The organism is Paracoccus laeviglucosivorans (assembly GCF_900182695.1).
Lineage (GTDB): Bacteria > Pseudomonadota > Alphaproteobacteria > Rhodobacterales > Rhodobacteraceae > Paracoccus > Paracoccus laeviglucosivorans.
Genome location: NZ_FXTK01000010.1, coordinates 1 through 54715, shown reverse-complemented (window position 1 = coordinate 54715; position 54715 = coordinate 1). Strand labels below are relative to the sequence as shown.

The window sequence follows — 54715 nt, the reverse complement described above, 5'->3', positions numbered from 1 at the left end:
CAGGCGCTGTTGGCCGCGAAAGCGGGCGCGACCTTCATCAGCCCCTTCATCGGGCGTCTGGACGACATCAACCTGGACGGGATGCAACTGATCGAAGACATCCGCACCATCTATGACAATTACAGCTTCGAGACGGAAATCCTCGCCGCCTCGATCCGTTCGGTGAACCACATCACCGACGCGGCCCGCGTTGGTGCCGATGTCATCACCGCCCCCCCCGCCGTTATCAAGGGCATGGTCAACCACGTCCTGACCGACAAAGGTCTGGCGCAGTTCGACGCCGACTGGGCCAAGACCGGCCAGAAGATCGGCTGATGAGCGGCGACACGGCCCCCGAACAGCCCCAGGATCTGACCGAGGAAATGCGCGCGCGCCTGCTCGCGCGGCCCGAACTGATCCTGGGCGACCGGGACCTGATGCGCGCGCTGATCGGCGCGCGCGACGCCGATCTGGGCGCGAACGTCATCGATATTCGCGGCCGGGCCATGCAGGCTTTGGAAACGCGGCTGGACCGTCTGGAATCGGCGCATGAATCGGTAATCTCGGCGGCCTATGACAACCAGTCGGGGATGCACACCATCCACCGTGCGGTGCTGTCCCTGCTGGAGCCGATGGATTTCGAGGGATTTCTTGAAAACCTCGAAATCAACGTGGCCCCGATCCTCAAGGTCGAAACGCTGCGGCTGATCATGGAATCCGGCGCCGAACAAAAGGCCGAGATGTCCGGCTCGCTCAGCATCGTGGGCACCGGAACCGTGGCCGAACTGATCCTTGGCGGACGGCGCACGCCCCGCGGCGATGACATCATTCTGCGCCCCGCTGCCCGCGAAACCCTGCCCCTGCACGGCGATGCCCGCGCGCCCATCAAGTCCGAGGCGCTTTTGCCCATCGACCTTGGCCCCGGTCGGTTCCCGGCGCTGCTGCTGATGGGGTCGGGCGATACCGGGCGCTTTTCGCCCGCGCATGGCACCGATCTGCTGCGTTTCTTTGGTCAGGCGTTTCGGCTTGCGCTGATCTCGTGGCTCAGGGAATGACGCAAAGGCCGGCTCCGCTTGCCCTTGCCCCGGCCATGGCCGACCAGCTTGCACGCTTTCTGGACAGCGAACGCGCAACACGCGACCGCTCGGACAACACGATCCGGGCCTATCAGGCGGATCTGCTGTCCTTTCTGGCCTTTCTCGGCGGCTACCACGGCACGCCCGCCCTGCCCGGCACGCTGGGCACGCTCACGCAATCGGACATGCGCGCCTTTGCGGCGGCCGAACGAGGGCGCGGCTTTTCGGCCCGCTCGTTGGCGCGGCGCATGTCGGCGGTGCGCAGCTTCATCCGCTGGATGTCGGACCATCACGGCTTCGACGCCTCCAAGGCGCTGGCCGCGCGCAGCCCCCGCTTCACCCGCTCGCTGCCCCGCCCGCTGGCCGTGGATCAGGCACAGAACCTGCTGGACCTTGCCGCCGAATCGCATCCCGAGGCATGGATCGCCGCCCGCGACACCGCCGTGCTGACCCTGCTTTACGGCTGCGGCCTGCGCATATCCGAGGCGCTGCAGCTGAACGGCACCGACTGGCCGTTCCGCGACGCACTGATTATCCGCGGCAAGGGGGCCAAGGAACGACAGGTTCCGGTGCTGCCCGTCGCCCGCGATGCCATCGCCGAATATCTGCGCCTCTCACCCTATCCGCTGGAAAAGGACGCGCCGCTGTTTCGCGGCGCGCGCGGCCAACGGCTGAACGCCTCGGTCCTTGCCGGTGCAATGCGCCGAATCCGCCAGTCGCTGGGGCTTCCGCCCACGGCCACCCCACATGCGTTGCGCCACTCCTTCGCGACCCACCTGCTGGCGGCGGGCGGCGATCTGCGCACCATTCAGGAATTGCTGGGCCATTCCAGCCTTTCGACCACCCAGGTCTATACCGGCGTCGATGATGCGCACCTGCTGGCCGTCTATCGCGCCGCCCACCCACGCGGCTGATCTCCTCCCGCCCAAGGCCCGCCGACCGCGCGCCTCGCCTGTGACTTCTTAGTTCCACAAATACCCATGCGGCAGACGCAACCCGGCGCTGCCTTTACAATCCGGCCCAGCGGGACCAATAGGCCGCCCATGCTGGACCTATCGCTTGACATCATCCTGATGCTGATTGCCGCTGCCTTTGCGGCGGGCTTTGTCGACGCCATCGCGGGCGGAGGCGGGCTGATCACAGTCCCCGCCCTGATGCTGGCGGGTCTGCCCCCGGCGCAGGCTCTGGCCACCAACAAGGTGCAGGGCGTCTTCGGCGCAGGCACCGCCGCGATTTCCTATGCGCGCAGCGGGCTGGTCGATCTGCGCCAGCAAAAGGGTGCGGCGGCAGTCGCATTCGCGGGCGGACTGCTGGGCGCGATGTGCGTCGCGGCCTTGCCGACGGACCTGCTGCGCTATGTCCTGCCGGTCGTCCTGATCGGGATAGCAGTATTCTTCGCGCTGAAACCGGGGCTGAACGACATGGACCGGACGCGGCGCATCTCTCCGGTCGTGTTCACCGCGACATTCGTGCCCGCCATCGCCTTCTATGACGGGCTGCTTGGGCCGGGCACGGGGGCGTTCCTGATGCTGGGCTGGGTCATGCTGGCGGGCTATGGCATCCTGAAAGCCACCGCGCATACCAAGCTGTTGAACTTCGCGTCCAATCTGGGCGGGCTGGTCGCATTCGCCTTTGTGGGCAAGCCGCTTTGGCTGCTGGGCCTTGCCATGGCCGCGGCGCAGATCGCGGGGGCCACATTGGGCGCGCGCCTTGCCATGCGGATCGGCGCGCGGGTCATCAAGCCGCTTCTGGTCATCACCTCGACGGCGCTGGCGTTGCGGCTGATCTGGCAGATGCTGTGACCAGCCGCGCAAGCGTCAGAAGAATTCGAACATCGAACTGCCAAGCTGCGACATCTGCACATCTTCCAGCAGGATCGAGTTGCCGCCGCCAAAGCTGATCCGCGTGTCGTCACCGACCTGACGGGCGTGGGACATCACGTCCTCGAAGCTGTCGATGCCGTCGATGGCGATGCGGATCACCTCGGCCGCGAAGCCCGAGGGGCGGCCGTTCGCGCCGATCCCCGTCTCGAAATCATCGATCACATCCGCGCCGCCGTTGAAGATGAAGGTGTCTTTGCCCCAGCCGCCGGACATACTGTCATTGCCCAGGCCACCATCCAGCAGATCGTCGCCGAAACTGCCCTGCAGGGTATCGCGCCCGTCGCTGCCGCGCAGGATGTCGTTGCCATAGCCGCCATACAGAAAATCCTGCCCGCCTTCGCCGACAAGGCTGTCATTGCCACCGAACCCGTAAAGGCTGTCATCGCCCAACCCGCCAAAGGCCGTGTCATTGCCAAAGCCGCCATCGATGAAGTCATGGCCGGCCTGACCCCAAAGCTTGTCGTCGTCGAAATCGCCTGCCAGATAATCGGCACCGCCGCCACCCCACAGGCTGTCATTGCCCGACCCGCCGACCAGCAGGTCCAGCGCCGATCCGCCGCGCAACTGGTCATCGCCGCCAAGCCCGAAGATGCCATCGGGACGGCCCTTGGCGGTCAGCACATCGTTGTCCATCGTGCCGTAAAGGCGGTTCAGGCTGGACACACGATCAATTTGTGCAGCCAGCACGTCAGCCGCTTCGCGCAATGTCGCGGCTTCAAGGTCAAGATATTCCTGAAAAGGTAGCGTCGGCATGAAAGCTCTCCTGAAAATGGATAAACGCATTTAGTGCGTTTCAACTATGCCAGATTCGCAACTACAGGACGACGAAACCTCGTTTAGCGGCAATCTTTGGTTGCCGGAATTCACGCGGTGGCGGAAATCCGCCCAGTAATGCACGCAATGCGTGCATCAGGTCGGAAAGCCCGGTGCGCGGCGCAATTCGCCCGTGACCCGTCCCCGCCAGTTGGTCTGTTGGCCGGTCAGCAGACGACGCACGATCGGCGCATCGGGCGACAGCAGCCCCAGATGCAGCAACAAAGCCGTGACCGCCGCTTCCGAGCCTCGCGTGCCGCCATCTACGATCTTCAGTGCAAAACCAAGGCCCTGCTCGGGCGCGATGCCCACGAACACCGCTTCGGCCCCGGTCTTGACCGCGACCTTGCCACCCATGGCGCGCATCAGTCCAGTGCAGGCACGCCCCTCGCCTGCGACCAGTTCGGGATGCGCGGTCATCGCGCCGACCAGACGGCGCTGCGCATCGCCACGCGCGCCTGCGCCGGGATTGGCGAAACCGGCCATGGCGCGTGCCAGCCCTGCAACGGAACAGGCGAAATTCGGGGCAGAACAGCCATCGACGCCCCAGCCCGCCGATACTTCGTCCGTCACCTCCTCGAACGCATCGCGGACGGCACGCTGCACGGGGTGGTCGATCTCGACATATTCGGGACCGCCGCGCAGGTGACGGTTCAGGGTCAGAAAGCCCGCATGTTTTCCCGAGCAGTTGTTGTGAATCTGACACGGTGCGGTATCGGAGCAGCACAGGTGTTTCTTGGCATCGTGATCCCTTGGCATATGGCTGCCGCAGCGCAGATCGCTTTCCGACATGCCCATATCCGACAGCCAGGCCCCAACGCGAGACGTGTGGATCTGCGCCCCACTATGGCTTGCGCAGGCCAGTGCCAATTGCTCGGTTCCCAGCCCTGCGGCATCTGCCGCGCCGCTTTCGACCAGCGGCAGCGCCTGAACCATCTTGCAGGACGAACGCGGAAAGATCACCACGCCGGGATTGCCCCAAGCCTCGACGATACCGTTCGCATCGGCAACGACCGCATGCCCCAGATGTTCGCTTTCCAGCAGGTCGCCGCGCCACAATTCGATCAGTCTAGCCGCTGTCATGGGTGATTTTCCTCTGACAATCGCGCGATTTTCCAACAACGGGGGTTTTTCACGCCTTGGTTTTCGAATTATCCTGATGACAGATGGTTGAAAATACCACCGTCATCGGCAACAAGCCCGGATAAACCGGACCATGGCAGGAGGCCAGAGCATGTTGAAATCCACGCCGCGCGTGGCGGCGGCAGCCACCGCAATCGCAGTTGCTTTTTCTGCGCCCGCCTTTGCGCAGGATTCGACCAACGTCATCGGATCCGAGGGCGACTGGACCGCGTTCTCGGCGACAAGCCCGAAAGAATGCTGGGCCGTTTCCGCGCCGAAATCCACCCAGAACACCGACAGCAGCGGAAACCCGCGCGAGGTGGCGCGTGGCGACATCCGCCTTTACGTCGCCTATCGCTCGGGCGGCTCGGGCGAAGTGTCGTTCTCGGGCGGCTATCCGTTTGCACCCGACTCGGCGGTTGACGTCAATGTCGGCGGCCAGATGTTCAAGCTGTTCACCGACGGCGAAAGCGCATGGACCGGATCGCCTTCGGAAGATGGCAAACTGGTCTCGGCGCTGCGCGCGGGTTCTTCGGTCGTGATCACCGGGCGTTCGGCCCGTGGCACCGTGACCAAGGACACGTTCAGCCTGTCGGGCATCACCGCCATGACCAATCAGGCGCAGGCCGCCTGCAAATAAGACCCAAAAAGGGTCACATTCGCGGAAAACACAGGGACAGGGGCTTGCGCCCCTGTTTTCTTTTTCGCCCGTTTGCCCTATATAGTCGGCTTCCCCCTCCGCCCGGACCCCGCCCAGCCATGAACGCCCCGATCACGCAAGACGTATTGACCATTCCGCGCAAGCTGCCCGATGGGGCGCTGAAAAACATCGTGGGCCTGACCCGCGATCAGCTTCGCGATGCCCTGATCACGGCGGGAACGCCCGAAAAGCAGGCCAAGATGCGCGTGGGCCAGATCTGGCAATGGGTCTATCACTGGGGCGTGCGCGACTTTGCGCAGATGACCAATCTGGCCAAGGATTACCGCGCCTTTCTGGCCCAGCATTTCGAAATCTCGCTGCCCGAGATCGTGACCCGTCAGGTCAGCGAGGACGGCACCCGCAAATATCTGCTGCGCATCGCGGGCGGGCATGAGGTCGAAACCGTCTACATCCCCGAGGAAAATCGCGGCACGCTGTGCATTTCCAGCCAGGTGGGCTGCACGCTGACCTGTTCGTTCTGCCACACTGGCACGCAGAAGCTGGTCCGCAACCTGACCCCCGGCGAGATCGTCGGTCAGGTCATGGTGGCCCGCGACGATCTGGGCGAATGGCCCGTCCAGGGCGCGCCCAAGGATGAAACCCGGCTGGTCAGCAATATCGTGCTGATGGGCATGGGCGAGCCGCTGTATAATTTCGAAAACGTGCGCGACGCCATGAAGGTCGTCATGGACAACGAAGGCCTTAGCCTGTCGCGTCGCCGCATCACGCTGTCCACCAGCGGCGTCGTGCCCGAAATCGCCCGCACCGCGCAGGAAATCGGCTGCCTGCTGGCCGTCAGCTTCCACGCGACCACCGACGAGGTGCGCAACCAGTTGGTGCCGATCAACAAGCGCTGGAACATCGAAACGCTGCTGGCCGCGCTGCGCGACTATCCCCGCCTGACCAACAGCGAACGCATCACCTTCGAATATGTCATGCTGGCAGGCGTCAATGACAGCGACGAAGACGCGCATCGCCTGGTCGAGCTGATCCGCGGCATCCCCGCCAAGATCAACCTGATTCCCTTCAACGAATGGCCGGGCGTTGCCTATAAACGCTCCAGCAACAACCGCATCCACGCCTTCGCCGACATCGTTCACAAGGCAGGCTACGCCTCGCCCATCCGCACCCCGCGCGGCGAAGACATCATGGCCGCCTGTGGCCAGCTGAAATCCGCGACCGAGCGTGGCCGCAAATCCCGCGCGGAAATCGCGGCAGAGGCCGGGGCTTAAGCCCGCGCCAATGCGGCCTGGCGCATGTCCTGCGCCAATGCCGCATCTGCGGGTTCGGTGAACGTGATCCCGTCCAGCACGACAAGCAGCATGTCCAAGGCCGCCCTGCGCTGATCCTCGGGGCAGGTCTGAAACCGGCGCGCGACATTCGACAGGACCACGTTATTCGTCGGATGCGCCGCGACGAACAGCCCAAAGAAAGCCATCCGCACCAAGGGCACGTCCGGCGCGGCTTCGGCCACACGCAGATAGACGTCGATGAAACTGTCGGGCAGCGCCTCATTCGCGCGGGGCAGGTCCTGCGTCTCGGCCTCGGGGGGCAGGCGCAGCACGGCGCGGAAATCGTCAAGCATCGTGGGCAACCGGGAAAATACCGTGCGCCCCGCCCCGGTTTCCTGCTGCATCACCGTTGCCAGACGCGGCAGGTCCAGCATCGCCTGCACCCCCGCCAGACGCGCAAAAGCCTGCGGCGTCATGACCTTCAACCGCTCACCCGGACGGATCGGGTTGATGATGCGCTGTTTCCACAACGAGGCCAGCCAGCTTTCGGGGTCGCGACCGACCATGAACAGCGTGCTGTCGATGCCTTCCATGATCTGGCGAAACGCCTGCCAATGCGCGGCGGGCACGGTCGCGCGGTGCACCATGACGCCTTCGCAAGACAGTATCAGCGTATGGGCCGGGCTATCGTGAAAGGCCGCGATCTCGGCCTGAAGGCGCGCAAAATCGCCCTGACGCAGCGCGCGCATCACCCATTGGTGCTTGGGATCATGCGGAGTGTCCACCGTGCCGTAATGCAGGCCGTGACGCGCCAGCACGCAGCGATTGACATGACACCACGCCTGCAGCGCCGAGGTCGCCGTCTTGGGCGGGCCGAAATGCAGGACGGCGCGCGGCTTTGGCGTCTGGGTGGTCATCATGCAGCCCCCGGTTGCAGTGCAAAAAGGCATAGGGCCGCCACAAGCCCCGGTCAACGCGAAAGCCCGCTTCACAAGCCCGGCACCGCTTCGGCCGAACTTGCCCCTTGCGCCTTGGGGTCGTAGAAGCATCCCGACCCGGCAATGAGGCGCAAATGACCCATCCGAAACCCGTCGTCCTGTGCATCCTTGATGGCTGGGGCATTTCGACCCGTCCTGAACAAAGCGCACCGGATCAGGCGCAGACCCCGAATTTCGACCGCCTGATGTCAACCTGCCCGCATGGCACGCTGATCACCTTCGGTCCCGATGTGGGCCTGCCCAAGGGCCAGATGGGCAATTCCGAGGTGGGCCATACCAATATCGGCGCAGGCCGCGTGGTCGCGATGGATCTGGGCCAGATCGATCTGGCGATCGAGGATGGCAGTTTCTACGAAAATACCGGGCTTGGCGAATTCGTCCGCAAGCTGCAGGCCAGCAAGGGCACGGCGCATCTGATGGGCGTGGTGTCGGATGGCGGGGTGCACGGCCATATCCAGCACGTCATCGCAGCCGCCCGCGCAGTGGCCGACAAAGGCGTGCCGGTGGTGATCCACGCGATCACCGATGGCCGCGACGTGCCGCCGAAATCGGCGCAGGGCTTCATGACCGAACTGCAAGGCAATCTGCCCGCAGGCGCGACCATCGGCACGGTGATCGGGCGTTATTACGCGATGGACCGCGACAACCGCTGGGAACGTGTCAGCCGCGCCTTTGCCGCGATGACCCGTGCCGAGGGGCTGACCTGCCCCGCCGCCGATCAGGCCGTGGTCGATGCCTATGCGCGCGAGGAAACCGACGAATTCATCCAGCCCACGGTGATCGGCGACTATGCGGGGGCGCGTAATGGCGACGGCTTTTTCTGCCTGAACTTCCGCGCCGACCGCGCGCGCGAGATTCTGGCGGCACTGGGGCAGCCGGGCTTTGACGCCTTTGACGCGGGCAAGCGGCCCGAATGGGCGGCGCTGCTGGGCATGGTCGATTACTCGGCCAGCCACGACGAATACATGACCGCCGCCTACCCCAAGCGTCAGGTGGAAAACACGCTGGGCGCATGGGTCGCCGCCAAGGGCCTGCGCCAGTTCCGTCTGGCCGAGACCGAGAAATATCCCCATGTCACCTTCTTCCTGAACGGCGGCAAGGAAACGCCCGAACCGGGCGAAGACCGCTTCATGCCGCAAAGCCCCAAGGTCGCGACCTATGACCTTGCGCCCGAAATGGCCGCCGCCGAAGTCAGCGCCAAGCTGGTCGAGGCGATTGGCGCAGGCTACGACCTGATCGTCGTGAACTATGCCAATCCCGACATGGTGGGCCATACCGGCAGCCTGTCTGCGGCGGCGCGCGCCTGCGAGGCGGTGGATCGGGGGCTGGGCCTGATGCTGGATGCGCTGGACGCGGCAGGCGGCGCGGCGGTCATCATCGCCGATCACGGCAATTGCGAAACCATGATCGACCCCGAAAGCGGCGGTCCGCACACCGCCCATACGGTGAACCCGGTTCCGGTCATCATCTATGGCGGGCCTGCGGGCGGGCGCGTCGAAAGCGGGCGTCTGGCCGATGTCGCGCCGACCGTTCTGGACCTGATGGGGCTGGAACTGCCGCCCGAAATGACCGGCCATTCCCTGATCGCCCGCGCATGAAATCCCGCCTGCTCCTGCCAGCCCTGTTGGCCAGCCTTGCGTTGGCCGCGCCCGCCACCTCGGCGCAGCAAGCCGACACGCCCGAACCGCTGAGCCAGGCCGCGCAAGAGGCCGCCGAGGCTGCCGAACAATTGCGCATGGCGACCGGCCAGCTTGACGACGCGCTGACCAAGGACGATCAGGTCCGCTCGCTGACCGAAATGATCCGCGCCTATGAACAGGGTCTGTCGGCCCTGCGCGACGGTCTGCGCCGCGCGGGCATCCGCGAACAAGAGATCCGAGCCGATTTCGACGCCCGCCGCGACAAGCTGGGCCGGGTGCTGGGCGTGATGACCTCGATGCAGCGTTCGCCGGAAACGATGCTGCTGCTGCATCCCTCGGGGCCGGAAGCCTCGGCGCGTGCGGGCATGGTCCTTTCTTCGGTCGCGCCGGGCCTGCAGGCCGAAGCGGTCGAGATGCAGAAAAGCCTTGAGGAGATCCGCACGGTCCGCACCATCCAGCTGAATGCCGCGAACACGCTGGCGCAGGGTCTGGGACAGGTGCAAGAGGCGCGGCGGCTGCTGGCATCGGCGGTCACCGACCGGTCGAACCTGCCCACCCGCTTTGGCGAAGACCCCGAGGAATTGCGCCAATTGGTCCAATCCGCCGATACGCTGGACAGCTTTGCATCGGGTATTTCCAGCATGGAAACCGATGTCGGCGCGCCGATGGCCGATTTCGAAGGCGCGCAGGGATCACTGCCGCTGCCCGCACTTGGCACGGTGCTGCGCCGCTATGGCGAACCCGATGCGGCGGGCGTGTCGCGTCCGGGCTGGGTCATCGCGACCGGCCCCGCCGCGCTGGTCACGACGCCCTGGCCCGCCACGATCCGCTATCGCGGCCCGCTGCTGGATTACGGCAATGTGATGATCATCGAACCGGCCCGCGGCTATCTGATGATCTTTGCCGGTCTTTCGCAGGTCTTCGGAGAGACGGGCGACGTGCTGGCCGCAGGCGAACCCCTTGGCCTCATGGGCGGAACCGAAGCGCCTGCACAGGAATTCGGTGCAGAATTCGTGGCGGACGCCGCTGCGGGTGTCAGTGCTGGACAGACGGAAACACTGTATGTTGAACTCCGAAAAGGCAAGGAAACACTGGACCCGGCCGAGTGGTTCGTGATGAATCCCATCATGGGCGATGACAGCCAAGGCCAAAACGCAACCGGGCAGGACGGAACCGAATGAAACATTACCTTCTGGCCGGCGCGATCGGCACTCTGGCGGGCGCCGTCGTCGCCACGCAATTCGCAGGTCCGCTGGTCGCACAGGAAACCGGCAAGAACGCTTCGGTCTATGAACAGCTGGATTTGTTCGGCAACGTGTTCGAACGTGTTCGTTCGGATTATGTCGAACAAGTCGATGACAAGAAGCTGATCGAGGCCGCGATCAACGGGATGCTGACCTCGCTTGATCCGCACAGCTCGTTCCTGTCGGCGCGCGATTACGAAGACATGCAGACCCAGACCCGCGGCAGCTTTGGCGGCCTGGGGATCGAGGTCGGGCAGGAAGACGGGCTGGTCAAGGTCATCTCGCCCATCGACGACACGCCTGCCGCCGAAGCGGGCGTCAAGCCGGGTGACTTCATCACGCATGTGAACGGCGAATCGTTGATGGGGCTGAACCTTGACGAAGCCGTCGAAAAGATGCGCGGGCCGGTCGGTTCGGAAATCAAGATCACCATCCTGCGCGAAGGCGAACAGGAACCGTTCGATCTGACGATCACCCGCGACACGATCAAGCTGACCGTCGTCAAGACCCGGATCGAAGGCCATGCCGTCGTGCTGCGCGTTTCGACGTTTAACGACGAAACCATGTCCACGCTGCAATCCGAGCTGGAAAAGGGCGTCAAGGATGCGGGCGGCATCGACAAGGTGAACGGCTTTGTGCTGGACCTGCGCAACAACCCCGGCGGCCTGCTGAACCAGGCCATCGAGGTGTCGGACGCCTTCCTTGAGAAAGGCGAGATCGTTTCGACACGTGGCCGCAAGCCCGAGGAATCCGAGCGTTGGAACGCCAAGCTGGGCGATCTGGCACAAGGCAAGCCCATGGTCGTGCTGATCAACGGCGGTTCGGCCAGCGCGTCCGAGATCGTGACCGGCGCGCTGCAGGATCATCGCCGCGCCATCGTCGTGGGCACCAAGTCGTTCGGCAAAGGCTCGGTCCAGACGGTCATGCCCGTCACCTCGGACAGCGCCATCCGTCTGACGACGGCGCGTTACTACACGCCCTCGGGGCGCTCGATCCAGTCGCTGGGCATCCAGCCCGACATCATCGTGGAACAGCCCGCCGCCAAGCCGACCGACGAGGACGCCGACAAACCGCGCACGGATTCCAAGTTCCTGAACTCGGAAGCCGATCTGCGGGGCGCCTTGAACAACGATTCGATCAGCGATGATGAACGCAAGCAGATCGAGGACGAGGCCAAGCAGGTCGAAGCCACCGCCAAGCTGCGCGACGAAGATTATCAGCTGGCCTATGCGGTCGATATTCTGAAAGGTCTGTCGGCGGTGAACTTCCAGGCCGATGCCGTTCCCGACAGCGCCAAGCCCGCCGTCACCGGCGAGGATGCGGCAACGCAGGGTCAGGGCGCCGAACAGCAATGACCGAGCAGTTGCTTGGCCCCTCGGGGCTGCCCTATCGCCCCTGCGCGGGTGTGGTGCTGATCAATGGCGACGGGCTGGTCTTTGCGGGCCAGCGCATCGACAATCCCGGCCACGCCTGGCAAATGCCCCAAGGCGGCATCGATTCGGGTGAGACGCCCCGTGAAGCCGCCCTGCGCGAGCTGGTCGAGGAAACCGGCGTCACGCCCGATCTGGTCGAAATCATCGGCGAATCGCCTGATTGGGTGACCTATGACCTGCCGCCCGAACTTTTGGGCAAGGTCTGGAAGGGGCGCTTTGGCGGGCAGCAGCAGAAATGGCTGGCCCTGCGCTTTCTTGGCGCGGATGGCGATGTGAAGATCGAAACCGAGCACCCGGAATTCGACCGCTGGCAATGGATGCGTGCAAGCGATCTGGTCGCGGGCATCGTGCCCTTCAAGCGTGCGGTCTATGAACAGGTGTTCCGCGATTTCGGGGATCTGGTGGCCTAAGGCCACCGCTCCCGTCCCTGCAAGCCCCGGCCAATCGGTCCGGGGCTTTTTCATGCGGCCCCGATGGTTGCCCCAGCGCAACCATTCACGACGCATCCGTGCCCCGTGCCCTTGCCACCACCCCGCGCCCGGCCCATATCAGCACCCGAGGACGACCTCACCATCATGGTAATCACGCGGGACGGCCCGATCTTTTCTTGAAAGGTCAGGCTATGGCTTGGGTCTATCTTCTTATCGCCGGATTGCTGGAAATCGTCTGGGCGTTCTTCATGAAGAAATCGGCGGGCTTCACACTGCTTGCCCCCTCGGTCATCACCATCGTCGCGATGATCGCCAGTTTTGCGCTGCTTTCCGTCGCCATGAAGACGCTGCCGCTGGGCACCGCCTATACCATCTGGACCGGCATCGGCGCGGTCGGCGCCTTTGTCATCGGCATCGCATTTCTGGGCGAGGCGGTGACGCCCATGCGTATCATCGCGGCGTTGCTGATCGTGTCGGGGATCATCACGATGAAACTGTCGGGCGGGCACTGAACGCCCGTCGGCTGATGGTCGTGGCCCCCCTTTGGCGTTACCGCGCAGAACCATCCGAAACGCTTGACCATGCGCATCCAGCGCCAAGCTGTAAGGCCGGTCGGATTGCGTTGATCGCAAGCTGATCAGCTATGGCGAACAGGCCGGAAACGTCAGGATCGGCTGCCGTTCATGTCCCGCGCGGTTCCGGCGCGGGACATTTCCGTTTGGCGGTCACAAGGTCTTTGCCAGCGCCTCAAGCTGGTCCGCCGCAGCACCCCAGCCCTGGTGGAAGCCCATCGCCTCATGCTCGGCCTTGGTTTCGGCGTTCCAGTGCATCGCCCGCGCCACATAGTCGGTGCGCCCGTCATCCGTATCCGACAGGATCACGCTGGCCGCCATGAAGGGCTTGCCGTTGGGCCGCCAACCCGGCACGAACGCATCGGTGAAGACCAGCTTTTCACCCGGCACGATGTCCAGAAATACGCCGATATTCTCGAACCGCTCACCGCCGGGGCCGTTCATCACGGTGAAGAATTCGCCACCCGGTCGCAGGTCGATCCGCGCATCCGACACGGACCAGGGCTTGGGGCAGAACCACTGTTCCAGCAGCGCGGGTTCGGTCCAGCAGCGCCAGATGGCGGCGCGCGGCGCATTCAGCACCCGTTCCAGAACCAGATCATTGGGCGTTTCGTCGGTCATGTCGAATCCTCCGCTAGGAGGCCCAAGGATAGCATCTCAGGCCGCTGCGCCCAGCCCCGCCAGCCGCGACTTGAGCATCTCGCGCGGAACCTCGCTGCGGGTGCCCTGCACCACCGCCCGCCCGCGTTCCAGCATCAGGAAGCGGTCGCCCAGATCATAGGCGAAGTCGAAGAATTGTTCGACCAGCACGATGGCCATGTCGCCCCGTTCGCGCAGGCCCCGGATGACGCGCCCGATCTGCTGGATGATGTTGGGCTGGATGCCCTCGGTCGGTTCGTCCAGCAGCAGCACCTTGGGACGCATGATCAGCGCCCGCGCAATCGCCAATTGCTGCTGCTGACCGCCCGACAGATCGCCGCCGCGCCGATGCCCCATTTCGCCCAGCACGGGGAAATGGTCATAGATTTCCTCGGGGACGCGGCGTTCTCGGGGCGGCAGGACCGACAGCCCGGTTTCCAGATTTTCGCGCACGGTCAGCAGCGGAAAGATCATCCGCCCCTGCGGCACATAGCCCACGCCCCGCGCGGCCAGCATCTGCGGCGTGACACGGCCCAGATCCTCGCCATTCAGGCGCAATGTCCCGCCCGAGCGGGGATGACTGCCCGACAGCACCTTGAGCAAGCTCGTCTTGCCGACGCCGTTATTGCCCATGACGCAGGTGACCTGCCCCGGCTTGGCGATCAGGTCGATACCGTGCAGGATCTGGCTTTGGCCGTAATGCAGCGTGATTCCGGTGGCTTCCAGCATCAGCCCCTCCCCAGATAGACTTCGATCACTTGCGGATTGGCGGTGACGTGATCCAAGCTGCCCTCGGCCAGCACCGATCCTTCGTGCAGCACCGTCACCTTGCAATCCAGCCGACGCACGAAATCCATGTCGTGTTCCACCACAACGACCGCGTGCTTTTCGGCAAGCCTGCGCAGCAGGGTCGTGGTCTGTTCGCGTTCGGCCAGCGTCATGCCCGCCGCCGGTTCATCGACCAGCAAAAGCCGCGGATCCTGCGCCAGCAGCATCCCGATTTCCAGCCATTGCTTCTGGCCGTGGCTCAGTTCGCCCGCCTTGCGCGGCAGTTGATCGCCCAAGCCCACCTCGGCCGCCAGTTCCGCGACCCGCGCGTCGCTGTCAGCCGAAGGACGCCAGCGCAGCACAGCGAACGGCCCCCGCGCGGCGGACAGCGCCATGGTCAGGTTCTCGGCCACGGACTGATCCTCGAACACGGTGGGGCGCTGGAATTTGCGGCCCACGCCGGCGCGGGCAATCTGCGCCTCGGACATCTTCAGCAGGCTGCGTGAGTTTTCGCCCCATAGCACCTGCCCGTCATTCGGGCGCGTCTTGCCGGTCACGATGTCCATGAACGTCGTCTTGCCCGCGCCATTGGGGCCGATGATCGCGCGCAATTCGCGTTCCGCGATGGCGAATGACAGGTTGTTGATCGCCCGAAACCCGTCGAAGCTGACCGAGATGCCGATGACTTCCAGAAGCGCGCTCATTTACGGATCAATCCTGCAATGCCCTTGGGGGCGAACAGCGTGACAAGCACGAAGGACAGGCCCAACAGCACCTGCCACCAATCGACCCAGTTGATGGTATAGATCCCAAGGTCGATGGCGGGGGCGCGGCCCCCGGTGAACCAGCTGGACAGCAGCGACACGAAGACCGCCCCAATCGCCGCGCCATAAAGCCGCCCACGCCCGCCGATCGCCACCCACACCGCCAGATAGATCGAGGCGATGGGCGCCAGTTCCGCCGGGTTGATGATGCCCGCCTGAGGGTAATACAGCGCCCCGGCGACGGCGGTGATGATGGCGGCAAGGGTAAAGACCACCAGCTTGTAGCCTTCGACCGAATAGCCAAGAAAGCGCACCCGCGCCTCATCATCGCGGATCGCGCGGGTGACGCTGCCGAATTTGCCGGATGCGACCCATGCGATCAGCAGATAGCCCAGACCAAGCGCGATGGCGGATGCCCACAGGAACCAGACCGAGAGCTTTTCCTGACCCACGCCGTCAAGGCCGGGGATGTTTTGCAAGCCCGACAGCCCGTTATTGCCGCGCAGGCCGCTGTCGTTCTGGAACAGATACAGCGCCAAGGCCAAGGTCATCGCCTGCGTCAGGATCGACAGATAGACGCCGTTCACCCGCGACCGGAACGCCAGCCAGCCAAACACCAGCGCCAGCAGTCCCGGCACCAGCACGACCAGCGCCAGTTGCGCGGGCAGCGATCCGGCAAAGCTCCAGATCGCGGGGAAGCTGTCCGCGCCGACGACGCCAAAGATCTGGGTGGCTGTGGCTTGGGTGATCTCGGCCTGCGTGGGCGGGATGGGCATATTGGCCAGCGAGGCGGCGACGATGCCTTCGGTCCGGGCGACCATCAGCCACATGCCGATCATGTAACCGCCAAGCGCAAAGAACGCCATTTGCCCAAGGCTCAGGATGCCCGCATAGCCCCAGACCAGATCCATCGCGACAGCGGCCAGCGCAAGGCACAGCGTCTTGCCCAGCGTCTTGACCATGCTGGTCGAGATGACGCCGGTGCCATAGCCCGCCGACAGGATGGTGACGGCCACGGTGAACACCGCCAGCACTGCCAGAAAGATCAGGATCGAAGGGTGGCGCAGCACCAAGGGTTTACGCATGTCTTAGGCCCCCACGGCGGCGCGGCCCTTGGCGGCGATGATACCGCGTGGCCGGAACTGGATGAAGATGATGATGAACAGGATCATATAGGTCTGCGCCGCCAGCGTGTTCGCGGGGTTCAGCCACTCGATCCCCTTCTGGAAGAAGCCGATCAGCGCCGCGCCCGCCAGCGTGCCCCAGATATTGCCGACGCCGCCGACAACCACCGTCATGAAGCTTTGCACGATATATTGCTGGCCGATCTCCGAGGTGACCTGCGCGAAAAGCCCGATCGCCACGCCCGCAATGCCCGCGATGCCGGACCCAAGACCGAAGGTCAGCATGTTCATGCGGTCCGGGCTGATGCCCATGCTGGCCGCCATGCCGGGGTTCTGGGTCACCGCCCGCACCTCAAGCCCCAGCCGGGTGCGGTTCATAATGACCAGATACAGCGCCAGAAACACCAGCGCGAGGACGAAGATCGCGATGCGGATATAGCTTATCGACACCACGTCGTTAAAGGTCAGCGCCCCATCCAGCCAGCCCGGCGCGGTCAACGGGCGGGCCTGCGTGCCGAAGATGTTCTTGGCCAATTGCTGCAGCGCGATGCTGACGCCGAAAGTGGCCAGCAGCGTCTCAAGCGGGCGCTTATACAGATGGCGGATCACCAGCCGTTCCAGCGCCACGCCGGCGGCAAAGGTTACGATGAACGCAAGGGGCAGCGCGACGATCAGTGACAGCGTGCGGTTCGCGATGAACTGCTGCACCACGTAGCCGGTATAGGCGCCCATCATGATGAATTCGCCATGCGCCATGTTGATGACGCGCATCACGCCAAAGGTGATGGCAAGGCCGATGGCCGCAAGGAAATAGATCGAGGCCAGCGACAGCGCATCCAGCGACAGATCGGCGGCTTGCATGAAACCGATCCGCGTCTGCGTGCCGCGCAGGGCGGCGCGGGCGGCATCGGTCACATCGGCATTGGGTTCGACGTAAAGGTCCAGAAACCGGAAACGCGCCAATGCGGCATCGACCTCGGCCTCACTCGCGGCGGGCTGGACAAGTCCCTGCTGCTCCAGCGCAGTCCATGCGCGGTCGCGGGCATCCTCATGGCCCAGCTGCGCCAACGGCACACCGCCGACCATGCCCTGATTGATGTGCTGCGCCAGCACGGCGCGTTCGGCCTGTGGCGTCATCTGCGCCGGGGCCAGATCCGCCGCGACCAGCATGGCATAGGCATCCGCGCGCGACATCGCGCCGCCCGGTGTCAGCTCAGCCGCGATATTGGCGTCAGCCGGCACGGTTTCCAGCGCCACGCGGCGCGTCGCAAGGATGGGGTTCAGACTGGCGCGGAAATCAAGGCCGGTATCGCCGCCGAAACTTTCGATGGCCGCGATACGTGCGGCAGGATCGGGGTCGTGCTGGATGGTCAGCAACCGCTCTAGCCGCGCCTTGCGGGCGGCAAGGCCGGGGTCGGGATCGTCCAGCGCATCGCGCAGCAGAGCAAGCTGGCTGGCATCCCCGCGCCGCGCCAGCGCATCCAGCGCCTGCGCCCGGCGCGCCCGGTCGGGATCGGACAGCGCGTTTCCGGCCAAAGCCGCCGCGATCAGCCCGCGCACGCCGGAATTGGGCCGCAGCATGGTCACGTCTTCGGTCGGCAGTTCCGCCCCGGTCACGGCATCGGTCTGGCTGTCGCTTTCGCCGACAATAACCATGAGCCCGTCGCTTTTGCGCAGCCCCAGCGCACGGTCGCCCCATGCCTGCAACAGCGCCGCACCCTGCGGGCCGGTGGCCGCGATCTGTTCGATCACCGGGCCAATGGACTGGCGCGAGGGCTTCTCGATCTCGGCGCGATACTGGGTCACCACTTCGCGCAGGTCTTGCGCATGGGACTGGACCGCCAGCGTCAAAAAGGCCGCAAGCGCGACGAAGAACAGGAAAAGGCGCATGAAAATCCCCGAGCGGCAATCAAGGGGCGGCGCGCTGCCGCCCCTTATTTCGTGGCATCAGTAGTTCGACTGAACCTGCACGCAGGCATTGGTTTCGGTGTTCCACATGCCGCATTTCTTGCCCGGCCAGTCGGCGTCCAGCTTTGCGCTTTCCGGCAGGAAGTCGGTCCAGGCATCGCCCGCGACTTCCTCGGTCTGGCTGACGATGTCGAACTGACCGTCTTCGCGGATCTCACCGATCAGGACGGGCTTGGTCAGGTGGTGGTTGGGCAGAACCTTGGCCGTGCCGCCGGTCAGGTTCGGCACCTCGACGCCCACGATCGCGTCCAGAACGGCGTCCGTTTCGGTCGAGCCCGCCTTTTCAACCGCCGCGACCCAAGCGTTGAAGCCGATCATCGTGGCTTCCATCGGGTCGTTGGTCACGCGCTTGTCGTCCTTGGTGAACTTCTTCCATTCCTCGATGAAGGCCTTGTTTTCAGGCGTATCTGCGGTCTCGAAATAGTTCCAGGCAGCAAGGTGGCCGACAAGGTTGGCGGTATCCAGACCCGCCAGTTCCTCCTCGCCCACGGAAAACGCCATGACGGGAATGTCGTCGGCAGACACACCCGCCGCGGCCAGTTCCTTGTAGAAGCCGATATTGGCGTCGCCGTTGATGGTCGAAACGACACCGACCTTTTTGCCGTCCGCACCCAGCGCCACGACATCGGCTACGATCTTGGACCAGTCGGAATGACCGAACGGCGTGTAGTTCACAAAGATGTCGCCTTCGGCCACGCCCTTGCCCTTCAGATAGGCGTCAAGGATATTGTTGGTGGTCCGGGGATAGACGTAATCGGTGCCCAGCAGCGCCCATTTTTCGACGCCCAGTTCCTCGGCCATGTAGTCCACGGCGGGGATTGCCTGCTGGTTCGGGGCCGCGCCGGTATAGATGACGTTCTTCGAGGACTCTTCACCCTCATACTGCACGGGATAGAACATCAGCCCGTTCAGTTCCTCGATCACCGGCAGGACGGATTTGCGGCTGACGCTGGTCCAGCAGCCGAAGATCGCGTCGACCCCGTTGACCGAGATCAGCTCGCGCGCCTTTTCGGCAAACAGCGGCCAGTCGGATGCGGGGTCTACGACCACCGCCTCAATCTTTTTGCCAAGGATGCCGCCCTTGGCATTCTGCTGTTCGACCATCATCAGGACCGTGTCCTTCAGCGTGGTTTCCGAAATGGCCATGGTGCCCGACAGCGAATGCAGCACGCCGATCTTGATCGTGTCGTCCTGCGCGACAGCGGCGCCGGTCAAGCCTGCCAAAACGGCGGCGACGGCACAGGCGCTGGTGAAAATCTTCATCCCCGTTTCCCCTTTTTATCGTGCCGCATATGCGGCTTGGGAAATCAGGGCAGTTGGCGGGCAGTATGCCAATATGCAGGGCAAATTCAGGCTGCGGGATTCTGATCTGCCCCAATTTATGCGCGAATTTCAGGCAGTTCGCCCTGCGGCGGGGCAGGACGAAAAAGGGCGGCCCCTTGGCCGCCCCTTTGTGCTTAGCTGCGCAGCATCGACAAAAGCGTGGCATCGGCATAGCCGTCCGGTACCATGCCCCGCGCGCGCTGGAACCCCTTGATCGCCTCGACCGATTTGGAACCCAGTTTGCCGTCCACGCCGCCGGTGTCGAACCCGCGCGCCATCAGCAGTCGCTGGATTTCGGATTTCTCGGTATTCGACAGCGTGCGGTCGCCACGCGGCCAGCCGCCTTGGATTCCGGGACGTCCGGCGATGGATTCGCCCAGATACGCCACCGCCAGCGCATAGCTGTCCGAGGCGTTGTATTTCAGGATCGCGCGAAAGTTCTGCGTGATCAGGAAGGCCGGGCCGCGCGCACCCGCAGGCGCGATGATCGACCCCGAAGGCACGGCAGTGCCATTCGCGGTCCGCACCCCCATTGCCGCCCATTGGCCACCCGACATGGTCACCGATTTGCTGACGCGGTTGTAATCGAAACCTTGGGGCAGAATCACCTCGGCCACCGCGGGCTGGCCGGGCTGCCAGCCGTTCTGGCGCAGGTAATGCGCGGTTGAGGCCAGCGCATCGGTCGGATCGTTCGACCAGATGTCGCGCCGCCCGTCGCCGTTGAAATCCACCGCATGGGCCAGAAAGGACGACGGCATGAACTGGGTGTGCCCCATGGCCCCGGCCCAGCTGCCGACCATATGGGCATTGTCCACGTCGCCCGACTGGATGATGCGCAGCGCGGCGACCAGCTCACCTGCGAAGAATTCGCCCCGCCTTCCGTCATAGGCCAGCGTGGCCAAGGCGGGAACGATGCGGGTGCTGCCGCGGTTCGCGCCGAAATTCGATTCCATCCCCCAGACGGCCACGACGACTTCGCGCGGGACGCCATAGCGTGCCTCGATCGCGGCAAGCGCGCTGGCGTTTTCCGCCGCGCGCGCCCGGCCCGTCGCGCCGCGCGTGCCAATGGCGCCATCCAGATATTCCCAGACAGGCTTGGAAAATTCGCTTTGCTGCCGATCCAGCTGGATCAGGCTGGGCATGAAATGCGCCTGCGCCATGGCGCTGTCAAAGACGGCAGGCGAAATCCCGGCCGAAATCGCGCGGGGGCGGAAGCTGGCCACCCAGTTGCGGAAACCCGCTTCGGACCCCTGCCCGCCTGCCGTGGGCAGACCCGCGAAATTGCCGCCCGGTGCCGCGCCCGGCGCGCGGTTCATCGAGACGCCGCAGCCAGCAAGCGCCAGCGTCAACAGCGCCGTCATCGTGATCCGCGTAATCCGTCTGCTCATCTGTCCCGCCTCTTGTTATGGTTGTGGGCAGTCTAGCGGACGGGCGCGCCCCTGTCAGTCCTCGTCGTCGAAATCTTCGTCGTAAAGCGGTTCCATCTGGGCCACGATCACGGCGTTCTCGGCCAATGCGCGTTCCATCAGCTCGCGTTCCTCATCGGGGATGTCGTGGCCTTCGGCAATGCGTTCGTCCAGCGTGCCGTGGCCGGTGACTTCGACGGGCTGAAGACCGGCCTGTTTCAGGATGGCCACGGTTTCGCGCACGGCCTCGGCCTCATCGACGCCGGATGCGTAGCAGACCAGCGCTGCGCCGTCCGCATCGTCGGGCAAGCCGTCATCCGCCGCGCGCCCCACCTGAACCAGAAGCGTGTAAACCTGCTGCGCCATGATCGTTCCCCTTAGCTTTCGGACCTTTTACGGCATGAAAAAGGGGCGGGAAAGCCCGCCCCTGCACACCAGAAGGTCTATACGAGGATCAGGAGATCGCCCGTTTCAGCCAGATCAGGATGACCGCACCGATCAGACCGGCCAGCCCCTGTGCAAGCCAGCTTCCTGCGGTGAAGTTCACGCCGAACAGCCCCAGCAGCGCATTGGCGACGACCGCGCCCACGATGCCAAGGATGATATTGAGGAAAATCCCCGTATCGGCCTTCATGATATTGCTCGCGATCCAGCCTGCCAGACCGCCGACGATGATGGCTGCGAGCCAACCCAAGCCTTGCATGTATTCTCTCCGGTGAAAAAAGCTTCCGGCGCCACAACGCAGCCGGAAGCCTTTGAGTTCACGGGAATCTGACAGAACCGTGAAACAGATGCACGGTTGCCACAGGTCAGTCGCGCAAAAGCTCGTTGATCGAGGTTTTGGAACGGGTCTGCGCATCGACGCGCTTGACGATGACGGCGCAATACAGGTTCACGCCATTCTTGGACGGCAGCGAGCCCGACACGACCACCGAACCGGCAGGCACTTCGCCATACATCACGTCGCCCGTCTCGCGGTCCACGATCTTGGTGGATTTGCCGATATAGACGCCCATGCCCAGGACCGAGCCTTCGCGGACGATGCAGCCTTCGACGACCTCGGAACGCGCGCCGATGAAGCAGTTATCCTCGATGATGGTCGGGCCTGCCTGCATGGGTTCAAGCACGCCGCCGATGCCGACGCCGCCCGACAGGTGGACGTTCTTGCCGATCTGCGCGCAGGAACCCACCGTGGCCCAGGTATCGACCATCGTGCCTTCATCGACATAAGCTCCAAGGTTCACAAAGGACGGCATCAGCACCACGCCCTTGGCGATATAGGCAGAGCGGCGCACGATGCAGTTCGGAACGGCGCGGAACCCCGCTTCGCGCCAGCGCGCATCGTCCCAGCCCACGAATTTGCTGTCCACCTTATCCCACCAGCCGCCGCCCTGCGGGCCGCCCGACTGCATTTCCATGTCCTTCAGACGGAAACCCAGCAGCACGGCCTTTTTGGCCCATTGGTTCACATGCCAGTCAGCGCCGTTCTTTTCGGCGACGCGCAGCGTGCCACGGTCCAGCGCCTCAAGCGTCGCCTCGACCGCATCACGCGCCTCGCCCTTGGTCGCGGGGGTGATCTGGTCGCGGGTTTCCCACGCGGCTTCGATGGCGGTCTCAAGTGCGGCGTTGGACATGATGGCCTCTCTCGGGTGGAAACTGTCACTCAAGGGCTATAGAGCGGGGGGTGCGGTCGTGCAATCCGCGCCCGCCCCCTGTCAGAGGTTTCGATGATCGACGAAGACGAGCGCAGCCACCCCATCCGTGACAGCCAGCAGGACGCGCTGGCGTCGCGCAAGGTTCCCGACACGCCGCAGACCCGTGCCCCGGCCTATAAGCTGGCCTTTACCGACACGGAATTCATGCTGCGCGACGAATTGCGCCCCGTCCGGCTGCAGCTTGAATTGCTGAAGCCCCAGATGATCATGGACGCGCGTGGCATCAAATCGACCATCGTGCTGTTCGGCGGCGCGCGCATCCCCGCGCCCGAAGCCCGCGACACCGCCAAGACCCCGGCCTTGGGCGAGCTGTCGAAATACTATACCGAGGCGCGGCGGTTCGCCCGGCTGATGACCGAGCGCAGCCTTGAAAGCTATGGCGCGGAAAACGTCATCTGCACCGGCGGCGGTCCAGGCGTGATGGAGGCGGGCAATATGGGCGCGGCCGATGCGGGCGGCGTCTCGATCGGGCTGTCCATCGTCTTGCCGCATGAACAGGCGCCGAACGTCTATGTGACGCCGGACCTGTGCTTCAACTTTCACTATTTCGCGATCCGCAAGATGCATTTCCTGATGCGCGCCAAGGCCGTGACCATCTTCCCCGGCGGTTTCGGCACCATGGATGAGATGTTCGAGGCGCTGACCCTGATCCAGACCGGCCGGATGAAACGCGTGCCGTTCATCCTGTTCGGGACGGAATTCTGGCAGACGGTGGTGAACTGGCAGGCGCTGGCGGATGCAGGCACCATCAGCCCCGAGGATCTGGACCTGATCAGCTTTGTCGAAACCGCCGAGGAAGCGGTCACGATCATCGACGGCTGGGAACAACCCTGCCCTTGACGGACGGGATGGGCGCGTGATCCGCGCCCGCCCCTTACCAGCGGCTTACCAGCGGCGACGGATCGGCGCGGGCGCGGGCGGCACCGGCTGCGTCACCAGATGGCTTTTGCGCTTTTCGTAGAAAGCGTTCCCGCCCGCGACCAGCGTGTAATGCATGTTGTCATACGGGAAGCGGTGGCCATGCGTGTGGAAGAACATCGCATTGCCGATCCGTGGATGACGTTCGCCGCGCAGGACGGCGATGGCGGCCTCGCGCACCTGCGGCAGGTCGCGCGGGTTCATCTTGCGGGTCATGACCCCCGGTGCGAACTGGTTCTTTTGCGACACCACACCGCAGACCGAATTCGGGAACTGGTCCGAACGCACGCGGTTCATCACCACATTGCCCACGGCGATCATGCCTTCGCGGCTGGAACGGTTCGCCTCGAAATAGATGGCGCGTTCCATGCAGTTCAGCTCGCCGCGTGAACCGCGCCCGCCGCCTCCGCCACCACATGCCGTCAGAACCAATGTCGCGATGGTTGCGACTGCGATCAGCCGCGCCTTGTTTTGGTAAGCCATGTTCTGGTCTTGCTTGTTGCTGCCCCTGAAACGGTTGTGTGGCGCTTGCGGCGTCATTTCAACAGCAAATTGCATCCGGCCCTAGACCCGATGATAGGGACTGCCCGACAGAATGGTGGTCGCGCGATAGATCTGTTCGGCCAGCATCACCCGCACCAGCATATGCGGCCAGACCATCCGGCCAAAGCTGATCGCCAGATCAGCCCGGTCTCGCAGGGACGGGTCGATGCCGTCCGCGCCCCCGATGACAAAGGCGATGTCGCGGGCCTGATCGCGGAATGCGGCAATCTTCTGGGCGAATTCGGGCGAGCTTAGCATCTGCCCGCGTTCGTCCAGAACGATCAGCGCCGCCCCATCGGGGACGGCACGTTCCAGCAGCGGCGCTTCGGCTGCCATGCCGCCGCCGCGCTTGTCCTCGACTTCGGTTAGGGTGACCGGGGGCAGGCCCAAGGCACGGCCTGCCTTGGCATGACGGTCAAGGTAATCGGCGATAAGCTTCGCCTCGGGGCCCTGCCGCAGCCGCCCGACAGCGGCAATGACCATCCGCATCGTTCAGTTCTGGCGGCGCGCTTCTTCGGCGGCGTGGTCGGCACGCATCCGGTCAAGCGTGGCCGAACGCAGGGCGTCCGCAGGCATCCACATCTTTTCCAGCTGGTAGAATTCGCGAACCTCGGGGCGGAAGACATGGACGATCACGTCGTCGGTGTCGATCAGCACCCAATCGCCGGTTTCCTTGCCTTCGATCCGCGCGGTGCGGCCGGTCTGTTCCTTCAGGCGCTGGACCAGCTTTTCTGCAATGGCGGCCACCTGACGCGACGACCGGCCCGAAGCGATCACCATGTGATCGGCCATGGCCGAGCGACCGCGAAGGTCGATCGTCACGACCTCTTCGGCCTTGTCATCATCAAGAGAGGCAAGAATACGCTCCAGAAGCTGATCGCTGGTCAGCCCGGTTGCGGCGGCGGTCGCTGCCGGCGGAATTGCCGGCGAGACGGTATTGGACAGGGGTTCATCCTCCGGTCATCGCGCCGATCACCCCCGGCGCCGGGGTGCCTATAATGTAACATGGAATCGGCGGCGCTCAATCCGGGGGCAGTGCATTTCTGGGCGATTGTCCCGATAGACAGGCCGAAACTGGCATATTCCCCCAGGTTTCGGGGCATTGGACCAGCCCGGCAGTCCATGCGAAACGCTGCGTCTCGGCCCGCGCCAATTCGCGCGCGCGTTCCAGCGGCGTGTCCATGACAAAGACGAACAGCGTGAAAATTGCCACGCAAATCAGCGGCATCATCCGCAACAGCACCCGAATCGTCATTGCCCCAACCCCATATCCTGCCTTGCCAAAGCAGGATAGCGATCCGCCGTTGACATGGAATTAACAGCCTCGTGCGCCAAGAGTTGCCTGAGCGAAAAAACGGGCGTAATACTGCCGACATGCAAGGATTCGTCTATTTCGATATCCATGACCGTGCCCGCCTGCCGGGTCGGTTCTACGGCGAAAGCCTTTCCGTCACCGCCCGACTTTGACGGATGCGGGCGCATGCGCGCCCTTTGTCGCGTGATGCGGCAGCCTTTCAATTCCCCCAGCTACTCTTTCGGAAAGAGAAAGCCATGACCGGCAATACCAACGCGGGCGCGCCCCGGACGCTTTACGACAAAATCTTTGACGCGCATGTCGTCGATCGTCAGGAAGACGGGACCTGCATCCTTTATATCGACCGCCATCTGGTCCACGAAGTGACCAGCCCCCAGGCCTTCGAAGGGCTGCGCATGGCTGGCCGCAAGGTGCGTCGCCCCGACCAGACCATCGCCGTGCCGGACCATAACGTGCCGACCACCGCCGACCGCGTGAACGGGATCGAAAACCCCGAAGGCCGCATTCAGGTCGCCGAGCTGGACAAGAACGCCCGCGAATTCGGCCTGAACTATTACCCGATGAGCGATGTACGCCAGGGCATCGTCCACATCGTCGGCCCGGAACAGGGCTGGACCCTGCCCGGCATGACCGTAGTTTGCGGCGACAGCCACACCGCGACGCACGGCGCATTCGGCGCGCTTGCCCACGGCATCGGCACCTCGGAAGTGGAGCATGTTCTGGCCACCCAGACCCTGATCCAGAAGAAATCCAAGAACATGAAGGTGGAAATCACCGGGCGTCTGCTGCCCGGCGTCACCGCCAAGGACATCACGCTGGCCGTCATCGGCAAGACCGGGACCGCTGGCGGCACCGGCTATGTCATCGAATATTGCGGCTCGGCGATCCGCGATCTGTCGATGGAAGGCCGCATGACCGTCTGCAACATGGCGATCGAGGGCGGTGCCCGCGCCGGCCTGATCGCGCCGGACGAAAAGACCTTTGCGTATTGCATGGGCCGCCCCCACGCGCCCAAAGGCGCCGCATGGGAAGCCGCCGTGAACTGGTGGAAAACCCTGTTCACCGACGAAGGCGCGCATTGGGACAAGGTCATCACCATCCGCGGCGAAGACATCGCCCCGGTCGTGACCTGGGGCACCAGCCCCGAAGACGTGCTGCCGATCACCGCGAAAGTGCCCGCCGCCAGCGATTTCGAAGGCGGCAAGGTCGATGCAGCGCAGCGCAGCCTTGATTATATGGGCCTGCAGCCCGGCACGCCGCTGGATCAGATCAAGATCGACGCGGTGTTCATCGGTTCGTGCACCAATGGCCGGATCGAGGATCTGCGCGCCGCTGCCAGCATCCTCAAGGGCCAGAAACTGGCTCCGGGCGTGCGCGGCATGATCGTGCCGGGTTCGGGCCTTGTCCGCGCGCAGGCCGAGGAAGAGGGTCTGGACAAGATCTTTACCGATGCCGGTTTCGAATGGCGTCTGGCCGGCTGCTCGATGTGCCTGGGGATGAACCCCGACCAGCTTGCGCCCGGTGAACGCTGCGCCGCGACCTCGAACCGCAACTTCGAGGGGCGGATGGGCCGCGGTGGCCGCACCCACCTGATGTCGCCGGTCATGGCCGCGGCAGCCGGGATCAAGGGCCACCTGACCGACGTGCGCGAATTCATGGCCGAGATGGCGTGATCTGCGGCGGGCGGCGGGGCGGAATGCCTCGCCGCAGCAGCAGTCCGGCATTCAGGGCGATCAGCGCAAGACCCGCGTTCTCGAACAGAAAGTTGAACTTGATGTTCGCGAAATCCATGCTGATGAGACGATCGACGTGATGAAACCCAACCGCGCGCACCAGCACAAAGCCGCACAGCACGGTCACGCCCAACAGGGCGATGCCGTTCCAGCGCAGCTGGCCGCGCAAGGACCGCAGGGCCGCCATCAGTCCGATCAGCACCAGCAGCGTAAGCGCCGCGATAAAGCCAAGCTGCACCAGCCAGCGTTCGTCATACCAGCCCTGCACCCGCGCCATGCAGCGCCCGGTCGCGGTAAAGGCGGTCTGCAGATCCAGCTGCTTGTTCAGCGCAAGGAATCCCATCAGCGCGGCGATTGTGGCCCAAAGCCCCAGCGCCGCACCGGGCGGATCGCGCCGCAACACGCGGATCGCCAGCCACATGCACACAAGATAGATAATCACCGTCAGCCAGCCGGTGATCTCGGGATCACCGATCGTCGGCGTCCAGTCATGCGCAACGCAGGACCGCAGGCTGGAAAGACTGGTGAACCCAAACATCGTAAAACAGACCCATCGCGGCGAACACTGCCGCACCAACAAAGTTAACGGCCACCTGCGCGGCCAGTCAATTCTCTCGCGAGGAAGCAAATGGACAAGTTCAACACCCTGACCGGCATCGCGGCCCCCATGCCGCTGGTCAATATCGACACCGACATGATCATCCCCAAGCAATTCCTGAAGACGATCCATCGTTCGGGACTGGGCAAGAACCTGTTTGACGAGATGCGCTATGACGCGCAGGGCAATGAGGTGCCGGATTTCATCCTGAACCAGCCCGCCTATCGCGACAGCCAGATCATCGTGGCGGGCGACAATTTCGGCTGCGGCTCGTCGCGCGAACACGCGCCTTGGGCGCTGCTGGATTTCGGCATCCGCTGCGTGATCTCGACCAGCTTTGCCGACATCTTCTTTAACAACTGCTTCAAGAACGGCATCCTGCCGATCGTCATGCCCGCCGAAATCGTCGAGGTGCTGATGGAGGACGCCCGCAAAGGTGCCAATGCCCGCATCACCGTCGATCTGGAAAACCAGACCGTGACCACCTCGGACGGGCAAAGCTTCCCCTTTGAGGTCGATGCATTCCGCAAGCATTGCCTGCTGAACGGTCTGGACGACATCGGCCTGACGATGGAGAAATCTGCGACCATCGACAGCTACGAGGCGCAGATGGCGCAAAGCCGTCCTTGGGTCTGAGGGCGCTGGCCGCGCTGCTGGTTCTGGCCGGGCCTGCCGCGGCCGAGCCTTTGCGCGTGGCCACTTATGATGCGGGCCTGTCCCGCAAGGGACCGGGGCTTTTGCTGCGCGATCTGGGCCGCGAGGATGCCCAGATCGACGCGGCGGTCCGTGTCATCGCGGATGCCCGGCCCGACATCCTGCTGCTGACCGGGTTCGATTGGGACCATGACGGGCTGGCGCTGACCGCCCTGCGCAAGCGGCTGACGGCGGCGGGTGCGGAATATCCGCACAGCTTTTCGGCGCGGCCCAATGCCGGGATGGTCTCGGGTCTGGATCTGGACCGCGACGGGCGGCTGGGCGGTCCGGGCGACAATCAGGGCTTCGGCTTTTTCACCGGGCAAAAGGGCATGGCGATCCTGTCGCGCCATCCCATCGGCCCCGTCGCCGATCACAGCGCCGTCTTGTGGCGCGACCTGCCCGGCCATATCGCGCCGCCCGACACGCCCCCTGAACAGCGCCTGTCGTCCGTCGCGCATTGGGATGCGGTGGTGTCGGTCGCAGGCAAACCGCTGCATCTGCTGGCGATGGCGGCATCCCCTCCGGTATTTGACGGCCCCGAGGACCGCAACGGCCGCCGCAACCATGACGAACTGGCGTTCTGGCAGACCCACCTGCCCGACGCCCCCTTTGTGCTGCTGGGCAAGCTGAACGTCGATCCCGTCGATGGCGACGGCCGCCCCGAGGCGCTGGCCGCGATGCTGGCCCATGTCACCGACACCCTGCCCCGCAGCGATGGCGGTGCGGCGCAGCCAGGCGGCGTGAACGACCGCCACAAGGGCGATCCCGCACTGGACACCGCCAATTGGCCCGCCGACAAGATGGGCAACCTGCGCGTCGATTACGTCCTGCCCGCCAAGGCGCTGCCGGTGCTGGGCTCGGGCGTGGTTTGGCCTGGGGGCGACGGGGTGGCGCAGACGGCATCGGTTCATCGTTTGGTATGGGTCGATATCGACTGGCGCTGAAAGCCCTTGCCGCCGCGCAAGTGCCGCATGTAACATTCGCGTGTATCGGTCCCCGTGAAGGGGTCAAAAGGGAATCTCGGTGCGGCCCGCATGGGCCAACTCCGAAGCCGCCCCCGCGACTGTAGGCGGAGAGCGCGCGTCCATCACGCCACTGGTCCCGACCGGGAAGGCGGACGCCGCGCATCGACCCGCAAGCCAGGAGACCTGCCGATGCGTGAACCGCAATGCCGTCGGGACGGACGGCTGACAGGAAAGGGTCATCATGGCCACCCAAACGACCACCGCAGGCAAGACCGCCTCGGGTTCCATCATCCTTCCCGTGATCGCGTGCTTTGCGATCGGTTTCGGGCTGATCTTCATGTCCGGGCTGGTGCAGGCGGAAACGCTGCATGACGCCGCCCATGACGTGCGCCATGCCACCGGCTTTCCCTGCCACTGATGTTTTCGCGCATTCTGACCAGCGGGTTGATCGCTGGCGCTGCAACGGGGTTGATTGCCGCCCTGCTGCAGCTTTGGTTCGTGCAGCCCGTGCTGCTGCATGCTGAATTGTACGAATCCGGCCAGCTGATCCATAACGGCGCGCAGGCTGTCAGCGCCCATCAGCCGACCGGTCCGTTCGAATGGACCCGAAACCTGCTTTCGGTGCTGTTCAGCATGATGGTCTATGCGGGTTACGGGCTGATGCTGACGGCCCTGATGTCGCTGCGCGGCACGGTCACGCCGCGTCAGGGGCTGCTTTGGGGGGTCGCGGGATTTGTGACGATGCAGCTTGCCCCCGCCTTCGGCCTTGCCCCCGAGGTTCCGGGCGTCGCCGCAGCCGACGTGACGCAGCGCGCGCTGTGGTGGCTGGGCACGGCGCTTGCGACCGGCATCGCGATCTGGCTGATCGCGTTCGGACGGGGCTGGCTGGCGTGGGGTGCGGCGGTCGTCCTGATCCTTGCGCCGCATGTCATCGGCGCACCGCAACCCGACGCCTATGCCGGAACCGTCCCGCCCGAGCTTTCGGCCGAATTCGCAGGCCGCGCGCTTGGCGTGGGGCTGATGGCATGGGTGCTGTTGGGACTGATCTCGGCATGGGTGCTGCAACGCGATCCGGCCCATTCGGGCCTGCCGCAAGCCGCGTAAGACTGCCGGGCGTCGCGCGCGCCTGGCATTTCCACAGAAAGGACAGAATATGGACCGCTCGATCGCGATGCTGCTGATCGGCCTGATCTTTGGTTTCGGCATGGGCTTTGTCGTGGCCGCCGCGAACGGGATCACTCTGGACGGGCACGATCATTCCCATGATCATGGGGCATCGGAAACCCAGTCGGAACACCAGCACTGATGGAATGCGACGGATCGGACATCGCGGCCCTGCAGCGCATCCTGCGCTGGCGTCGCGATGTCCGGCATTTCCGCCCAGATCCCATCCCCGAACAGCTGATCGCCGAATTGCACGCCGCGATGGAACTTGCGCCCTCGGTCGGCAATGCCCGGCCCTGGCGCGTGGTCCGGGTCGATGATCCCGCCCTGCATGCCGCCGTGCGCGACGATTTCGCCCATTGCAATGCCGAGGCGGCGGAAAGCTATCAAGGTCAGCAGCGCGCCGATTACGCGGCACTGAAACTGGCGGGGCTGGATGCCGCCCCGCTGCAACTGGCGGTGTTTACCCAGATCGACCCGGCGACGGGACACGGGCTGGGCCGCGCCACCATGCCCCAGACCCTGCGCCAATCGACCGCCATGGCGATCCACACGCTGTGGCTGGCGGCGCGGGCGCGCAATCTGGGGCTGGGCATGGTCTCGATCCTGGATCCCACGCATATCGGGCCGCTGCTGGACGTGCCGCCCGATTGGGAATTCGCGGCATGGCTGTGCCTTGGCTGGCCGGAATTCACCGATGACATGCCCCTGCTGCATCGCGCAGGCTGGCAGGAAAACGCGCCCCCCGACTGGCTGCGGCGCTAGGCCGTCAGATGCTCGATCAGGATCAGCGTGCCCAGCGTGATCAGCGCCAGCCCGCCGAACGCCTCGATGATGCGGCCAAAGCGGTGACCCAGATAGCGCCCGGCCAGCATCCCGGTCGAGGACATCACCATGGTCGCCAGACCGATGGCCAGCGCGATGACAAAGATATTCACGTCCAGAAATGCCAGCGACACCCCCACCGCCATCGCGTCGATCGAGGTGCCGATGGCCGTGACCACCACCGCCCAGACCGAGGCGGGGGCGGGCGCGTCATCGGGCTTGCGGCTTAGCGCCTGCAACGCCATGTGGACGCCCACCGCGCCCAGCAGCGCGAATGCGATCCAGTGATCGACCGCCTGCACATATTGGCTGGCCGCCATCCCAAGGCCCCAGCCGATCAGGGGGGTAATCGCCTCGACCGCGCCAAAGATCATGCCGGTCTTGATGGCACGGCCAAAGCCCGGACGTCGCGCGGTCGCGCCCTTGCCAAGCGAGGCGATGAAGGCATCGACGGACATGCTGACGGCCAGCACGCCGATTGAGATCGGGGACATTTGCAATTCCTCTGGGCTGATCCGGGCAATGGACGGACCCCGCCCGCAGGGTCCCATCGCCACGGTCTTGCAAAGCCATACCGGCCGGATACGCCACGCGGAATGGTCCGCGAGCCTGTTGACGCATCCCCGCCAAGCCCGTGGCGGTCGCTACTCCCCGATGCGGGTCAGGTAGCGGGCGCGAGACATATAGTCAAGCAAAAACAATTAGTTATAAATGCGTCTCATTTGCAGGTGGGCTCAGATGTATTGCTCCCAAGCTGTCGAGAATACCCCACCTTCGCTTTGCGGGGCGCAATGCTTCCCAACTGGTAAAATATCACACACATTGACATAAAAATTTTATGCAATTGCATAATTTATTTTGATTGCAGACACGAGGTGGCAACGATGTCTCGTCAGCTTGCCTAAAGACTCGGGGCGGCAATTCCTGAAACCTGCGAGTCCGGGCATGACATGAAAATCGCGATCATCGGAACCTCGAATAGTATCACTGGGCTGAACGGCTTCATCAAGGCGCTGCGCCTGCACCACGAGGTGCTGAACATCTCGACCGGCCGCAGCCCTTTCTATTTCCATGTGCAAGCAATCCTTGAAAATCGCGATCTGCTGGAAGCGCAGGATCTGGTCATCGTCGATCACTACATCAATGACGGAAATTTCTACGATGCCACGATGGATCAGGATTATGGCACCCGCAGGGCGCAGTTTTATGATCTGCTGAGCACGTTGAACACGCGTGTCCTCAACCTGCTGTTTCCGGTTCAAAACCTTGCCGACGCGCCTGAATATCAGGCCAGCCGTGCCAATTCGATCAACCTGTCGCTGTCCCGCGGCATCGGCGTTCTGGACCTGAATGAAGTCGCATTCGAAAATCACCACTATCGCGACAGTGTTCATGTCACTGCCGATGTGTCCTTCATGCTGGGGATATTTCTTGATCGCCAGCTTTTGCTTACCGATCTAGGCAAAAAGCCAAAAGGTGGCGCTGTGCAGGGCAACTCGTTCCGCCATGTTCGCGTCGAAGATATCGTTGGCCTTGCGGCAACCGAAGAATTTTCGAACCGGCTTTTGACGCGCAAGTACCATGATTTGCGTAGCAAGATCGTGATCGCCGCGCAGCCGCATGAACAGCTGATCGCACTTTCCTATCTGCGTCCAAAGGCCAATAACGAAGCCAGCGGAATGCGGATCAACGGGCACGACCGCGCGGTCGGCGATTTCGGCTATTTCGTTGAGGCGCTGGATATGGAAGCCTCAGGGCCAGTGACTATCGAACCGATACCCCTCGACGTCGCGCAATGCCAGGAACTTATGGGCCGCAAGATCGCCACCGGACCGTTCACGCATTGCCTGATTTGCGATTTCCTTTTCCATGACCGGCAGGCCCGCCCGATCTGGACTCCGGCCAAACGCCAACCTCTGCATCTTTCAGTGGCCGGTCTGTCGGAGGCCGTCCGGCGCATGTGCCCCCCAGCCAAGCGCCTGTTGCCCGTGACTGTTGATCTGCTGCGCGACACGGCGCTGAAGATCGAGGCCGACAATCTGCGCTCGGCATCGGAACTGATGCAGATCGCGTTGCAATCCCGCCCGGACGGCAAGCTGATCATTGCCAAGGACAAGGAATATCAACGGCGACTGGCAGTGATGCGCGCCGAGGCCGCTGCCGAGACCGCTGTGGTGCAGGCAGCCCCCAACCCGGTGGCGGCAATAATGACCGAGCCCAGGCCGACGCCATCCGCAAGTCTGTGGGGCAAGTTTCTAGGCCGTAATTCTGGCAAACCGGCATCGGGCGACTGATCCGCCTGTCTAAAATTCCACCCCTGCCTGTGCCTTGATCCCGTCGCGGAACGGGTGCTTGACCATTTCCATCTCGGTCACCAGATCGGCCAGCTCGATCAGTTCGGGCTTGGCATTGCGGCCGGTCAGCACCACATGCGTCATCGCGGGCTTTTCGTCGCGCAGGAACGCCACCACCTCGGACACGTCCAGATAATCGTAACGCAGCGCGATGTTGATTTCGTCCAGCAGCACCATGCGGATGGCGGGATCGCGGATCAGGTCACGCGCCTTGGCCCAGCCCGCCTGCGCGGCGGCAATGTCGCGGGCCTTGTCCTGCGTTTCCCAGGTGAAGCCCTCGCCCATGGCATGGAACTGGCACAGATCGCCGAAATGCGTGGTCAGCAGACGACGTTCGCCCGTGTCCCATGCGCCTTTGATGAACTGCACCACCGCGCAGGGCATTCCGTGGGCAATGGAACGCAGGATCATCCCGAAACCGGATGACGACTTGCCCTTGCCCTTGCCGGTATGGATGATGATCAGCCCCTTTTCGCCCTGCTTTTCCGCCATCATGCGGTCGCGAGCGGCCTTGATCTTGGCCATCTTCTCGGCGTGGCGGGCATTGTCATCGGTGGTCATCGCGGACTCCTTTGCTTGACAAGTGGGCATGGCGCGCGCACAGACTTTGGGCCTGCGCTGGTTCCTGTCCATAGGGCAGGTGAAAAGGGAATGCGACAAGCCTTTGTGCTTTAAGCAGCCGCCCCCGCGACCGTGACCGGAAAGGTCGGCCCCGTGCCACTGGCGTCATGCCGGGAAGGTGGGCCGCCCGTGGGCCAAGCCCGAATCCGCAAGCCGGGAGACCTGCCGCGCAAGACGATTGACCGGCGGACGGGGTGTTCCTGCCGGGCGCTTTGGGGTCATCGCGGCCCCCGCGCCCTGCCGCCATTTTGGAAGAAGGGCGCATGACCGTTACGCTGCATGTCTGCATCACCTGCCGCGCCGGAGAGCCGGTCGAAGACGGCCAGCCCGTGCCCGGCGCACGGCTGATGGATGCGCTGAATGCGGGCGATCTGCCCCCCGGTGTCCGTATCAAGCCGGTCGAATGCCTGTCCGCCTGTTCGAACGGCGCCGCCATCGCGCTGACCGGACCGGACCGCTGGACCTATGTCTATGGCCACATGACCTCCGACGACGCGCCCGAGATTCTGGCAGGCGCGTCCGCCTATGCGCAGACCGCAGACGGCATCGTGCCGTGGCGCGAACGTGTGATGATTTTCCGCAAGCGCAGCCTCGCGCGTATTCCTCCGATTGGGTGATTGATGACCGACCTGACCAAGACCCCCGTGACCGTGATTACCGGCTTTCTGGGCGCGGGCAAAACGACGCTGATCCGCCACCTGATGCAGAACCCGCAGGGCAAGCGGCTGGCTGTGCTGGTCAATGAATTCGGCACCGTGGGCGTCGATGGCGACATCCTGAAATCCTGCGCCGATGAAAACTGCCCCGAGGAGAACATCCTTGAGCTGTCGAACGGCTGCATCTGCTGCACCGTCGCCGACGACTTCATCCCGACGCTGGAAAAGCTGATGGCGATGCCGCAAAAGCCCGACCATATCCTGATCGAAACCTCGGGTCTGGCACTGCCGAAACCCTTGCTGAAGGCCTTCGACTGGCCCGCGATCCGGTCGCGCATCACGGTGGACGGCGTGATCGCGCTGGCCGATGCCGAGGCGGTGGCGGCGGGGCGATTTGCACCCGACGAGGCCGCTGTGCAGGCGCAGCGCGAGGCGGACGAAAGCCTTGACCATGAAACGCCCCTGTCCGAGGTGTTCGAGGATCAGATCGCCTGCGCCGACATCGTGCTGCTGTCCAAGGCCGATCTGGCGGGCGATGCCGGGCTGTCCGCAGCCCGCGCGGTGATCGAGGCCGAAACCCCGCGCAAGCTGCCGATCCTGCCGCTGACCGATGGCGTCATTGACCCGCGTGTGATCCTTGGACTGGGCGCTGCCGCCGAGGACGATCTTGCCGCCCGCCCCAGCCATCACGACGGCGCGGACGATCACGAACACGAGGATTTCGATTCTGTGGTGATCGACCTGCCCGAGATTTCGGACCCCGCCGACCTGACCGCCCGGATCGAGCGTCTGGCCCGCGAACAGCACATCCTGCGCGTCAAGGGCCATGTCGCCGTGGCGGGCAAGCCCATGCGCCTGCTGGTTCAGGCCGTGGGCGAACGCATCCGCCACCAATACGACCGGCCCTGGGGCGATCAGCCGCGCGTCTCGCGCCTTGTCGTCATCGCCGAACATCACGACATTGACGAAGCCGCCATCAGGGCAGTGCTGACCGCATAGAGGAACCGCTTGCACGTCATCTTCCGCGAAGGCCGGGGGCTTGAGGAAACCGAGATCCCGACCGATCCTGACCAAAGCCCCGCCGATCTGGTGGTGCTGTCCTTTTCGGACAGCGACCTTGGCGCATTTGCGGCGGGCTGGCATCAGGCCAGATCGCATGTCGGGCTGCCGTCCCTGCGGCTGTGCAACCTGTCGGCGCTGCGTCATCCCGTCTCGGTCGATCAGTATTGCGAGGCGACGCTTTCGGGGGCGAAGGCGATCCTTGTCCGCCTGATCGGCGGCGAGGCGTATTGGCCCTATGGCGTCGCCAGCCTGCAAGACATGGCGCGGCGGCGGGGCATCGCGCTGGCGCTGCTGCCGGCCGATGGGCGGCCCGATCCGACGCTGGACCGGTTCTCGACCCTGCCCGTCCCGGTGCTGCGCCGTCTGTCGGCGCTTTGCGACGAAGGCGGGGCGGTGGCAGCGCAGATGGCGCTGGCGGAACTGGCGCAGGCGGCGGGACTGGGGACGGCCTCGGTAGCGGGTCAGCCCGCGATCCCGCAATGGGGGTTCTACGACGCCGAGGCCGGGGTGATCCCGGCCCCGCTTGCGGGCGCAAGCCGTGTGCTGGTCGCGTTTTATCGCAGCTATCTGACCAGCGCCGATCTGGCCCCCGTGGACGCGATGATCCGGGCGCTGCGTCGCGCAGGCTTCGCCGCGACCGGTGTTTTCGCCCCCTCCCTGAAGCTGCCCGGCCTTGGCGCGTCGCTTGCGCCGCATCTGCCGGGGATGGCGGCGGTGGTGAACATGACTGCCTTTTCGGCGCGGGACGACGCGGGCGCCACGCCTTTTGACGCCGCCGATTGCCCGGTGTTTCAGGTCGCGCTGTCCACCGCTCCGCGCGCGCTGTGGGCAGCCGAAGATCGCGGCCTTTCCGCCGCCGATCTGGCAATGCATGTCGTGTTGCCCGAGGTCGACGGCCGCATCTTTCTTGGCGCGATCAGCTTCAAGGAACCGCAGCCCCGCGACCCGGACCTGCAATTCTCGCGCCTGATCCATGCGCCGGATGCGGCGGGGATTGCAGCGGCGGTGGCACGGATCAAGGCGTGGCATGGGCTTCGCACGGCCACGCGCCGCGCCGTGATCCTGTCCACCTATCCCGGCAAGGCGCATCAACTGGCCCATGCGGTTGGTCTGGACGCGCTGGCATCCACCGGCGCAATCCTTGGCGTCCCGCATGACGATCTGGGCCAGCGGCTGATGTCCGAGCGTCTGACATGGGCGGGCTATCCTGACGCCCTGCGCACCCTGCCCCAGCCCCTGCGCGACGATCTGCAAGCCGCGTGGGGCCATGCCCCGCAGACCGTCGATTTCGCCGCGCTCCGCACCCCAGATGCGCTGATCGCCCTGCAACCTGAGCGTGGCGAGGTCCAGGCCCGCGCCGACGATTACCACGACCTGTCGCGCACGCCACGCCACGAATATGTCGCCTTTTATCTGTGGCTGCGCAGCCAGACCGACGCCATCATCCACATGGGCGCGCATGGCACGCTGGAATGGCTGCCCGGCAAGTCTGTGGCGCTGTCGGATGCCTGCTGGCCGCAAGCCCTGCTGGGCGATCTGCCCGTCATCTATCCCTTCATCGTCAACGACCCCGGAGAGGCCGCGCAGGCCAAGCGCCGCCTATCCGCCGTCACGCTGGGCCATGTCCCGCCCCCTTTGGCCGATGCAGCGACGCCGCAGAACCTGCTGCATCTGGAACGTCTGCTGGACGAATATTCGACCGCCGACGGGCTTGACCCGCGCCGCCGCGACCGCCTGATCGGCGCGATCCGCGACGAGGCCCGCGCGGCAGGCGTCGAAACCGACCTTGGCCTGCCCTCCGACGCCTCACCGGCCGAGGCGATCCCGCTGATCGACCGCTTCGTCTGCGACCTGAAGGAAAGCCGCTTTGGCGAGGGGCTGCATGTCTACGGTGCCGCGCCGGGTGAAATGGACGGCCTGACGCGCGCCCTGTCGGGCCTGCGCGTGGCCCCCGGCCCCTCGGGGTCGCCCGCGCGGGGGCGGCTGGACGTGCTGCCCACTGGGCGCAACCTTTTCACCGTGGACCCGCGCGCCGTGCCCAGTCGCAACGCCCATGCCCAAGGCGTCAAGCTGGCCGAGGAGCTGCTGCGCCGCCACCTGCAGGACCATGGCGACTGGCCGCGTGGGCTGGTCGTGGACCTGTGGGGCAGCGCCACCATGCGCACCGCGGGCGAGGAATTCGCCATGGCGCTGCATCTGGCGGGCATGGCTCCACGCTGGGATGCAGGCTCAGGTCGGGTTTCGGGCGTCGAGATCATCCCCCTGGCCGAGCTGCGCCGCCCGCGGATCGACCTGACGCTACGCGTCTCGGGCCTGTTTCGCGACGTGTTTCCGGGGCTGGCACAGCTGTTCGAGACCGGGGCCGAGGCCTTGGCGACCCGCGATGAGACGCCCGAGGACAACCCTTATATCACCCGCGCGTCCCGCGTCTTCGGCCCCAAGCCGGGGCTGTATGGGCTGGGCATCACCGAACTGGCCGAGACATTCACCGACGATGCCCGCGCCGCTGCGGGCGAGGCGTGGCTGGCCGCGTCATCCCATGCCATCGGCGCGGATGGGACCGTGACACACCAGCCTCAGGCGATCCGTGACAGGCTGGCCGGGGCCGATGCGTTCGTCCATGCGCAGGATCTGCCGGAATCCGACCTGCTGCTGGCCAGCGATTACGCCGCGCATGAAGCCGGTTTCGCCGCCGCCATGGCGCGGGTCGGCGCGCCCGCCCCGGCGCTTTATCATCTGGACGCGACCCGCCCCGACACCCCCCGCGCGCGGTCGCTGACCGAGGAGATCGCCCGCGTCACCCGCGCCCGCGCCGCCAATCCGGCATGGGCGGACGGCATGATGGCGCATGGCTTTCGCGGCGCGGCAGAGATCGCGGCGACGCTAGACCACATGGCCGCCTTCGCCAATCTGGCGGGTGTGGTGCCGGGGCATCTGTTCGATCTTTACCACGACGCCACGCTGGGCCGGGACGAGGTTGTAGCCTTCATGGATCGCGAAAACCCCGCCGCGCTGGCCGCGATGCGGGCAATGTTCGCGCGGCTTCTGGAATCGGGACTATGGGTGACCCGCCGCAATTCGGTGCTGGCGTCATGAGCTTCGACATCAAGGGCTGGTGCCCCGGCGCGTTGCGGCCCATGGCCTCGGGCGACGGGCTGGTCCTGCGGATCAAGCCGTTGAACGGGCGGCTGACGGTCGCACAGGCCCACGCGATTGCGGCACTGTCGGCGCGGCATGGGAATGGGCTGATCGACCTGACCAACCGCGCGAACCTGCAATTGCGGGGGCTGGACGCGGCTGGGCATGAAGCGGTGTTGGTCGCATTGGGCGAGATGGGGCTTCTGGACGCCTCGATCGAGGCAGAGGCGCGGCGCAATGTGATCCTGTCGCCCTTTGCCCCGGTGGGCGGCGAGGCGTGGCAGATGGCCGAGGCGCTGGCCGATTGGCTGACCCGCGATGCTTCGCCCCTGCCGGGCAAGTTCGGCTTCACGGTGGATGACGCCGCGCCTGTGCTGACCGCCGCACCCGCAGACATCCGCCTGATCCGCGGCCCCCATGGCTGGCAATGCTGGCCCGAGGGCGCGAATTGGTTCCTGCCGGGGGCAGAGGCCGCACGGACCCTGACCGCATGGTTTGTGGCAAATGGCGGCATCCATGCGGGCCGGGGCAGGATGCGCGATGTTGTGGCCCGCGCGTCCCCGCCGTCTGATGCCTTGCGCGAGGCGAGGCCCGCGCAGCGCCCCCCCTTGCAACCCGGCGCAGTGCCGCAGGGGCAGCTGCTGGGCTTTGCCTTCGGGCAGATCACGGCAGACCAGCTTGCGGCGGTGGATGCGCCCGTGCGGTTGACGCCCTGGCGGATGCTGCTGCTGGAAACCCCGTCGCAGGGACGTATCTTGGGGACCATCAAGGCCCCCGGCGATCCGATGCTGCGCATCTCGGCCTGCACCGGCGCCCCCCGCTGTCCACAGGGGCTGGCGGATGTGCGCAGGCTGGCCCGACGCCTTGCCCCCCTGCTTGGCCCGCGCACATTGCATGTCAGCGGCTGCGCCAAGGGTTGCGCCCATCGCGGACGGGCAGATCTGACGCTGGTGGCCGTTGCGGCGGATCGCTTTGACCTGATCCGGGACGGGACCGTGGTCGATGCTGCGGTCGCAAGGGCGCAGGCGGATGACATCCCGCGCTTGATCGCGCCCCCCGCCCATGACATGACCGCGAAAACCCAAGGCACGCCCATGCATATCTATGAAACCGATGGCGCGGCGATCTATCGCCAGTCCTTTGCCACCATCCGCGCCGAGGCCGATCTTGGCCGCTTTTCCCCCGAGGAGGAGCCGGTGGTGGTCCGCATGATCCATGCTGCGGGGCTGGTCGGGCTGGAACGCGATGTTGTCTTCTCGTCCGGCATGGCCGAGGCCGCGCAGGCCGCACTGGCCGCCGGTGCCCCGATCCTGTGCGATGCCCGCATGGTCAGCGAAGGTATCACCCGCCCGCGCCTGCCCGCCGATAACCGCGTCATCTGCACCCTGCATGACCCCCGCGTGCCCGACATGGCCGCCGCCATGGGCAACACCCGGTCGGCTGCGGCGCTTGAGCTGTGGCGCGAGGATCTGGCCGGTGCGGTGGTCGCGATCGGCAATGCGCCGACCGCGCTGTTTCATCTGCTGAACATGCTGCGCGACCCCGCCTGCCCCCGCCCCGCCGCGATCATCGGCTGTCCCGTGGGCTTTGTCGGTGCCGCCGAATCCAAGGACGCGCTGATGGCCGACCTGCCGGTGCCCGCGCTGATCGTGCGCGGGCGGCTGGGCGGATCCGCGATCACGGTCGCCGCCGTCAACGCGCTTGCCAGCCGGAAGGAATAACCATGGGCAAGGTCATCTGCGCGGGCCTTGGCCCCGGCGACCCGGACCTGATGTCGGTCCGCGCCGACCGCACCATCCGCGGCGCGCGCCAGATCGCTTATTTCCGCAAAAAGGGCCGCGAGGGGCAGGCCCGCCGCATCGTCGGCCATATGCTGGCGGCGGACGTGACTGAGCACGCGATGGAATATCCGGTCACGACCGAAATCCCCTTTGACAGCCCGGAATATAACCGCCTGCTGGCGGCCTTCTATGACGAATGGACCGTTCGGCTGGCGGCGCTGGCGGCGCAGGGCGATGTCGTCGTGCTATGCGAGGGGGATCCGCTGTTCTACGGCTCGTTCATGCATCTGCACGCGCGGTTGCAGGGGCTGGTGACGGTCGAGATCATCCCCGGCATTCCCGGCATGACGGGCTGCTGGAACGCCGTGGGCCAACCGATGACATGGGGCGATGATGCGATGACCGTGCTGATGGGCACCCTGCCCGAGGACGCGCTGATCCGCCATATCCGTGCCGCCGATGCGGTCGTGGTGATGAAAACGGGGCGCAACCTGCCCAAGATCGCCCGCGCCTTGGCGGCGGCGGGGCGGATGGGCGATGCGTGGCTGGTGGAACGCGGCACGATGCCCACCCAGCGCGTAACGCCCCTGACGCAGGCCGACATGGCGGCATGCCCCTATTTCGCGACGGTGCTGGTGCATGGCAATGGCCGCCGCCCGCTGGCGGATGCCGCCGAATGAGCGGCTGGGTTGCCGTCGCGGGGCTTGGACCGGGGGCCGAAGATCTGATCACGCCCGAGGTGCGGGCCGCACTGGATCAGGCGACGGATGTGGTGGGATATATCCCCTATGTCGCCCGCGTGGCCCCGCGTGACGGGCTGACCCTGCATCCGTCGGACAACCGGGTGGAGCTGGACCGGGCGCGGCTGGCGCTGGATCTGGCGCGGACGGGGCGGCGGGTCGTCATCGTCTCCTCGGGCGATCCGGGGGTGTTCGCCATGGCCTCGGCGCTGTTCGAGGCCGTGACGGACGATCCCCCCGACATCCGCATCCTGCCCGGCATCACCGCGATGCTGGCGGCGGCGGCGCGGCTGGGTGCGCCCTTGGGGCATGATTTCTGCGCGATCAATCTTTCGGACAACCTGAAGCCCTGGGATCTGATCGAGCGCCGCCTGCGGCTGGCCGCGCAGGCCGATTTCGCAATGGCGTTCTATAACCCACGCTCAAAGGCCCGGCCCGATGGGTTTGCGCAGGTGTTGGACATCCTGCGCGAGGAATGCGGGCCGGATCGGCTGATCTCATTCGCCCGCGCGGTGACGACCCCCGATGAGATGCTGCGCACCGTGACGCTGGCGCAGGCGACCCCCGATATGGCCGATATGCGGACCGTGGTGATCGTGGGCAACAGCGCCACGCGCCGCGCAGGCCCGTGGGTCTATACCCCGCGTTCCGCACCATGAAGCCACGCCATGACCTGCTCGGGCAAGGCCACGACGCGGCGCGCAGGCAGGCGGGGGCGGTCGATCATCACCACCGGCAGGCCCAGCGCGCGAGCGGCGGTCAGCTTGGGCTGGGCCGCGACTCCTCCGGCATTCTTGGCGACGATGTGGCGAATGTCGTGGCGGCGCAGCAATTCCGTATCGCCCGGCACGCTGAACGGGCCGCGCGATACTATCAGCGTCGCATCCGGCAGGGGATGGCTGGCCACCTCGGCAAAGCGCAGCATCCAGCGATGCGCGCGGCCCAGAAAGGATGCAAGATTCTGCCGACCGATGGCAAGGAATACGCCCGAGCCGTCGCCGGGCAGGCTGGCCGCCGCGGATTCAAAATCCGTCACGCTGGTCCAGTCGTCGCCCGACTGCCGGACCCAAGGCGCGCGTTCCAGCCCGATCAGAGGCAGGCCGGTCAGGCGGCTGGCATCTATGGCATTGCGGCTCATGCCCGCGGCAAAGGGATGGGTCGCATCCACGATATGGGTGATGCCCTGACTGCCCAGATATTCGACAAGTCCCGGCACGCCGCCAAAGCCGCCGATCCGCGTGGGCAAGGGCTGCGGCAAGGGCTTCGCCGTGCGCCCGGCATAGGAAAACACCGCCTGCACCCCGGCATCGGCCAGCAATCGGGCCAATTGCCCCGCCTCGGTCGTGCCGCCCAGCAAAAGGATGCGCGTCATGGTTGAGCCTTGGCTGTCGATCATCGGTCTGGGCGAAGATGGACCGGACGGCCTGCCCGCTGCAAGCAGGCAGGCGCTGCAGGACGCGGAAATCGTCTTTGGCGCGCCGCGTCATCTGACGCTGGCGGGGATCGCGGGGCGGGCATGGCCGGTGCCGTTCGACATCGCGCCCCTGCTGGCACTGCGGGGGCAGCGTGTGGCCGCGCTGGTCTCGGGTGATCCGTTCTGGCACGGCGCGGGCGGCACGCTGGCCGATGCGGTGACCCCCGGCGAATGGCGGGCCTTTCCCGTGCCGGGGACATTTTCGCTGGCCGCCGCCCGTCTGGGCTGGGGGTTGCAGGACGTGACCTGCATTGGCCTGCACGCCGCCCCCTTTGCCCGGCTGCGTCCGGTCATGGCGCGCGGCGCGCGGGCGCTGTGCCTGCTGCGCGACGGCGATGCCCCTGCGGCGCTGGCGCGATGGCTGGTGGCGCAGGGCTTGGGCGCCACGCAGATGACGGTGCTTGAGGCGTTGGGCGGGCCGCGCGAACGGGTCCGTCATGCGCGGGCCGACGGATTTGCGCTGGAGTGCGCGGCCCCGGTCGCCGTTGCGCTGGATGGGGCGGATCTGCCCGCGGGCAGCGGTCTGCCGCGCGGTTTCGGCCTGCCGGACGACAGTTTCGCCCATGATGGGCAGATCACCAAACGCGTGGTCCGGGCGATGACGCTGGCGGCGCTGGCCCCCCGCGCGGGCGAATTGCTTTGGGACATCGGCGGCGGCTCGGGTTCGGTCAGCGTCGAATGGTGCCTGAATGGCGGGCGGGCGATCGCGATCGAACCCCGCACCGACCGCATCGCCAATATCCGCGCCAATATCGCTGCCTTCGGTCTGCAGGACCGGATGCGGGCGGTCCACGGCGATGCACCTGATTTCCTGCATGATCTGCCGCGCCCCGATGCGATCTTTGTCGGCGGTGGCGCCAGCGAAGCGGTCATCGACACCTTGCCCGATGCCCGGATGGTCATCAATGCCGTCACGCTGGAGACCGAGGCGCTGCTGATCGCATTGCACGCCCGACGCGGCGGCACCCTGACCCGCCTGAGCGTCGAAGAAGCCACCCCCCTTGGCCGGATGCGCGGCTGGACACCCGCCCGCAGCGTGACGCAATGGAGCCTGCCGTGAGGGTCGCGGGCATGGGCTTTCGCCGCGCGGCCACGCTGCATTCGCTTTACGACGCGCTGACCCGCGCCGGAGGGTGCGACGCGCTGGCGACCCCGCACGACAAGGCGGCGAGCCCCGCGATCCGGGCGCTGGCCGCACAGCTTGGCGTGCCCCTGATCCCGGTCGGGGTGGCGGGCATCCAAACCCCCACGCAATCGCCGCGCGTGATCCAGCTTTATCACACGGGATCCGTGGCCGAGGCGGCGGCGCTTTCCGCACTGGCCCCCGGCGCGCGGATCGTCATGCCGCGCCTCATCTCGCAAGACGGGATGGCGACCGCCGCCATCGCCGAAGGAGACCCACTATGACCGTCCATTTCATCGGCGCAGGCCCAGGCGCCGCCGACCTGATCACGCTGCGCGGTCGCGATCTGATCGCGGCTTGCCCGGTCTGTCTGTATGCCGGATCGCTGGTGCCGCAGGCGTTGCTTGCCCATTGCCCGCCGGGCGCGCGGATCGTGAACACCGCCAGCATGGATCTGGATGCGATCATTGCGGAAATCGTCGCCGCGCATCAGGCAGGCCATGACGTGGCGCGGCTGCATTCGGGCGATCTGTCGGTCTGGTCCGCGATGGGCGAACAATTGCGACGGTTGCGTGCGCTGGGGATCCCCTATGACGTGACGCCGGGCGTGCCCAGTTTCGCCGCCGCCGCTGCCGCGCTGGGGGCGGAACTGACGCTGCCGGGGGTGGCGCAGTCGGTGGTGCTGACCCGCACGTCGGGGCGGGCCTCGGCGATGCCGGATGGTGAGACGCTGGCCGCATTTGGCGCGACCGGGGCCACGCTGGCGATCCATTTGTCGGTGCATGTGCTGGACCGCGTCCGCGACGAGCTGACGCCGCATTACGGTGCGGATTGCCCGGTGGCCGTGGTCTTTCGCGCAAGCTGGCCCGATCAGCGCATCATTCGCGCCACGCTGGCCACACTGGACCCCGCCGTGGGTGTGGGCGAACGCACCGCCCTGATCCTTGTGGGCCGCGCTTTGGCGGCCGAGGATTTCGACGAATCCCGCCTGTATGCCGGCGATTACGACCGCCGCTTTCGCCCTGTCGGCACCGACCCAAGGTTCCCGGAATGAAGGGGCTGCTGATCACCGCCCCTGCCTCCGGCTCGGGGAAAACCACGGTCACGCTGGGTCTGATCGCCGCTTTGCGGGCGCGGGGGCTGGTGGTGCAGCCCTTCAAATCGGGGCCGGATTATATCGACCCGGCATTCCACCGCGCGGCGGCTGGGCGGGATTCCTATAATCTGGACAGTTGGGCCATGGGTCGGGCGCAGATCGCGCATCTGCTGGGTGCCGCTGCGGATGCCGATATTGCGCTGGCCGAAGGCTCGATGGGCATGTTCGACGGCGTGGCGACGGTGGGCGGGCTTGGCAACGGCGCCAGCGCCGATATTGCCGCACTGACCGGCTGGCCGGTGGTTTTGGTGCTGGACTGCAAGGGTCAGGCACAATCCGCCGCCGCCGTAGCGCTGGGTTTCCGCGAGATGCGCCGCGACGTGCGGCTGGCGGGCGTGGTGCTGAACCGCGTGGCATCCCCCCGGCACGAGACGCTGATCCGCCACGCGCTGGACCCTTTGGGCATCGCTGTGCTGGGCGTCCTGCCACGCGAAGCCGGGATCGAACTGCCCGAGCGTCACCTTGGGCTGGTGCAGGCCAGCGAACACGCGGCACTGGATGCACTGTTGGAACGCGCGGGTCAGGCAGCGGCGCGGCATCTGGATCTGGACGCGATCATCGCGGCATCGGCAGGCGGGATCGCGGCCGAGCCGTTCCTCCCCCTGCCCCCGCCCGGACAGCGCATCGCGCTGGCGCAGGATGATGCGTTTTCATTTGTCTATCCGCATCTGATCGCGGGCTGGCGGGCGGCGGGGGCGGACATCCTGCCGTTTTCGCCCCTGGCCGATCAGGGGCCGGATGACAGCGCGCATGTCTGCTGGCTGCCCGGCGGATACCCGGAACTGCATGCCGGGCGACTGGCGGCAGCGGGGCATTTCCGCGCGGAATTGCGGCGCTTTGCCCGGACGCGCCCAGTGCATGGCGAATGCGGCGGCTATATGGCGATGGGCGCGGGGCTGGTCGATGCGGCCGGCCAGCGCCACGAAATGGCCGGGCTGCTGGGGCTGGAGACAAGCTACGAAAAGCGCCGGATGCATCTGGGCTATCGCCGCGCCACGCCGCATGGCGGGCTGTTCGGCGGCCCTTTGACCGGGCATGAATTCCACTATGCCACCATACTGTCGCAGCCCGACGATCGGCTGGCCCGCGTCACCGACGCGAATGGCGATGCGGTCGCAGAGACCGGATCACGGCGCGGCCATGCCACCGGCACATTCTTTCACCTGATAGGGGAAGCGCCATGATCGACCTGACGCTGATCGGCATCGGCTCGGGCAGTCCGGGCCATCTGACGCGCGAAGGGGCGGCGGCCATGGCCGTGGCCGATCTGATCCTGATCCCGGAAAAGGCGGCGAAATCCGACCTTGCCGACCTGCGCCGCGCATTGGTGGCCGAGGTGTTGGTGACGCCCCCGCCCATGACCAGCTTTCCCATGCCGGAACGGCGGGTCGAAAACGGCTATCGGCAGGGCGTCGAGGAATGGCACGACGCCATCGCCGCACAATGGGAAGCGGTGATCCGCGCCCATGGCGCCGCGCGGCCCGCGCTGCTGGTCTGGGGCGATCCGTCGCTTTACGACAGCAGCCTGCGGATTGCCGCGCGCGTGGCGCGCCGTCTGCCGCTGCATCTGCGGGTGATCCCCGGCATCACGGCGGTTCAGGCGCTTTGCGCAGCCCATGCGATCCCGCTGAACGATGTGGCGCAACCCGTGACGATCACCACGGGGCGGCAACTGAGTGATAATGGCTGGCCCTTTGGCGACCGGGTGGTTGTGATGCTGGACGGCGATTGCGCCTTCCAGACGCTGGATCCGCAGGGCATCGACATCTGGTGGGGCGCCTTCCTTGGCCTGCCGCAGCAGATGCTGATGCACGGACCCCTGGCCGAGATCGGGCCAAAGATCATCGAGGCCCGCGCCCGCGCCCGTGCGGCGCATGGCTGGATCATGGACACCTATCTGCTGGCGCGATGCGCGCTACCTTGACCCTGCCGCATGGTGCGAATGGCGATGCGCTGGCGCAGGCTCTGGTGCATCTGCCCGTCACCCTGCGCCGCGCCGAATTGCAGGCGGATGGCGCAAGGCCCGTCTTGCTGGCGATGCAGGCAGCGGGGCGGGCGTCATACCTGTTCCATGACCTGACACCTGCCGATGCCGCAGATATTGCGGCCACCGTCGCGGCCTATCTGGACGCGCCCGACGGCTGGATTGTTGACGCCCGCCCCTGCGGCAGGTTGCGGCTATGCCTGAAGACGCGAATCCCATCCGGCTGAAAAAGATGCCGCCGTTCCTGGTTCGACGCGGAGGGAGGAGAGACGCGAACGAAGAACGGCGGCTGCCATGAAGAAACCCCGTGCGGCGCGGGGTGGCGGGGATGCGGGCCCCGTCCAGTTCAGGTTGCGCCGCGATGCGGCATTGCTCAATAATAAACGCGTCAACCTAACGTTGCGGGCGGTGAATGCTGAAATCTGCGGCATCTCATTCATGCTGTCGATCAAAAAAACGGATGCTGAAAAACCCGCTCACGAAATCGGCATCGCGAACTTCTTGGCGGATTCTCAAAGCCATGAGAGGCTTTGGGCGCAATCCCAGTGCAGCCATACCCGCCACACGAAAGGACTGACGCCGTGCGACATCTGACGACTGCCGTAGCTCTTGCCGCATTTTCCCTGACCGTTCCCCTGACCGCCCAAGCCCAGGACGAAGGCCCGATCCAACAAGTGATCGAGGCGCGTCACGGCTTTTTCACCATGCTGTCGCGCAATATGGGCGTGCTGGCGGGCATGGCAAAAGGCGACATCGCCTATGACGAGGCGGCCGCCACCACCGCCGCCGCCAATATCGAGGCGCTGACACATTACGACCTGCCCGGCCTGTTCATCGAGGGCAGCGATTCCCAGACCGCCAGCGCGGACGACAGCGCCGCCAAGCCGGAAATCTGGCAGAACATGGATGATTTCCGCACCAAGTTCCAAGGTCTGGCCGAAGCTGCGTCCGGCGCATCCGAGGCAGTCAAGGGCGGGCAGGAAAGCGTCGGCCCTGTCGTCGGCAAGCTGGGGCAAGCCTGCAAAGCCTGCCACGACGATTATCGCGAGAAAAGCTGATGCCCCGGACGGAGCGACCCGTCCGCAAGATCAGGCTGTGGGATCCGCTTTTGCGCGGATTCCACTGGCTGCTGGCCGTATCCGTCATTGCCGCGTGGTGTCTGGGCCGGTTCGGACCCGACAAGATGACGCTGCATTTCTGGTGCGGCTATGTCGTGACCGGCCTGCTGATCTTTCGGCTGATCTGGGGATTCGTCGGACCCGCGCCCGCACGGTTTTCCAGCTTTCTGCGCGGACCGGGCGCGGTGGCCGATTACGCACGCGGCATGTTCCTGCGCGAACCCAGCCATTGGCCGGGGCATAACCCCTTGGGGGCGCTGTCGGTGATCGCCATGCTGGCGGCGCTGGCGGCACAGGTCTCCAGCGGGCTGATCTCGGACCCGGACGATTACATCAATGTGGGTCCGCTTGCGTCTTACGTCAGCGCCGCCACCCGGTCCAAGGCCGTCGGCTGGCACGAGACGGGGGCGAACGTCATCCTTGTGCTCGTGCTGCTGCATCTGGCGGTGATCCTGTTCTATCGCTTCTGGAAGCGCGAAGATCTGGTCGGCCCCATGCTGACCGGAGAAAAGGCAATCCGCGACCGCGATGGGCATTGATCCGCGCCTCACGCCCATTGTGAATTGATCGAATCGCCCATGAATGGGACGATTCCCCTGTGAACAGCAACAACACAGGGAGCCTGAGGATGAAGAAACTGACCGTCGCCGCCGTGCTGGCCCTGACCATGGGCGCACTGCCGGCCATGGCCGATTGCCCCGGTAAGCCGAAACACGATCAGAATGCGATGATCGATACCGGGCCTGCCATGCCTGTCCAGACCACGACGGCAAGCGCGTAATTCGAAGGGCGGGGAAGACCCCGCCCTTTTCAATTGAACTTGTTGTCGCGGGGGAAGCCGCGCGGGGCCATCTTGCCGACGCTGGCGCGCTTGCCCAGCCATTCGGTCAGGTCAGGCTCGGTCCGTGTGCGACCGCCGCTTTCCTGCCAGCGCAGACCGTCAGCCAGCGTGATGCAGATCGCGTCCGACAACACGCTGTCTTGGAACAAGCCGCCGCCATCGCGATATTTCTGCAGGCGAACGCCCTTGCCGCGTGCCATTTCCGGCAGCTCGGCCAGCGGGAAGACCAGCAGCTTGCGATTGGAACTGACGACCGCCACATGGTCGCCGCTGACCGGGCGACACAGCACTGCCTCGCCGTTCAGGACCTGCTTGCCGCTGCGGGTCTGCGCCTGAATGTCCGAGGCCGGCACGATAAAGCCATCCCCCGCCTTCGAGGCCACCAGATAGCGCGCCCCTTCGCGCCAGGCGAACATGTCGATCACGGCAGCATCGTTGGGCAGGTCGATCATCAGGCGCAACGGCTCGCCCATGCCGCGCCCGCCGGGCAGGCCATTGGCGGGCAGCGTGTAGAAACGCCCGTTCGCGCCATAGACCATCAGCTTGTCGGTCGTCTCGGCATGGAATGCCATAAAGGGGCCGTCGCCATCCTTGAACTTCAATTCGGCGTCCAGCGGCTGGTGCCCCTTCATCGCGCGGATCCAGCCCATTCTGGACAGGATCACGGTCACGGGCTCGCGCTCGATCATCGAATCCATGTCGATGACGGCGACCTCACCGGCCTCGCCGATCTCGGTGCGGCGCAAGCCACCGGGGGCGGACTTGCCGAATTTCGCGCGCGTCTCGCGCAGTTCTTCGCTGATCTTGGCCCATTGCGCGGCGGGATCGGCCAGCATGGCGGCCAGCCCCTCGCGTTCCTTGGTCAGGGCCTCATGCTCGGCCCGCAGCTCGATCTCCTCAAGGCGGCGCAGGGCGCGCAGGCGCATGTTCAGGATCGCCTCGACCTGCACATCGGACAGCTTGAATTCGGCGATCATCACCGCCTTGGGGTCATCCTCATAGCGGATGATCTCGATCACGCGGTCCAGATTCAGGAAGGCGATCATATAGCCTTCCAGCACCTCAAGCCGGGCGGCAATCTTGTCCAGCCGGTGGTTCGCACGGCGCACCAGCACGTCGCGGCGATGATCCAGAAACGCGCGCAGCAATTCCTTGAGCGAGCAGACCTTGGGCTGGCGCCCGTCGATCAGCACGTTCATGTTCATGCCAAAGCGGATTTCCAGTTCCGAGACACGGAAAAGCGCCGCCATCAATTGTTCAGGGTCCACGGTGCGGGCACGGGGTTCCAGAACGATGCGCACATCCTCGGCGGATTCGTCGCGCACATCGGCCAGAATCGGCACCTTTTTCAGCTGGATCACCTCGGCCAGACGCTCGATCAGCTTGGATTTCTGCACCTGATAGGGGATCTCGGTGACGACGATCTGCCAGCCGCCGCGGCCCAGATCCTCGACCGACCAGCGCGCGCGCAGGCGCAGGCTGCCGCGTCCGGTGCGGTAAGCCTCGGCAATCGTCTCGCGGCTTTCGACCAGCACGCCGCCCGTCGGGAAATCGGGGCCGGGCATGATGCTGATCAGCGTTTCGTCCCGCGCGTCGGGGGCCTTGATCAGATGCAGGCAGGCGTCGATGACTTCGTGCAGGTTATGGGGCGGCACGTTCGTGGCCATGCCGACCGCGATACCGCTTGCCCCATTGCACAAAAGGTTCGGAAAGGCCGCGGGCAGCACGGCAGGTTCCTGCAAGGTGCCGTCATAGTTCGGGCGGAAATCGACCGCATCTTCGGCCAGACCTTCCATCAGGGCTTCCGACGCGGCGGTCAGCCGGGCCTCGGTATAGCGGCTGGCGGCGGGGTTGTCGCCGTCGATATTGCCGAAGTTCCCCTGTCCGTCCACCAGCGGATAGCGCATGGCGAAAGGCTGGGCCAGACGCGCCATGGCATCATAGATCGCGCCGTCGCCATGCGGGTGATAGTTGCCCATCACATCGCCGGTGATCTTGGCCGATTTGCGAAAGGCACCCGTGGGCGACAGCCGCAATTCGCGCATCGCATAAAGGATGCGGCGATGCACCGGCTTCAGCCCGTCACGCGCGTCGGGCAGCGCCCGGTGCATGATGGTCGACAGCGCATAGGTCAAATAACGCTCGCCGATGGCGCGCGACAGCGGCTCGGTGCTGGTCTGGTCGCCCTTGGGTGCGGGCGGGGTCTGGTCGGGCGCGTTCGGATCGTCGGACATAAAGGGCTGAATATGCCCGCGCGCGCCTTCGGTCCAGCCGGAAATGCGCGGCTTGCGTGTGCGGCCCGCATACCGCAAGAACCCTGCGGGCAATATGGGGGCGCGCATGAAGACCGTTCTGATCACCGGCTGTTCCTCGGGCATCGGGCTGGACGCGGCGCATCACCTGCGCGACCGGGGCTGGAGCGTGATCCCGACCTGTCGCCGCGAAAGCGATCTGCAGGCCCGGCGCGACGAAGGGTTCGATCCCCTGCATCTGGAACTGGCGGATGAAACCAGCGTGGCCCGCTGCGCCGATGCCGCCCGCGAACGCGGCACGACCGCGCTGGTCAACAACGCCGCATTCGCCATCCCCGGCGCGGCCGAGGATCTGCCGCGCGGCGCCCTGCGTTCGATATTCGAGGCGAACCTGTTCGGCACGCATGACCTGACCACACGCCTGATCCCGCATTTCCGGGTATCCGGCGGGCGGGTGGTGCAAATTTCCTCGGTGCTGGGGCTGGTGGGCATTCCGTGGCGCGGAGCCTATGTCGCGACGAAATTCGCGCTAGAGGGGCTGACGGACGTGATGCGCGTCGAAATGGCCGATACCCCGGTGAAATTCGTGCTGATCGAACCCGGCCCCATCGGGACCAGAATCCGCCTGAATTCCATTCCCCATTTCGAAAAATGGATCGACTGGCAGAACAGCCACCGCGTCCAGCAATATCGCGACACGCTGCTGAAACGCCTGTATCACCCGGCTGCAAAAAAGGACCGGTTCGAATTGCCACCCCGCGCCGTCAGCGAAAAGATCGCGCTGGCGCTGGAAACCGCCACGCCGCGCCCGCGTTACTACGTCACGACACCCACCCATATCTCGGGGATCGGGCGCAGGCTTCTTTCGACACGGGCACTGGACTGGTTCGCAAGGCGCAGCTAGGGTCGCCCGCGAAAGGTGACAGATGGAAGACAAAGCCCTTTTCATCTTGCTGGCAATCTGTTGCCTTGCCGTGGTCGCAATCCTTGCAACCGGCATCGGCGGCTTTGCCCGCGGCGGCGATTTCAACCGCAAACATGGCAACCGCCTGATGCGCTGGCGCCTGATCGCGCAGGCCGTCGCAATCGCGGTATTCCTGATCTATCTTTGGGCACGGGGTCACTGATGGTCGTTCTGAACAAGATTTACACCCGCACCGGCGACAAGGGCGAAACCGCATTGTCCAATGGCGAACGGGTGCCGAAACATGCCCTGCGCGTCGAAGCTTACGGGACCGTGGACGAGTTGAACGCCACGTTGGGTCTTGCAAAGCTGCATGCCGATGGCGAAATCGCCGCGCGCATCGCGTTGATCCAGAACGATCTTTTTGATCTTGGCGCCGACCTGTCCCGCCCCCGGATGGAGGAGGATGCCGACGCCCCCTATCCCGTGTTGCGCATCATCGACGCCCAGATCGACCGGCTTGAGGCCGAGATCGATGCGATGAATGCGCAACTGACGCCGCTGCGCAGTTTCATCCTGCCCGGCGGCAGCGCGCTTTCCGCGCATCTGCATCTGTCGCGCACCGTGGCGCGGCGGGCCGAACGTTGCGCCGTTGCTTTGGCCGGGGCCGAAGACGCCAATCAGGCGGCGGTGAAGTATCTGAACCGGCTGTCCGACTGGCTGTTCGTCGCAGGTCGCATCGCCAACGAAAACGGCAGCCAGGACGTTCTCTGGGTGCCCGGAGCCAACCGCTAGCGTCAACAAAACGGGATCGTTGCGTAACGACACGGGTATGTCGTTTTTTTGCTGTTCTTGATCAGGACCGCCAGCTAACAAATTCACCAACAGGTGACGAAATCCGAAAAGGGAGAAGCCATGAAACTCCTCGTGCCCGTGAAGCGCGTGATCGACTACAACGTGAAGGCCCGCGTGAAGGCGGATGGGTCCGGCGTTGATCTTGCGAACGTCAAGATGTCGATGAACCCCTTCGACGAGATCGCGGTCGAAGAGGCGATCCGCCTGAAAGAGGCGGGCAAGGCCGAAGAGGTGATCGCCGTCAGCATCGGCGTGAAACAGGCGCAGGAAACGCTGCGCACCGCGCTGGCGATGGGTGCCGACCGCGCGATCCTGGTGGTCGCCGCCGATGATGCCGCCACCGATATCGAACCTCTGGCCGTGGCCAAGATCCTGGCCGCCGTGGCCAAGGCCGAGGGGGCCGAGCTGGTCATCGCGGGCAAGCAGGCCATCGACAATGACATGAACGCCACCGGCCAGATGCTGGCGGCGCTGCTGGGCTGGGGTCAGGCGACCTTCGCCAGCAAGCTGGAGCTCGACGGCGGCAAGGTCCGCGTCACGCGCGAAGTCGATGGCGGTCTGCAGACGATCGAGGTGGCGCTGCCCGCCGTGGTCACCGCCGACCTGCGCCTGAATGAGCCGCGCTATGCCTCGTTGCCCAACATCATGAAGGCCAAGAAGAAACCGCTGGAGGAAAAGACCCCCGGCGATTACGGCGTCGATGTCGCGCCGCGGCTGGAAATCGTCTCGACGCGCGAGCCCGAGGGCCGCAAGGCGGGCATCAAGGTCGGCTCGGTCGATGAGCTGGTCGGGAAACTGAAAGAAGCGGGGGTGATCTGATGGCCGTTCTTCTGTTGGGCGAAGTCACGAATGGCGAGCTGAACCTGGACGCGACCGCCAAGGCGGTCAAGGCCGTGGCGGGTCTGGGCGATGTGACGGTGCTCTGCGCGGGTGCGCAGGCCGCTGGCGCTGCTGCGGAAGCCGCCAAGATCGCGGGCGTCGCCAAGGTGCTGGTCGCCGAAGCCCCGCTTTACGGCCACCGTCTGGCGGAACCTGTCGCGGCGCTGATCGTGGCGCTGGCCGGCGATTA

General features: G+C 65.2%; 63 protein-coding genes, 2 pseudogenes and 2 riboswitches (1 of these 67 cut by a window edge). Of the genes and pseudogenes, 42 read left to right on the top strand and 23 right to left on the bottom strand.

Annotated elements, in window-relative coordinates; translation table 11 throughout:
• From fsa to FN835_RS11960, 4 genes are all read left to right on the top strand, one after another.
• Positions 1 to 315 carry the final stretch of a fructose-6-phosphate aldolase gene (fsa, locus tag FN835_RS11975; RefSeq protein ID WP_142663463.1) on the top strand. The gene continues 339 nt to the left of window position 1, outside the view, so the window shows 315 of its 654 coding nt (coding positions 340-654); its start codon lies off the left edge, out of view; its stop codon occupies positions 313 to 315.
• Positions 315 to 1034, top strand: coding sequence for a DUF484 family protein (locus FN835_RS11970; protein WP_142663462.1), 720 nt, complete (start codon positions 315 to 317; stop codon positions 1032 to 1034). The genes fsa and FN835_RS11970 overlap by 1 nt, the downstream gene beginning before the upstream one ends.
• Positions 1031 to 1969, top strand: a complete 939-nt coding sequence (locus tag FN835_RS11965; RefSeq protein WP_142663461.1) for a tyrosine recombinase XerC — start codon at positions 1031 to 1033, stop codon at positions 1967 to 1969. Before FN835_RS11970 ends, FN835_RS11965 begins: the two co-directional genes overlap by 4 nt.
• Positions 1970 to 2098: 129 nt before the next feature.
• Positions 2099 to 2857, top strand: coding sequence for a TSUP family transporter (locus FN835_RS11960; RefSeq protein WP_142663460.1), 759 nt, complete (start codon positions 2099 to 2101; stop codon positions 2855 to 2857).
• A gap of 15 nt (positions 2858 to 2872) precedes the next feature.
• Here FN835_RS11960 and FN835_RS11955 read toward each other — a convergent pair whose 3' ends face one another.
• Entirely contained in the window at positions 2873 to 3691 is an 819-nt protein-coding gene (locus FN835_RS11955) for a calcium-binding protein (RefSeq protein WP_185958655.1), read from the bottom strand.
• Between the two features lie 156 nt (positions 3692 to 3847).
• Complete coding sequence (locus FN835_RS11950) at positions 3848 to 4834, bottom strand: asparaginase (RefSeq protein ID WP_142663458.1); 987 nt, start codon at positions 4832 to 4834, stop codon at positions 3848 to 3850.
• Between the two features lie 151 nt (positions 4835 to 4985).
• On the opposite strand from FN835_RS11950, the gene FN835_RS11945 reads away from it, so the two are divergent.
• Together FN835_RS11945 and rlmN are read left to right on the top strand one after the other, a co-directional pair.
• Entirely contained in the window at positions 4986 to 5513 is a 528-nt protein-coding gene (locus tag FN835_RS11945) for an invasion associated locus B family protein (RefSeq protein ID WP_142663457.1), read from the top strand.
• A 119-nt stretch (positions 5514 to 5632) separates the two neighbouring features.
• Complete coding sequence (gene rlmN, locus FN835_RS11940; protein ID WP_142663456.1) at positions 5633 to 6805, top strand: dual-specificity RNA methyltransferase RlmN; 1173 nt, start codon at positions 5633 to 5635, stop codon at positions 6803 to 6805.
• On the opposite strand, the gene FN835_RS11935 is transcribed toward rlmN, so the two are convergent.
• Positions 6802 to 7722, bottom strand: coding sequence for a hypothetical protein (locus tag FN835_RS11935; protein ID WP_142663455.1), 921 nt, complete (start codon positions 7720 to 7722; stop codon positions 6802 to 6804). The genes rlmN and FN835_RS11935 overlap by 4 nt on opposite strands.
• A gap of 155 nt (positions 7723 to 7877) precedes the next feature.
• Between FN835_RS11935 and gpmI the strand changes: the two genes are divergently transcribed.
• From gpmI to FN835_RS11910, 5 genes are all read left to right on the top strand, one after another.
• Positions 7878 to 9401 carry a 2,3-bisphosphoglycerate-independent phosphoglycerate mutase gene (gene gpmI, locus FN835_RS11930; protein ID WP_142663454.1) on the top strand — a complete coding sequence of 508 codons (1524 nt, stop codon included), beginning with the start codon at positions 7878 to 7880 and terminating at the stop codon, positions 9399 to 9401.
• Complete coding sequence (locus FN835_RS11925; RefSeq protein WP_142663453.1) at positions 9398 to 10624, top strand: murein hydrolase activator EnvC family protein; 1227 nt, start codon at positions 9398 to 9400, stop codon at positions 10622 to 10624. Before gpmI ends, FN835_RS11925 begins: the two co-directional genes overlap by 4 nt.
• Complete coding sequence (locus FN835_RS11920; protein WP_142663452.1) at positions 10621 to 12042, top strand: S41 family peptidase; 1422 nt, start codon at positions 10621 to 10623, stop codon at positions 12040 to 12042. Before FN835_RS11925 ends, FN835_RS11920 begins: the two co-directional genes overlap by 4 nt.
• Positions 12039 to 12530: an RNA pyrophosphohydrolase gene (locus FN835_RS11915; protein WP_142663451.1), complete on the top strand. Its 492-nt coding sequence runs from the start codon at positions 12039 to 12041 to the stop codon at positions 12528 to 12530. Before FN835_RS11920 ends, FN835_RS11915 begins: the two co-directional genes overlap by 4 nt.
• A gap of 212 nt (positions 12531 to 12742) precedes the next feature.
• The gene (locus FN835_RS11910; protein WP_142663450.1) at positions 12743 to 13063 is read left to right on the top strand and encodes a DMT family transporter; all 321 of its coding nucleotides are present in this window, start codon (positions 12743 to 12745) and stop codon (positions 13061 to 13063) included.
• A 213-nt stretch (positions 13064 to 13276) separates the two neighbouring features.
• Here FN835_RS11910 and FN835_RS11905 read toward each other — a convergent pair whose 3' ends face one another.
• From FN835_RS11905 to dapD, 10 genes are all read right to left on the bottom strand, one after another.
• Positions 13277 to 13744, bottom strand: a complete 468-nt coding sequence (locus FN835_RS11905) for an SRPBCC family protein (protein WP_142663449.1) — start codon at positions 13742 to 13744, stop codon at positions 13277 to 13279.
• Between the two features lie 36 nt (positions 13745 to 13780).
• Positions 13781 to 14491: an urea ABC transporter ATP-binding subunit UrtE gene (urtE, locus tag FN835_RS11900; protein WP_142663448.1), complete on the bottom strand. Its 711-nt coding sequence runs from the start codon at positions 14489 to 14491 to the stop codon at positions 13781 to 13783.
• Positions 14491 to 15234, bottom strand: a complete 744-nt coding sequence (gene urtD / locus FN835_RS11895) for an urea ABC transporter ATP-binding protein UrtD (protein WP_142663447.1) — start codon at positions 15232 to 15234, stop codon at positions 14491 to 14493. The genes urtE and urtD overlap by 1 nt, the downstream gene beginning before the upstream one ends.
• Complete coding sequence (urtC, locus tag FN835_RS11890; protein ID WP_142663446.1) at positions 15231 to 16379, bottom strand: urea ABC transporter permease subunit UrtC; 1149 nt, start codon at positions 16377 to 16379, stop codon at positions 15231 to 15233. The genes urtD and urtC overlap by 4 nt, the downstream gene beginning before the upstream one ends.
• A 3-nt stretch (positions 16380 to 16382) precedes the next feature.
• A complete protein-coding gene (gene urtB / locus FN835_RS11885; RefSeq protein ID WP_142663445.1) occupies positions 16383 to 18308 on the bottom strand; it encodes an urea ABC transporter permease subunit UrtB in 1926 nt (641 codons plus the stop codon).
• Between the two features lie 57 nt (positions 18309 to 18365).
• Complete coding sequence (urtA, locus tag FN835_RS11880; protein ID WP_142663444.1) at positions 18366 to 19649, bottom strand: urea ABC transporter substrate-binding protein; 1284 nt, start codon at positions 19647 to 19649, stop codon at positions 18366 to 18368.
• 194 nt (positions 19650 to 19843) lie between these two features.
• Entirely contained in the window at positions 19844 to 21097 is a 1254-nt protein-coding gene (locus FN835_RS11875; RefSeq protein WP_142663443.1) for a lytic murein transglycosylase, read from the bottom strand.
• Positions 21098 to 21151: 54 nt separating this feature from the next.
• Entirely contained in the window at positions 21152 to 21481 is a 330-nt protein-coding gene (locus tag FN835_RS11870) for a hypothetical protein (RefSeq protein WP_142663442.1), read from the bottom strand.
• A gap of 88 nt (positions 21482 to 21569) precedes the next feature.
• On the bottom strand, positions 21570 to 21818 hold the full coding sequence (locus FN835_RS11865; protein WP_142663441.1) for a GlsB/YeaQ/YmgE family stress response membrane protein: 249 nt from the start codon (positions 21816 to 21818) through the stop codon (positions 21570 to 21572).
• A 106-nt stretch (positions 21819 to 21924) separates the two neighbouring features.
• Positions 21925 to 22749 (bottom strand): 2,3,4,5-tetrahydropyridine-2,6-dicarboxylate N-succinyltransferase, encoded by an 825-nt coding sequence (gene dapD / locus FN835_RS11860; RefSeq protein ID WP_142663440.1) that lies wholly within the window; start codon positions 22747 to 22749, stop codon positions 21925 to 21927.
• 93 nt (positions 22750 to 22842) lie between these two features.
• On the opposite strand from dapD, the gene FN835_RS11855 reads away from it, so the two are divergent.
• A complete protein-coding gene (locus FN835_RS11855; protein ID WP_142663439.1) occupies positions 22843 to 23670 on the top strand; it encodes an LOG family protein in 828 nt (275 codons plus the stop codon).
• A 45-nt stretch (positions 23671 to 23715) separates the two neighbouring features.
• On the opposite strand, the gene FN835_RS11850 is transcribed toward FN835_RS11855, so the two are convergent.
• From FN835_RS11850 to FN835_RS21235, 5 genes are all read right to left on the bottom strand, one after another.
• A complete protein-coding gene (locus FN835_RS11850; RefSeq protein ID WP_142663438.1) occupies positions 23716 to 24231 on the bottom strand; it encodes a cell wall hydrolase in 516 nt (171 codons plus the stop codon).
• Positions 24232 to 24312: 81 nt separating this feature from the next.
• Positions 24313 to 24780 (bottom strand): 23S rRNA (pseudouridine(1915)-N(3))-methyltransferase RlmH, encoded by a 468-nt coding sequence (gene rlmH / locus FN835_RS11845; protein ID WP_142663437.1) that lies wholly within the window; start codon positions 24778 to 24780, stop codon positions 24313 to 24315.
• 3 nt (positions 24781 to 24783) lie between these two features.
• Entirely contained in the window at positions 24784 to 25212 is a 429-nt protein-coding gene (gene rsfS / locus FN835_RS11840) for a ribosome silencing factor (protein ID WP_246098721.1), read from the bottom strand.
• A 100-nt stretch (positions 25213 to 25312) separates the two neighbouring features.
• Positions 25313 to 25546, bottom strand: coding sequence for a hypothetical protein (locus FN835_RS11835; RefSeq protein WP_142663435.1), 234 nt, complete (start codon positions 25544 to 25546; stop codon positions 25313 to 25315).
• The gene (locus tag FN835_RS21235) at positions 25543 to 25773 is read right to left on the bottom strand and encodes a hypothetical protein (RefSeq protein ID WP_185958654.1); all 231 of its coding nucleotides are present in this window, start codon (positions 25771 to 25773) and stop codon (positions 25543 to 25545) included. Before FN835_RS21235 ends, FN835_RS11835 begins: the two co-directional genes overlap by 4 nt.
• Positions 25774 to 25842: 69 nt before the next feature.
• Here FN835_RS21235 and leuC point away from each other — a divergent pair, with 69 nt between their 5' ends.
• The gene (gene leuC, locus FN835_RS11830; protein WP_142663434.1) at positions 25843 to 27279 is read left to right on the top strand and encodes a 3-isopropylmalate dehydratase large subunit; all 1437 of its coding nucleotides are present in this window, start codon (positions 25843 to 25845) and stop codon (positions 27277 to 27279) included.
• Here leuC and FN835_RS11825 read toward each other — a convergent pair.
• On the bottom strand, positions 27260 to 27877 hold the full coding sequence (locus tag FN835_RS11825) for a hypothetical protein (RefSeq protein ID WP_142663433.1): 618 nt from the start codon (positions 27875 to 27877) through the stop codon (positions 27260 to 27262). The two genes, leuC and FN835_RS11825, sit on opposite strands and share 20 nt — an antisense overlap.
• 90 nt (positions 27878 to 27967) lie before the next feature.
• Here FN835_RS11825 and leuD point away from each other — a divergent pair, with 90 nt between their 5' ends.
• The 6 genes from leuD (at position 27968) to bluB (ending at position 31527) form a co-directional block, all read left to right on the top strand.
• On the top strand, positions 27968 to 28573 hold the full coding sequence (gene leuD / locus FN835_RS11820; RefSeq protein ID WP_142663432.1) for a 3-isopropylmalate dehydratase small subunit: 606 nt from the start codon (positions 27968 to 27970) through the stop codon (positions 28571 to 28573).
• On the top strand, positions 28564 to 29577 hold the full coding sequence (locus FN835_RS11815) for an endonuclease/exonuclease/phosphatase family protein (protein ID WP_142663431.1): 1014 nt from the start codon (positions 28564 to 28566) through the stop codon (positions 29575 to 29577). The genes leuD and FN835_RS11815 overlap by 10 nt, the downstream gene beginning before the upstream one ends.
• 29 nt (positions 29578 to 29606) lie before the next feature.
• A riboswitch (cobalamin riboswitch) is annotated at positions 29607 to 29803 on the top strand.
• 36 nt (positions 29804 to 29839) lie between these two features.
• Positions 29840 to 30016 carry a CbtB domain-containing protein gene (locus tag FN835_RS11810; RefSeq protein ID WP_142663430.1) on the top strand — a complete coding sequence of 59 codons (177 nt, stop codon included), beginning with the start codon at positions 29840 to 29842 and terminating at the stop codon, positions 30014 to 30016.
• Positions 30016 to 30702 carry a CbtA family protein gene (locus FN835_RS11805; protein ID WP_142663429.1) on the top strand — a complete coding sequence of 229 codons (687 nt, stop codon included), beginning with the start codon at positions 30016 to 30018 and terminating at the stop codon, positions 30700 to 30702. The genes FN835_RS11810 and FN835_RS11805 overlap by 1 nt, the downstream gene beginning before the upstream one ends.
• A 49-nt stretch (positions 30703 to 30751) precedes the next feature.
• Entirely contained in the window at positions 30752 to 30904 is a 153-nt protein-coding gene (locus FN835_RS21230; RefSeq protein WP_185958659.1) for a hypothetical protein, read from the top strand.
• Positions 30904 to 31527: a 5,6-dimethylbenzimidazole synthase gene (gene bluB / locus FN835_RS11800; RefSeq protein ID WP_142663428.1), complete on the top strand. Its 624-nt coding sequence runs from the start codon at positions 30904 to 30906 to the stop codon at positions 31525 to 31527. The genes FN835_RS21230 and bluB overlap by 1 nt, the downstream gene beginning before the upstream one ends.
• Here bluB and FN835_RS11795 read toward each other — a convergent pair.
• The gene (locus FN835_RS11795) at positions 31524 to 32081 is read right to left on the bottom strand and encodes a manganese efflux pump MntP (protein WP_142663427.1); all 558 of its coding nucleotides are present in this window, start codon (positions 32079 to 32081) and stop codon (positions 31524 to 31526) included. The genes bluB and FN835_RS11795 overlap by 4 nt on opposite strands.
• 456 nt (positions 32082 to 32537) lie before the next feature.
• On the opposite strand from FN835_RS11795, the gene FN835_RS11790 reads away from it, so the two are divergent.
• Positions 32538 to 33881 carry a hypothetical protein gene (locus tag FN835_RS11790; protein ID WP_142663426.1) on the top strand — a complete coding sequence of 448 codons (1344 nt, stop codon included), beginning with the start codon at positions 32538 to 32540 and terminating at the stop codon, positions 33879 to 33881.
• Positions 33882 to 33890: 9 nt separating this feature from the next.
• Here the strand turns inward: FN835_RS11790 and cobO are convergent, their stop codons facing one another.
• A complete protein-coding gene (gene cobO / locus FN835_RS11785) occupies positions 33891 to 34502 on the bottom strand; it encodes a cob(I)yrinic acid a,c-diamide adenosyltransferase (protein WP_185958653.1) in 612 nt (203 codons plus the stop codon).
• A 40-nt stretch (positions 34503 to 34542) separates the two neighbouring features.
• Positions 34543 to 34746: riboswitch (cobalamin riboswitch) on the top strand.
• Positions 34747 to 34825: 79 nt separating this feature from the next.
• Here cobO and FN835_RS11780 point away from each other — a divergent pair.
• The 7 genes and pseudogenes from FN835_RS11780 (at position 34826) to cobJ (ending at position 42598) form a co-directional block, all read left to right on the top strand.
• Entirely contained in the window at positions 34826 to 35179 is a 354-nt protein-coding gene (locus tag FN835_RS11780; RefSeq protein ID WP_142663424.1) for a DUF1636 family protein, read from the top strand.
• 3 nt (positions 35180 to 35182) lie between these two features.
• Positions 35183 to 36217: a cobalamin biosynthesis protein CobW gene (cobW, locus tag FN835_RS11775; RefSeq protein ID WP_142663423.1), complete on the top strand. Its 1035-nt coding sequence runs from the start codon at positions 35183 to 35185 to the stop codon at positions 36215 to 36217.
• A 9-nt stretch (positions 36218 to 36226) separates the two neighbouring features.
• Positions 36227 to 39376 (top strand): cobaltochelatase subunit CobN, encoded by a 3150-nt coding sequence (gene cobN / locus FN835_RS11770; protein ID WP_142663422.1) that lies wholly within the window; start codon positions 36227 to 36229, stop codon positions 39374 to 39376.
• Positions 39340 to 39600: pseudogene (locus FN835_RS21610) on the top strand (hypothetical protein); the annotation flags it as partial. The gene cobN and the pseudogene FN835_RS21610, both read left to right, overlap by 37 nt.
• A gap of 912 nt (positions 39601 to 40512) precedes the next feature.
• Entirely contained in the window at positions 40513 to 41139 is a 627-nt protein-coding gene (locus tag FN835_RS11760) for a precorrin-8X methylmutase (protein WP_142663521.1), read from the top strand.
• Between the two features lie 2 nt (positions 41140 to 41141).
• Positions 41142 to 41879, top strand: coding sequence for a precorrin-2 C(20)-methyltransferase (gene cobI / locus FN835_RS11755; protein ID WP_142663421.1), 738 nt, complete (start codon positions 41142 to 41144; stop codon positions 41877 to 41879).
• Complete coding sequence (gene cobJ, locus FN835_RS11750) at positions 41876 to 42598, top strand: precorrin-3B C(17)-methyltransferase (protein ID WP_142663420.1); 723 nt, start codon at positions 41876 to 41878, stop codon at positions 42596 to 42598. The genes cobI and cobJ overlap by 4 nt, the downstream gene beginning before the upstream one ends.
• Here cobJ and FN835_RS11745 read toward each other — a convergent pair.
• The gene (locus tag FN835_RS11745) at positions 42574 to 43311 is read right to left on the bottom strand and encodes a cobalt-precorrin-6A reductase (RefSeq protein WP_142663419.1); all 738 of its coding nucleotides are present in this window, start codon (positions 43309 to 43311) and stop codon (positions 42574 to 42576) included. The genes cobJ and FN835_RS11745 overlap by 25 nt on opposite strands.
• Here FN835_RS11745 and cbiE point away from each other — a divergent pair.
• The 10 genes from cbiE (at position 43310) to FN835_RS21225 (ending at position 49575) form a co-directional block, all read left to right on the top strand.
• Positions 43310 to 44473, top strand: coding sequence for a precorrin-6y C5,15-methyltransferase (decarboxylating) subunit CbiE (gene cbiE / locus FN835_RS11740; protein ID WP_142663418.1), 1164 nt, complete (start codon positions 43310 to 43312; stop codon positions 44471 to 44473). The genes FN835_RS11745 and cbiE overlap by 2 nt on opposite strands.
• Entirely contained in the window at positions 44470 to 44820 is a 351-nt protein-coding gene (locus FN835_RS11735; RefSeq protein WP_142663417.1) for a cobalamin biosynthesis protein, read from the top strand. Before cbiE ends, FN835_RS11735 begins: the two co-directional genes overlap by 4 nt.
• A complete protein-coding gene (cobM, locus tag FN835_RS11730) occupies positions 44817 to 45590 on the top strand; it encodes a precorrin-4 C(11)-methyltransferase (RefSeq protein WP_142663416.1) in 774 nt (257 codons plus the stop codon). The genes FN835_RS11735 and cobM overlap by 4 nt, the downstream gene beginning before the upstream one ends.
• On the top strand, positions 45587 to 46876 hold the full coding sequence (locus FN835_RS11725; RefSeq protein ID WP_142663415.1) for a cobyrinic acid a,c-diamide synthase CobB: 1290 nt from the start codon (positions 45587 to 45589) through the stop codon (positions 46874 to 46876). Before cobM ends, FN835_RS11725 begins: the two co-directional genes overlap by 4 nt.
• Positions 46873 to 47616, top strand: a complete 744-nt coding sequence (cobF, locus tag FN835_RS11720) for a precorrin-6A synthase (deacetylating) (RefSeq protein ID WP_142663414.1) — start codon at positions 46873 to 46875, stop codon at positions 47614 to 47616. The genes FN835_RS11725 and cobF overlap by 4 nt, the downstream gene beginning before the upstream one ends.
• Positions 47613 to 47903: a DUF1636 family protein gene (locus tag FN835_RS11715; protein ID WP_246098718.1), complete on the top strand. Its 291-nt coding sequence runs from the start codon at positions 47613 to 47615 to the stop codon at positions 47901 to 47903. Before cobF ends, FN835_RS11715 begins: the two co-directional genes overlap by 4 nt.
• 67 nt (positions 47904 to 47970) lie before the next feature.
• Entirely contained in the window at positions 47971 to 48270 is a 300-nt protein-coding gene (locus tag FN835_RS11710) for a hypothetical protein (RefSeq protein WP_142663412.1), read from the top strand.
• A complete protein-coding gene (locus tag FN835_RS11705) occupies positions 48258 to 48734 on the top strand; it encodes a c-type cytochrome (RefSeq protein ID WP_142663411.1) in 477 nt (158 codons plus the stop codon). Before FN835_RS11710 ends, FN835_RS11705 begins: the two co-directional genes overlap by 13 nt.
• Entirely contained in the window at positions 48734 to 49333 is a 600-nt protein-coding gene (locus FN835_RS11700) for a cytochrome b/b6 domain-containing protein (RefSeq protein ID WP_142663410.1), read from the top strand. Before FN835_RS11705 ends, FN835_RS11700 begins: the two co-directional genes overlap by 1 nt.
• A gap of 89 nt (positions 49334 to 49422) precedes the next feature.
• Entirely contained in the window at positions 49423 to 49575 is a 153-nt protein-coding gene (locus FN835_RS21225) for a hypothetical protein (protein ID WP_185958652.1), read from the top strand.
• Positions 49576 to 49604: 29 nt separating this feature from the next.
• Here FN835_RS21225 and parC read toward each other — a convergent pair whose 3' ends face one another.
• Positions 49605 to 51869, bottom strand: a complete 2265-nt coding sequence (parC, locus tag FN835_RS11695; RefSeq protein WP_142663520.1) for a DNA topoisomerase IV subunit A — start codon at positions 51867 to 51869, stop codon at positions 49605 to 49607.
• A gap of 106 nt (positions 51870 to 51975) precedes the next feature.
• Between parC and FN835_RS11690 the strand changes: the two genes are divergently transcribed.
• The 5 genes and pseudogenes from FN835_RS11690 to FN835_RS11670 form a co-directional block, all read left to right on the top strand.
• On the top strand, positions 51976 to 52791 hold the full coding sequence (locus tag FN835_RS11690; protein ID WP_142663409.1) for an SDR family NAD(P)-dependent oxidoreductase: 816 nt from the start codon (positions 51976 to 51978) through the stop codon (positions 52789 to 52791).
• A 22-nt stretch (positions 52792 to 52813) separates the two neighbouring features.
• A complete protein-coding gene (locus tag FN835_RS11685) occupies positions 52814 to 53014 on the top strand; it encodes a twin transmembrane helix small protein (protein ID WP_142663408.1) in 201 nt (66 codons plus the stop codon).
• Positions 53014 to 53586, top strand: a complete 573-nt coding sequence (locus FN835_RS11680; RefSeq protein WP_142663407.1) for a cob(I)yrinic acid a,c-diamide adenosyltransferase — start codon at positions 53014 to 53016, stop codon at positions 53584 to 53586. The genes FN835_RS11685 and FN835_RS11680 overlap by 1 nt, the downstream gene beginning before the upstream one ends.
• 120 nt (positions 53587 to 53706) lie before the next feature.
• A complete protein-coding gene (locus FN835_RS11675; RefSeq protein WP_142663406.1) occupies positions 53707 to 54465 on the top strand; it encodes an electron transfer flavoprotein subunit beta/FixA family protein in 759 nt (252 codons plus the stop codon).
• Positions 54465 to 54715, top strand: a pseudogene (locus tag FN835_RS11670) (electron transfer flavoprotein subunit alpha/FixB family protein); the annotation flags it as partial. The gene FN835_RS11675 and the pseudogene FN835_RS11670, both read left to right, overlap by 1 nt.

Coding starts and splice junctions, on each gene's coding strand:
- FN835_RS11970 (WP_142663462.1), top strand. CDS start 315: ATGAGCGGCGACACGGCCCCCGAACAGCCCCAGGATCTGACCGAGGAA.
- FN835_RS11965 (WP_142663461.1), top strand. CDS start 1,031: ATGACGCAAAGGCCGGCTCCGCTTGCCCTTGCCCCGGCCATGGCCGAC.
- FN835_RS11960 (WP_142663460.1), top strand. CDS start 2,099: ATGCTGGACCTATCGCTTGACATCATCCTGATGCTGATTGCCGCTGCC.
- FN835_RS11955 (WP_185958655.1), bottom strand. CDS start 3,691: ATGCCGACGCTACCTTTTCAGGAATATCTTGACCTTGAAGCCGCGACA.
- FN835_RS11950 (WP_142663458.1), bottom strand. CDS start 4,834: ATGACAGCGGCTAGACTGATCGAATTGTGGCGCGGCGACCTGCTGGAA.
- FN835_RS11945 (WP_142663457.1), top strand. CDS start 4,986: ATGTTGAAATCCACGCCGCGCGTGGCGGCGGCAGCCACCGCAATCGCA.
- rlmN (WP_142663456.1), top strand. CDS start 5,633: ATGAACGCCCCGATCACGCAAGACGTATTGACCATTCCGCGCAAGCTG.
- FN835_RS11935 (WP_142663455.1), bottom strand. CDS start 7,722: ATGACCACCCAGACGCCAAAGCCGCGCGCCGTCCTGCATTTCGGCCCG.
- gpmI (WP_142663454.1), top strand. CDS start 7,878: ATGACCCATCCGAAACCCGTCGTCCTGTGCATCCTTGATGGCTGGGGC.
- FN835_RS11925 (WP_142663453.1), top strand. CDS start 9,398: ATGAAATCCCGCCTGCTCCTGCCAGCCCTGTTGGCCAGCCTTGCGTTG.
- FN835_RS11920 (WP_142663452.1), top strand. CDS start 10,621: ATGAAACATTACCTTCTGGCCGGCGCGATCGGCACTCTGGCGGGCGCC.
- FN835_RS11915 (WP_142663451.1), top strand. CDS start 12,039: ATGACCGAGCAGTTGCTTGGCCCCTCGGGGCTGCCCTATCGCCCCTGC.
- FN835_RS11910 (WP_142663450.1), top strand. CDS start 12,743: ATGGCTTGGGTCTATCTTCTTATCGCCGGATTGCTGGAAATCGTCTGG.
- FN835_RS11905 (WP_142663449.1), bottom strand. CDS start 13,744: ATGACCGACGAAACGCCCAATGATCTGGTTCTGGAACGGGTGCTGAAT.
- urtE (WP_142663448.1), bottom strand. CDS start 14,491: ATGCTGGAAGCCACCGGAATCACGCTGCATTACGGCCAAAGCCAGATC.
- urtD (WP_142663447.1), bottom strand. CDS start 15,234: ATGAGCGCGCTTCTGGAAGTCATCGGCATCTCGGTCAGCTTCGACGGG.
- urtC (WP_142663446.1), bottom strand. CDS start 16,379: ATGCGTAAACCCTTGGTGCTGCGCCACCCTTCGATCCTGATCTTTCTG.
- urtB (WP_142663445.1), bottom strand. CDS start 18,308: ATGCGCCTTTTCCTGTTCTTCGTCGCGCTTGCGGCCTTTTTGACGCTG.
- urtA (WP_142663444.1), bottom strand. CDS start 19,649: ATGAAGATTTTCACCAGCGCCTGTGCCGTCGCCGCCGTTTTGGCAGGC.
- FN835_RS11875 (WP_142663443.1), bottom strand. CDS start 21,097: ATGAGCAGACGGATTACGCGGATCACGATGACGGCGCTGTTGACGCTG.
- FN835_RS11870 (WP_142663442.1), bottom strand. CDS start 21,481: ATGGCGCAGCAGGTTTACACGCTTCTGGTTCAGGTGGGGCGCGCGGCG.
- FN835_RS11865 (WP_142663441.1), bottom strand. CDS start 21,818: ATGCAAGGCTTGGGTTGGCTCGCAGCCATCATCGTCGGCGGTCTGGCA.
- dapD (WP_142663440.1), bottom strand. CDS start 22,749: ATGTCCAACGCCGCACTTGAGACCGCCATCGAAGCCGCGTGGGAAACC.
- FN835_RS11855 (WP_142663439.1), top strand. CDS start 22,843: ATGATCGACGAAGACGAGCGCAGCCACCCCATCCGTGACAGCCAGCAG.
- FN835_RS11850 (WP_142663438.1), bottom strand. CDS start 24,231: ATGGCTTACCAAAACAAGGCGCGGCTGATCGCAGTCGCAACCATCGCG.
- rlmH (WP_142663437.1), bottom strand. CDS start 24,780: ATGCGGATGGTCATTGCCGCTGTCGGGCGGCTGCGGCAGGGCCCCGAG.
- FN835_RS11835 (WP_142663435.1), bottom strand. CDS start 25,546: ATGACGATTCGGGTGCTGTTGCGGATGATGCCGCTGATTTGCGTGGCA.
- FN835_RS21235 (WP_185958654.1), bottom strand. CDS start 25,773: ATGCGCCCGCATCCGTCAAAGTCGGGCGGTGACGGAAAGGCTTTCGCC.
- leuC (WP_142663434.1), top strand. CDS start 25,843: ATGACCGGCAATACCAACGCGGGCGCGCCCCGGACGCTTTACGACAAA.
- FN835_RS11825 (WP_142663433.1), bottom strand. CDS start 27,877: ATGTTTGGGTTCACCAGTCTTTCCAGCCTGCGGTCCTGCGTTGCGCAT.
- leuD (WP_142663432.1), top strand. CDS start 27,968: ATGGACAAGTTCAACACCCTGACCGGCATCGCGGCCCCCATGCCGCTG.
- FN835_RS11810 (WP_142663430.1), top strand. CDS start 29,840: ATGGCCACCCAAACGACCACCGCAGGCAAGACCGCCTCGGGTTCCATC.
- FN835_RS11805 (WP_142663429.1), top strand. CDS start 30,016: ATGTTTTCGCGCATTCTGACCAGCGGGTTGATCGCTGGCGCTGCAACG.
- FN835_RS21230 (WP_185958659.1), top strand. CDS start 30,752: ATGGACCGCTCGATCGCGATGCTGCTGATCGGCCTGATCTTTGGTTTC.
- bluB (WP_142663428.1), top strand. CDS start 30,904: ATGGAATGCGACGGATCGGACATCGCGGCCCTGCAGCGCATCCTGCGC.
- FN835_RS11795 (WP_142663427.1), bottom strand. CDS start 32,081: ATGTCCCCGATCTCAATCGGCGTGCTGGCCGTCAGCATGTCCGTCGAT.
- FN835_RS11790 (WP_142663426.1), top strand. CDS start 32,538: ATGAAAATCGCGATCATCGGAACCTCGAATAGTATCACTGGGCTGAAC.
- cobO (WP_185958653.1), bottom strand. CDS start 34,502: ATGACCACCGATGACAATGCCCGCCACGCCGAGAAGATGGCCAAGATC.
- FN835_RS11780 (WP_142663424.1), top strand. CDS start 34,826: ATGACCGTTACGCTGCATGTCTGCATCACCTGCCGCGCCGGAGAGCCG.
- cobW (WP_142663423.1), top strand. CDS start 35,183: ATGACCGACCTGACCAAGACCCCCGTGACCGTGATTACCGGCTTTCTG.
- FN835_RS11760 (WP_142663521.1), top strand. CDS start 40,513: ATGCATATCTATGAAACCGATGGCGCGGCGATCTATCGCCAGTCCTTT.
- cobI (WP_142663421.1), top strand. CDS start 41,142: ATGGGCAAGGTCATCTGCGCGGGCCTTGGCCCCGGCGACCCGGACCTG.
- cobJ (WP_142663420.1), top strand. CDS start 41,876: ATGAGCGGCTGGGTTGCCGTCGCGGGGCTTGGACCGGGGGCCGAAGAT.
- cbiE (WP_142663418.1), top strand. CDS start 43,310: ATGGTTGAGCCTTGGCTGTCGATCATCGGTCTGGGCGAAGATGGACCG.
- FN835_RS11745 (WP_142663419.1), bottom strand. CDS start 43,311: ATGACGCGCATCCTTTTGCTGGGCGGCACGACCGAGGCGGGGCAATTG.
- cobM (WP_142663416.1), top strand. CDS start 44,817: ATGACCGTCCATTTCATCGGCGCAGGCCCAGGCGCCGCCGACCTGATC.
- FN835_RS11725 (WP_142663415.1), top strand. CDS start 45,587: ATGAAGGGGCTGCTGATCACCGCCCCTGCCTCCGGCTCGGGGAAAACC.
- cobF (WP_142663414.1), top strand. CDS start 46,873: ATGATCGACCTGACGCTGATCGGCATCGGCTCGGGCAGTCCGGGCCAT.
- FN835_RS11710 (WP_142663412.1), top strand. CDS start 47,971: ATGAAGAAACCCCGTGCGGCGCGGGGTGGCGGGGATGCGGGCCCCGTC.
- FN835_RS11700 (WP_142663410.1), top strand. CDS start 48,734: ATGCCCCGGACGGAGCGACCCGTCCGCAAGATCAGGCTGTGGGATCCG.
- FN835_RS21225 (WP_185958652.1), top strand. CDS start 49,423: ATGAAGAAACTGACCGTCGCCGCCGTGCTGGCCCTGACCATGGGCGCA.
- parC (WP_142663520.1), bottom strand. CDS start 51,869: ATGTCCGACGATCCGAACGCGCCCGACCAGACCCCGCCCGCACCCAAG.
- FN835_RS11690 (WP_142663409.1), top strand. CDS start 51,976: ATGAAGACCGTTCTGATCACCGGCTGTTCCTCGGGCATCGGGCTGGAC.
- FN835_RS11685 (WP_142663408.1), top strand. CDS start 52,814: ATGGAAGACAAAGCCCTTTTCATCTTGCTGGCAATCTGTTGCCTTGCC.
- FN835_RS11680 (WP_142663407.1), top strand. CDS start 53,014: ATGGTCGTTCTGAACAAGATTTACACCCGCACCGGCGACAAGGGCGAA.
- FN835_RS11675 (WP_142663406.1), top strand. CDS start 53,707: ATGAAACTCCTCGTGCCCGTGAAGCGCGTGATCGACTACAACGTGAAG.